Origin of the sequence: Saccharopolyspora ipomoeae (assembly GCF_029952525.1) — a bacterium.
GTDB classification, from domain to species: Bacteria; Actinomycetota; Actinomycetes; order Mycobacteriales; family Pseudonocardiaceae; genus Saccharopolyspora; species Saccharopolyspora ipomoeae.
On the sequence record NZ_JASAOF010000013.1, the window covers coordinates 57,672 to 115,342 of the forward strand.

The 57,671-nt window shown below is 70.9% G+C and carries 51 protein-coding genes and 2 tRNA genes (2 of these 53 cut by a window edge); 25 read left to right on the forward strand and 28 right to left on the reverse strand.

Going from position 1 to position 57,671, the window contains the following annotated elements; all coding sequences use genetic code 11:
• From QFW96_RS19460 to QFW96_RS19465, 3 genes are all read right to left on the reverse strand, one after another.
• On the reverse strand, positions 1-576 hold the start of the coding sequence (locus tag QFW96_RS19460; protein ID WP_281457118.1) for a valine--tRNA ligase. 2,076 nt of this gene lie to the left of the window's left edge; only the first 576 of its 2,652 coding nucleotides appear in the window; it begins with the start codon at positions 574-576; its stop codon lies beyond the left edge, outside the window.
• Between the two features lie 131 nt (positions 577-707).
• A complete protein-coding gene (locus QFW96_RS30225; RefSeq protein ID WP_425524771.1) occupies positions 708-824 on the reverse strand; it encodes an MFS transporter small subunit in 117 nt (38 codons plus the stop codon).
• Positions 821-2,158 (reverse strand): OFA family MFS transporter, encoded by a 1,338-nt coding sequence (locus QFW96_RS19465; RefSeq protein ID WP_281457119.1) that lies wholly within the window; start codon positions 2,156-2,158, stop codon positions 821-823. Before QFW96_RS19465 ends, QFW96_RS30225 begins: the two co-directional genes overlap by 4 nt.
• Positions 2,159-2,266: 108 nt before the next feature.
• On the opposite strand from QFW96_RS19465, the gene fdhD reads away from it, so the two are divergent.
• The gene (gene fdhD, locus QFW96_RS19470) at positions 2,267-3,103 is read left to right on the forward strand and encodes a formate dehydrogenase accessory sulfurtransferase FdhD (RefSeq protein ID WP_281457120.1); all 837 of its coding nucleotides are present in this window, start codon (positions 2,267-2,269) and stop codon (positions 3,101-3,103) included.
• Between the two features lie 55 nt (positions 3,104-3,158).
• On the forward strand, positions 3,159-4,010 hold the full coding sequence (locus tag QFW96_RS19475) for an alpha/beta hydrolase (RefSeq protein WP_281457121.1): 852 nt from the start codon (positions 3,159-3,161) through the stop codon (positions 4,008-4,010).
• A gap of 112 nt (positions 4,011-4,122) precedes the next feature.
• Here QFW96_RS19475 and QFW96_RS19480 read toward each other — a convergent pair whose 3' ends face one another.
• The 7 genes from QFW96_RS19480 to QFW96_RS19510 all read right to left on the reverse strand — a co-directional run bounded on the left by QFW96_RS19480 (position 4,123) and on the right by QFW96_RS19510 (position 9,997).
• Positions 4,123-4,761, reverse strand: coding sequence for an RBBP9/YdeN family alpha/beta hydrolase (locus tag QFW96_RS19480; protein ID WP_281457122.1), 639 nt, complete (start codon positions 4,759-4,761; stop codon positions 4,123-4,125).
• A gap of 172 nt (positions 4,762-4,933) precedes the next feature.
• Positions 4,934-6,214 carry an ATP-dependent Clp protease ATP-binding subunit ClpX gene (gene clpX / locus QFW96_RS19485; RefSeq protein ID WP_281457123.1) on the reverse strand — a complete coding sequence of 427 codons (1,281 nt, stop codon included), beginning with the start codon at positions 6,212-6,214 and terminating at the stop codon, positions 4,934-4,936.
• A 259-nt stretch (positions 6,215-6,473) separates the two neighbouring features.
• Entirely contained in the window at positions 6,474-7,106 is a 633-nt protein-coding gene (locus QFW96_RS19490; RefSeq protein WP_093421173.1) for an ATP-dependent Clp protease proteolytic subunit, read from the reverse strand.
• Between the two features lie 44 nt (positions 7,107-7,150).
• Complete coding sequence (locus QFW96_RS19495) at positions 7,151-7,777, reverse strand: ClpP family protease (protein ID WP_281457124.1); 627 nt, start codon at positions 7,775-7,777, stop codon at positions 7,151-7,153.
• Between the two features lie 253 nt (positions 7,778-8,030).
• Positions 8,031-9,437 (reverse strand): trigger factor, encoded by a 1,407-nt coding sequence (gene tig, locus QFW96_RS19500; protein WP_281457125.1) that lies wholly within the window; start codon positions 9,435-9,437, stop codon positions 8,031-8,033.
• A 161-nt stretch (positions 9,438-9,598) separates the two neighbouring features.
• The gene (locus tag QFW96_RS19505; protein ID WP_281457126.1) at positions 9,599-9,802 is read right to left on the reverse strand and encodes a hypothetical protein; all 204 of its coding nucleotides are present in this window, start codon (positions 9,800-9,802) and stop codon (positions 9,599-9,601) included.
• A 121-nt stretch (positions 9,803-9,923) separates the two neighbouring features.
• Positions 9,924-9,997: transfer RNA gene (locus QFW96_RS19510), tRNA-Pro, on the reverse strand.
• Positions 9,998-10,125: 128 nt separating this feature from the next.
• Here QFW96_RS19510 and QFW96_RS19515 point away from each other — a divergent pair.
• The 6 genes from QFW96_RS19515 to QFW96_RS19540 all read left to right on the forward strand — a co-directional run bounded on the left by QFW96_RS19515 (position 10,126) and on the right by QFW96_RS19540 (position 15,013).
• A tRNA-Gly gene (locus QFW96_RS19515) sits at positions 10,126-10,196 on the forward strand.
• 186 nt (positions 10,197-10,382) lie between these two features.
• Complete coding sequence (locus QFW96_RS19520) at positions 10,383-11,846, forward strand: DHA2 family efflux MFS transporter permease subunit (protein ID WP_281457127.1); 1,464 nt, start codon at positions 10,383-10,385, stop codon at positions 11,844-11,846.
• 60 nt (positions 11,847-11,906) lie between these two features.
• The gene (locus tag QFW96_RS19525) at positions 11,907-12,527 is read left to right on the forward strand and encodes a 2'-5' RNA ligase family protein (protein WP_281457128.1); all 621 of its coding nucleotides are present in this window, start codon (positions 11,907-11,909) and stop codon (positions 12,525-12,527) included.
• A gap of 43 nt (positions 12,528-12,570) precedes the next feature.
• Entirely contained in the window at positions 12,571-13,767 is a 1,197-nt protein-coding gene (locus QFW96_RS19530) for a GNAT family N-acetyltransferase (protein ID WP_281457129.1), read from the forward strand.
• Between the two features lie 45 nt (positions 13,768-13,812).
• Positions 13,813-14,580 carry a hypothetical protein gene (locus QFW96_RS19535; protein WP_281457130.1) on the forward strand — a complete coding sequence of 256 codons (768 nt, stop codon included), beginning with the start codon at positions 13,813-13,815 and terminating at the stop codon, positions 14,578-14,580.
• A gap of 43 nt (positions 14,581-14,623) precedes the next feature.
• Complete coding sequence (locus QFW96_RS19540) at positions 14,624-15,013, forward strand: hypothetical protein (RefSeq protein ID WP_281457131.1); 390 nt, start codon at positions 14,624-14,626, stop codon at positions 15,011-15,013.
• A 12-nt stretch (positions 15,014-15,025) separates the two neighbouring features.
• Here QFW96_RS19540 and QFW96_RS19545 read toward each other — a convergent pair whose 3' ends face one another.
• The 3 genes from QFW96_RS19545 to QFW96_RS19555 form a co-directional block, all read right to left on the reverse strand.
• Positions 15,026-16,147 carry a helix-turn-helix domain-containing protein gene (locus QFW96_RS19545; RefSeq protein WP_281457132.1) on the reverse strand — a complete coding sequence of 374 codons (1,122 nt, stop codon included), beginning with the start codon at positions 16,145-16,147 and terminating at the stop codon, positions 15,026-15,028.
• 163 nt (positions 16,148-16,310) lie between these two features.
• Entirely contained in the window at positions 16,311-17,120 is an 810-nt protein-coding gene (locus QFW96_RS19550) for an Fpg/Nei family DNA glycosylase (RefSeq protein ID WP_281457133.1), read from the reverse strand.
• A 77-nt stretch (positions 17,121-17,197) separates the two neighbouring features.
• Entirely contained in the window at positions 17,198-17,503 is a 306-nt protein-coding gene (locus QFW96_RS19555) for a hypothetical protein (protein ID WP_281457134.1), read from the reverse strand.
• A 48-nt stretch (positions 17,504-17,551) separates the two neighbouring features.
• Here QFW96_RS19555 and QFW96_RS19560 point away from each other — a divergent pair, with 48 nt between their 5' ends.
• From QFW96_RS19560 to QFW96_RS19580, 5 genes are all read left to right on the forward strand, one after another.
• Complete coding sequence (locus tag QFW96_RS19560; protein WP_281457135.1) at positions 17,552-18,328, forward strand: MBL fold metallo-hydrolase; 777 nt, start codon at positions 17,552-17,554, stop codon at positions 18,326-18,328.
• A 120-nt stretch (positions 18,329-18,448) separates the two neighbouring features.
• Entirely contained in the window at positions 18,449-19,009 is a 561-nt protein-coding gene (locus QFW96_RS19565) for a YbaB/EbfC family nucleoid-associated protein (RefSeq protein ID WP_281457136.1), read from the forward strand.
• Positions 19,006-19,335, forward strand: a complete 330-nt coding sequence (locus QFW96_RS19570; RefSeq protein WP_281457137.1) for a WXG100 family type VII secretion target — start codon at positions 19,006-19,008, stop codon at positions 19,333-19,335. The genes QFW96_RS19565 and QFW96_RS19570 overlap by 4 nt, the downstream gene beginning before the upstream one ends.
• 14 nt (positions 19,336-19,349) lie before the next feature.
• A complete protein-coding gene (locus QFW96_RS19575) occupies positions 19,350-23,246 on the forward strand; it encodes a WXG100-like domain-containing protein (protein WP_281457138.1) in 3,897 nt (1,298 codons plus the stop codon).
• Positions 23,247-23,297: 51 nt separating this feature from the next.
• Positions 23,298-23,744 (forward strand): immunity protein YezG family protein, encoded by a 447-nt coding sequence (locus tag QFW96_RS19580; RefSeq protein WP_281457139.1) that lies wholly within the window; start codon positions 23,298-23,300, stop codon positions 23,742-23,744.
• A 48-nt stretch (positions 23,745-23,792) separates the two neighbouring features.
• On the opposite strand, the gene QFW96_RS19585 is transcribed toward QFW96_RS19580, so the two are convergent.
• The 6 genes from QFW96_RS19585 to QFW96_RS19610 are packed head-to-tail and all read right to left on the reverse strand — an operon-like array spanning position 23,793 to position 30,226.
• Complete coding sequence (locus QFW96_RS19585) at positions 23,793-23,999, reverse strand: hypothetical protein (protein ID WP_281457140.1); 207 nt, start codon at positions 23,997-23,999, stop codon at positions 23,793-23,795.
• Between the two features lie 60 nt (positions 24,000-24,059).
• Entirely contained in the window at positions 24,060-24,695 is a 636-nt protein-coding gene (locus QFW96_RS19590; protein WP_281457141.1) for an aspartate/glutamate racemase family protein, read from the reverse strand.
• Positions 24,696-24,703: 8 nt separating this feature from the next.
• Positions 24,704-26,059 (reverse strand): MmgE/PrpD family protein, encoded by a 1,356-nt coding sequence (locus QFW96_RS19595; RefSeq protein ID WP_281457142.1) that lies wholly within the window; start codon positions 26,057-26,059, stop codon positions 24,704-24,706.
• A complete protein-coding gene (locus QFW96_RS19600) occupies positions 26,056-27,336 on the reverse strand; it encodes an MFS transporter (protein WP_281457143.1) in 1,281 nt (426 codons plus the stop codon). The genes QFW96_RS19595 and QFW96_RS19600 overlap by 4 nt, the downstream gene beginning before the upstream one ends.
• 44 nt (positions 27,337-27,380) lie before the next feature.
• Positions 27,381-28,847, reverse strand: a complete 1,467-nt coding sequence (locus tag QFW96_RS19605; RefSeq protein WP_281457144.1) for a dihydroorotase — start codon at positions 28,845-28,847, stop codon at positions 27,381-27,383.
• Positions 28,844-30,226, reverse strand: a complete 1,383-nt coding sequence (locus QFW96_RS19610; protein ID WP_281457145.1) for an FAD-dependent oxidoreductase — start codon at positions 30,224-30,226, stop codon at positions 28,844-28,846. The genes QFW96_RS19605 and QFW96_RS19610 overlap by 4 nt, the downstream gene beginning before the upstream one ends.
• A gap of 193 nt (positions 30,227-30,419) precedes the next feature.
• Between QFW96_RS19610 and QFW96_RS19615 the strand changes: the two genes are divergently transcribed.
• Genes QFW96_RS19615 through QFW96_RS19635 form a run of 5 tightly spaced genes read left to right on the forward strand, consistent with a single transcriptional unit; the run spans position 30,420 to position 35,530 of the window.
• Complete coding sequence (locus QFW96_RS19615) at positions 30,420-31,220, forward strand: IclR family transcriptional regulator (protein WP_281457146.1); 801 nt, start codon at positions 30,420-30,422, stop codon at positions 31,218-31,220.
• Positions 31,217-32,413 carry a CaiB/BaiF CoA transferase family protein gene (locus QFW96_RS19620; RefSeq protein WP_281457147.1) on the forward strand — a complete coding sequence of 399 codons (1,197 nt, stop codon included), beginning with the start codon at positions 31,217-31,219 and terminating at the stop codon, positions 32,411-32,413. Before QFW96_RS19615 ends, QFW96_RS19620 begins: the two co-directional genes overlap by 4 nt.
• Entirely contained in the window at positions 32,410-33,306 is an 897-nt protein-coding gene (locus tag QFW96_RS19625) for an HpcH/HpaI aldolase/citrate lyase family protein (protein ID WP_281457148.1), read from the forward strand. The genes QFW96_RS19620 and QFW96_RS19625 overlap by 4 nt, the downstream gene beginning before the upstream one ends.
• Positions 33,303-34,130 (forward strand): cyclase family protein, encoded by an 828-nt coding sequence (locus QFW96_RS19630; RefSeq protein WP_281457149.1) that lies wholly within the window; start codon positions 33,303-33,305, stop codon positions 34,128-34,130. Before QFW96_RS19625 ends, QFW96_RS19630 begins: the two co-directional genes overlap by 4 nt.
• The gene (locus QFW96_RS19635; RefSeq protein ID WP_281457150.1) at positions 34,127-35,530 is read left to right on the forward strand and encodes an MmgE/PrpD family protein; all 1,404 of its coding nucleotides are present in this window, start codon (positions 34,127-34,129) and stop codon (positions 35,528-35,530) included. The genes QFW96_RS19630 and QFW96_RS19635 overlap by 4 nt, the downstream gene beginning before the upstream one ends.
• A 195-nt stretch (positions 35,531-35,725) precedes the next feature.
• Here QFW96_RS19635 and QFW96_RS19640 read toward each other — a convergent pair whose 3' ends face one another.
• Positions 35,726-36,343 carry a mycothiol-dependent nitroreductase Rv2466c family protein gene (locus QFW96_RS19640; protein ID WP_281457151.1) on the reverse strand — a complete coding sequence of 206 codons (618 nt, stop codon included), beginning with the start codon at positions 36,341-36,343 and terminating at the stop codon, positions 35,726-35,728.
• Positions 36,344-36,576: 233 nt separating this feature from the next.
• Between QFW96_RS19640 and pepN the strand changes: the two genes are divergently transcribed.
• Positions 36,577-39,150 carry an aminopeptidase N gene (gene pepN / locus QFW96_RS19645; protein ID WP_281457152.1) on the forward strand — a complete coding sequence of 858 codons (2,574 nt, stop codon included), beginning with the start codon at positions 36,577-36,579 and terminating at the stop codon, positions 39,148-39,150.
• A 254-nt stretch (positions 39,151-39,404) separates the two neighbouring features.
• Here pepN and QFW96_RS19650 read toward each other — a convergent pair whose 3' ends face one another.
• Positions 39,405-39,938, reverse strand: coding sequence for a DUF5130 family protein (locus tag QFW96_RS19650; RefSeq protein WP_425524772.1), 534 nt, complete (start codon positions 39,936-39,938; stop codon positions 39,405-39,407).
• Positions 39,925-40,182, reverse strand: coding sequence for an aa3-type cytochrome oxidase subunit CtaJ (gene ctaJ / locus QFW96_RS19655; protein ID WP_281457153.1), 258 nt, complete (start codon positions 40,180-40,182; stop codon positions 39,925-39,927). The genes QFW96_RS19650 and ctaJ overlap by 14 nt, the downstream gene beginning before the upstream one ends.
• Before the next feature lie 487 nt (positions 40,183-40,669).
• Between ctaJ and QFW96_RS19660 the strand changes: the two genes are divergently transcribed.
• On the forward strand, positions 40,670-40,957 hold the full coding sequence (locus tag QFW96_RS19660; protein WP_281457154.1) for a hypothetical protein: 288 nt from the start codon (positions 40,670-40,672) through the stop codon (positions 40,955-40,957).
• Positions 40,958-40,990: 33 nt separating this feature from the next.
• On the opposite strand, the gene QFW96_RS19665 is transcribed toward QFW96_RS19660, so the two are convergent.
• Positions 40,991-41,638, reverse strand: a complete 648-nt coding sequence (locus QFW96_RS19665) for an HNH endonuclease (protein WP_281457155.1) — start codon at positions 41,636-41,638, stop codon at positions 40,991-40,993.
• Positions 41,639-41,916: 278 nt separating this feature from the next.
• Between QFW96_RS19665 and QFW96_RS19670 the strand changes: the two genes are divergently transcribed.
• From QFW96_RS19670 to QFW96_RS19690, 5 genes are all read left to right on the forward strand, one after another.
• Positions 41,917-44,025: a prolyl oligopeptidase family serine peptidase gene (locus QFW96_RS19670; RefSeq protein WP_281457156.1), complete on the forward strand. Its 2,109-nt coding sequence runs from the start codon at positions 41,917-41,919 to the stop codon at positions 44,023-44,025.
• 133 nt (positions 44,026-44,158) lie between these two features.
• Positions 44,159-45,139 (forward strand): mechanosensitive ion channel family protein, encoded by a 981-nt coding sequence (locus QFW96_RS19675; RefSeq protein WP_281457157.1) that lies wholly within the window; start codon positions 44,159-44,161, stop codon positions 45,137-45,139.
• A gap of 235 nt (positions 45,140-45,374) precedes the next feature.
• Positions 45,375-45,758 carry a globin gene (locus QFW96_RS19680; RefSeq protein WP_281457158.1) on the forward strand — a complete coding sequence of 128 codons (384 nt, stop codon included), beginning with the start codon at positions 45,375-45,377 and terminating at the stop codon, positions 45,756-45,758.
• Positions 45,749-46,855 carry an alpha-amylase family glycosyl hydrolase gene (locus tag QFW96_RS19685; protein WP_281457159.1) on the forward strand — a complete coding sequence of 369 codons (1,107 nt, stop codon included), beginning with the start codon at positions 45,749-45,751 and terminating at the stop codon, positions 46,853-46,855. The genes QFW96_RS19680 and QFW96_RS19685 overlap by 10 nt, the downstream gene beginning before the upstream one ends.
• A gap of 161 nt (positions 46,856-47,016) precedes the next feature.
• Positions 47,017-48,243, forward strand: coding sequence for a heparan-alpha-glucosaminide N-acetyltransferase domain-containing protein (locus tag QFW96_RS19690; protein WP_281457160.1), 1,227 nt, complete (start codon positions 47,017-47,019; stop codon positions 48,241-48,243).
• Positions 48,244-48,415: 172 nt separating this feature from the next.
• On the opposite strand, the gene QFW96_RS19695 is transcribed toward QFW96_RS19690, so the two are convergent.
• From QFW96_RS19695 to ettA, 5 genes are all read right to left on the reverse strand, one after another.
• Complete coding sequence (locus tag QFW96_RS19695; protein ID WP_281457161.1) at positions 48,416-49,057, reverse strand: DUF8185 domain-containing protein; 642 nt, start codon at positions 49,055-49,057, stop codon at positions 48,416-48,418.
• Entirely contained in the window at positions 49,050-49,475 is a 426-nt protein-coding gene (locus tag QFW96_RS19700) for an acyl-CoA thioesterase (RefSeq protein WP_281457162.1), read from the reverse strand. The genes QFW96_RS19695 and QFW96_RS19700 overlap by 8 nt, the downstream gene beginning before the upstream one ends.
• Before the next feature lie 59 nt (positions 49,476-49,534).
• Positions 49,535-54,472 (reverse strand): NAD-glutamate dehydrogenase, encoded by a 4,938-nt coding sequence (locus tag QFW96_RS19705; RefSeq protein ID WP_281457207.1) that lies wholly within the window; start codon positions 54,470-54,472, stop codon positions 49,535-49,537.
• A 141-nt stretch (positions 54,473-54,613) separates the two neighbouring features.
• Positions 54,614-57,166 (reverse strand): hypothetical protein, encoded by a 2,553-nt coding sequence (locus tag QFW96_RS19710; protein ID WP_281457163.1) that lies wholly within the window; start codon positions 57,164-57,166, stop codon positions 54,614-54,616.
• A 29-nt stretch (positions 57,167-57,195) separates the two neighbouring features.
• Positions 57,196-57,671, reverse strand: partial view of an energy-dependent translational throttle protein EttA gene (gene ettA, locus QFW96_RS19715; protein ID WP_281457164.1) — the 3' portion only. 1,198 nt of this gene lie beyond the right edge of the window; 476 of the gene's 1,674 nt are visible here — the last part of the coding sequence; its start codon lies beyond the right edge, outside the window — the gene reads right to left on this strand; it ends in the stop codon at positions 57,196-57,198.

Genomic DNA, 57,671 nt, shown 5'->3' on the forward strand with positions numbered 1-57,671 from the left:
GGTGCGCATCTCCGGCGACCAGTTGACCAGCCGCTCGGCGCGGTAGATCAGACCGTCGTCGTAGAGGTTCTTGAAGATCGTCTGCACGGCGCGGGACAGCCCGTCGTCCATGGTGAAGCGCTCGCGGGACCAGTCGACGCTGTCGCCGAGGCGACGCATCTGCGACAGGATCGCCCCGCCGTGCTTCTCCTTCCACTGCCAGACGCGCTCCAGGAACTTCTCGCGGCCCAGCTCGCGGTGGTCGACGCCCTCCTCGCGCAGCTGCTTCTCGACCAGCGCCTGCACCGCGATGCTGGCGTGGTCCATGCCCGGCAGCCACAGCGCCTCGTAGCCCTGCATCCGGCGGCGCCGGGTGAGGATGTCCATGAGGGTGTGCTCGAAGGCGTGGCCGATGTGCAGGCTGCCGGTGACGTTCGGCGGCGGGATGACGATCGAGAACGGCGGCTTGTCGCTGTTCGCGTCGGCGGTGAAGTACTCGGCGGCCACCCAGCGCTCGTACAGCTCGGCCTCTACGTCGGCCGGGTTCCAGGTCGACGGGAGTTCACGGTTGGCTGCGGCTGCGTGGGTCTGTGTCACACGTCGGATTCTACGAGTGCCCGAACGGCGGTTTCCCCGGGCATACCACCCGCCGCCACCAGCGGGTACGTGAGGTGAGGCACGCGAAAGGGCCCGGCTCGCGATGAGCCGGGCCCTTTCGGCGCCGCAGGTCAGCCGGTGAACAGCTTGGTGACCTTGGTGATGAGCTCGTAGAGGCCGTAGAGGAACGGGACGCCCACCCACAGCCACGCGACGATCAGGAGGATCTGGCGGTTCACGGTGCTCACTGCTGCTCTCCCTTCGCCGGTTCGTGGAACTTCGGGTCGACCGGCCGGATCAGCTCGTTGGCGATGAAGCCCACGATCAGCAGGCCGATCATGATGTAGAGGGAGACCGCGTACAGGTCGGGCCCCTGGGCACCGGCGGCCTCCTGCGAGTCGGCGACCGCGTTGACGATGAGCGGCCCGAGCACGCCCGCCGCGGACCAGGCGGTGAGCAGCCGGCCGTGGATCGCGCCGACCTGCAGGCTGCCGAACAGGTCCTTCAGGTACGCCGGAGCGGTGGCGAACCCGCCGCCGTAGAACGACAGGATCAGGATCGCGCAGAGCACGAACACCGGGACGCCGGTCGCGCCGAACAGCAGGATGCCCAGGTACAGCAGCGTTCCACCACCGAGGTAGAGGCGGTAGATGTTCTTCCGCCCCACGATGTCCGAAGTGGACGACCAGACGAAGCGCCCGGCCATGTTGGTCAGCGACAGCAGCGCCACGAAACCGGCGGCCGCGCCGGTGGCGACCGGGGTCGCGCTGTGCGCGAAGAAGCCCACGATCATCGGCGACGCCTTCTCCAGGATGCCGATGCCCGCGGTGACGTTGCAGCACAGGATGACCCACAGCAGCCAGAACTGCGGAGTGCGCAGCGCGTTCTTGGCGGTCACGTTCGCCGTGGTGATCATCGGCTTGGCGAGCTGCTCGGGCATCGACTTCGGCTTCCAGCCCGGAGCCGGGGTGCGGACCAGCAGCGCGCCCAGCGACATGAACACCGCGTAGACCACGCCGTGCACCAGGAACGTCTGCGCGATGCCGGAGCGGTCCTCGCCGAAGGCGGACAGCATCGACGTCGACCACGGCGAGGCGATCAGCGCGCCACCGCCGAAGCCCATGATGGCGATGCCGGTGGCCATGCCCGGGCGGTCCGGGAACCACTTCATCAGCGTCGACACCGGCGAGATGTAGCCGATGCCCAGGCCGATGCCGCCGACGAAGCCGTAACCGAGCACGACCAGCCAGTACTGGCCCAGCGCCACGCCCAGCGCGGAGATCAGGAAGCCCAGCGAGAAGCAGACCGCCGACACGGTCATCGCCCAGCGCGGGCCGCGCTTCTCGACCGTCGTGCCGCCCACCGCGGCGGACAGGCCCAGCATGACGATGCCCAGCTGGAACGGCAGCGCGCTCAGCGTCCCGGACAGCCCGAGGGAGTCCTCCAGCGCCGGCTTGAACACGCTCCACGCGTAGACCTGCCCGATCGACAGGTGCACGGCCAGCGCTGCCGGCGGGATCAGCCACCTGCTCCAGTCCGGTGGTGCGACGATTCGACTGGGTGACAGCAGCCCTGAAACCATTGGGCCTCCCGGCTTCGCGACGTTGATAAAGCGCGCCGAGCATACTGTTGACCAGGACCCGGAACGAGGAATCTCTTTCAATTTGAAACAAAGTTCCGAGGAGGCCCGATGGGACGCGTCACGGTGCGACGACCGGTGCTGCGGATCGCCTCGAACGGGCATCGCAGCAGGCCGGACGCCCTCGCCGCCGAAGAACCGCTGGAGATCCGGGTCAACGGCAAGCCGCTGACGGTGACGATGCGCACACCCGGCCACGACGTCGAACTGGCCCACGGCTTCCTGCTCACCGAGAGCGTCATCGGCGACGCCGAGGAGCTGGCGACCGCGCGCTACTGCGACAGCCCCGGTCCCGACGGCCGCAACACCTACAACGTGCTCGACGTCGCGCTCGCCCCGGGCGTTCCGATGCCCGACGCCTCCGTGGAGCGGAACTTCTACACGACCTCCTCCTGCGGGGTGTGCGGCAAGGCCGCGCTGGACTCGGTGAAGCTGCGCACCCGCCACTCCCCCGCCGCCGATCCGGTGCGCATCCGGACGGACACCCTCATCGGCCTGCCGGACGCGCTGCGCTCGGCCCAGCGCGTGTTCGACTCCACCGGCGGCCTGCACGCGGCCGGGCTGTTCACCTCGGACGGGCGGCTGCTCGCGGTGCGCGAGGACGTCGGCAGGCACAACGCGGTGGACAAGGTGATGGGCTGGGCGCTGATGCAGCGCCGTGTTCCGCTGAGCGGCTGCGTGCTCGTGGTCTCCGGCCGCGCCTCGTTCGAGCTGGTGCAGAAGGCCGCGATGGCCGGTGCTCCGGTGCTCGCGGCGGTCTCGGCGCCCTCGTCGCTGGCGGTGGAGCTGGCCGAGGAGCAGGGCATGACGCTGATCGGTTTCCTGCGCGGGTCCTCGATGAACGTCTACACCGGAGCGGAGCGGGTGACGATCGCGGAATCCGCGTGACGGACGCCTGCCGGAGTTGGGATGATTGCCGCAGGTGTTCGAGGAGAGGACTGCATTGCCGAACCGGAGATCGATCGGCGGGGCCCTGTCGCGCCGCGCGCTGCTGGCGGGGGCCGCCGGGCTCACGGCAGCCGGGCTCGGCCTCACCACCGACAGCACGAGCGCTCCCGTCGAGCAGCGCGTGTCGCTGGCCAAGAACGTCTCCGTGGAGCGGATCTACTCGCAGGCCCGCAAGCAGGCCGTGGACATGGTGGTCATCCACCCCAAGGGCGTCGATCCGCGGGGGCTGCCGGTGTGCCTGATGCTGCACGGGCGCTTCGGGGACGCGCTGGACTCGGTCTCCGGGCTGCCGATGTGGCTGTCGAACTCCGTTGCGGCCGGGCGGATTCCGCCGTTCACGCTGCTGTCGGTGGACGGTGGTCCGAACAACTACTGGCATCGCCGTCCCGGTGACGACGCGATGGGCATGCTGCTCGACGAGGTCCCGCAGTGGCTCTCCGAGCGCGAGCTCGGGAAGCCGATCGCGGCGGCGGGCATCTCGATGGGCGGCTTCGGCGCCCTGGTCTACGCCCGGCGGCGACGCGAGCTCGGCGACCCGCTGCAGACCGCGGGCGTCATCGCGCCCGCCCTGCACACCAGCTGGCGGGAGATGCGCAAGCGACGCGCGTTCACCAACGAGGCGGAGTGGCGCGCCATCGACCCGCTGCACCACCTCAACGCCCTCGGTGACCTGCCGATCGGTGTCTGGTGCGGCAACGCCGACCGCTTCATCGAAGGCACCCGCCGCTTCATCCGCCTCACCCACCCCACCTACGCCTCGACGAGTCCGGGCCGCCACAACAAGACCTACTTCCGCAAGGCCCTCCCCGAACTCGTCGACTTCATCGGCGGCCACATCCACCCCTGACCAGCGGTCCCCCCGATCGAAAACCGCAGCATTCATCGCGCGAAAACCGGGGTTTTCGACGCGATGAATTTTGCGGTTTTCGACGTGGGGGTGTGTTTGGGCTGGTGGGGGCCTAGACGAGGCGGAGTTGTTCCTGGGAGCGGCCTGCCGTGTAGGCGTCGGTGTCGAAGCGGTCGTGGAGCGGGGCGGTGCCGTAGAGGGTCCAGCGCAGGGCGGAGGGCCAGGGGCCGTAGCCGGCGTCGGTGTTGAGGTGGCCGCCGTCGAGGATGACGTCCATCTCCACCTGGAGGTCCTCGGCGAGGGCGTGGGCGCGGTGCATCGGCAGCAAGGCGTCCCCGGTGCCGACCACCAGGCGGGTCACGCCCGCGGCGCGGCGCAGGGACGTGGCGTCGACCGGGTACGGGGTGATGTCACGAGCGTCCGGGTGGTCCCACTCGGTGTCCGGCGGGGCGACCAGCAGGACCCGGTCCGCGCGGCGGTCGTCGGGTCCGATGGTGGCCGCGTGGTGCAACCACAGGGCGACGCCGCAGGAGTGCGCCGCGACCACCAGCTCCGCTTCCGGCGGCACGGCGGCCAGGTGCTCGCGCAGCACCGGCAGCCAACGACGCAGGTCGGGGCGGTCCGGATCGGGGAGCACGGGGGCGTCGACGTGGACGTCCTCGTCCCGGAGCCGCGTCGCCAACCACTGCTGCCAGTGCCAGGGGCCCGCACCGGTCATCCCGTGGACCAGCACAACACGCATCTCGCTCATGGCAGGCACTCCCGGACTAGTCGTCGCCACCCATCCAATATCAACTATTCCCCGCGGCCGCGCAGGACGTGGCACCGGGTGTCCGCCGGGTGACCGACATGACCGCGTCAGGGGAGCGAACGGCGAAGCGCCCCGTGCCGGGTTCGGCACGGGGCGCTCGCGAAGTGACAGCTCAGGCGGACTTCTCGCGCCGCTCCCGGCGGGACGCCTGACGGGCCACGATCGTCGGGTTGACGTTCTCCCGCACGGTCTGCTCGGTGATCACGACCTTGGCCACGTCCGAGCGGCTCGGGATGTCGTACATGACCGGCAGCAGGACCTCTTCCAGGATCGCGCGCAGACCGCGCGCCCCGGTGCCCCGCAGGATCGCCTGGTCGGCGATGGCCTCCAGCGCCGTCTTGGTGAACTCCAGCTCCACGTTGTCCATCTCGAACAAGCGCTTGTACTGCTTCACCAGCGCGTTGCGCGGCTCGGTGAGGATCTGCACCAGCGACGGCTTGTCGAGGTTGGTGACGCTGGCCATCGTGGGAAGACGACCGATGAACTCCGGGATCAAGCCGTACTTGATCAGGTCCTCGGGCATCACGTCGGAGAAGTAGTCGGCGGTGTCGATCTCGGTCTTGGAGCGCAGCTCCGCGCCGAAGCCGACGCTGTGCTTGCCGACCCGCTCCTCGACGATCTTCTCCAGCCCGGCGAACGCGCCGGCCACGACGAACAGCACGTTCGTGGTGTCGATCTGGATGAACTCCTGGTGCGGGTGCTTGCGTCCGCCCTGCGGCGGCACGCTCGCGGTGGTGCCCTCCAGGATCTTCAGCAGCGCCTGCTGGACGCCCTCACCGGAGACGTCGCGGGTGATCGACGGGTTCTCGCTCTTGCGGGCGATCTTGTCGACCTCGTCGATGTAGATGATGCCGGTCTCGGCGCGCTTGACGTCGTAGTCGGCGGCCTGGATCAGCTTGAGCAGGATGTTCTCGACGTCCTCGCCCACGTAGCCGGCCTCGGTCAGCGCCGTGGCGTCGGCGATCGCGAAGGGCACGTTGAGCATCTTGGCGAGCGTCTGCGCCAGGTAGGTCTTGCCGCAGCCGGTCGGGCCGAGCATCAGGATGTTGGACTTGGCCAGCTCGACGGCCTCTTCACCCCGCGCCTCGCGCCGCTCACCGGCCTGGATGCGCTTGTAGTGGTTGTAGACCGCGACCGAGAGGTTGCGCTTGGCCGGGTCCTGCCCGATGACGTACTGGTCGAGGAACTCGTGGATCTCCGCGGGCTTGGGCAGCTCGTCGAGCTTGACCTCGCCGGCCTCGGCCAGCTCCTCCTCGATGATCTCGTTGCAGAGATCGATGCACTCATCGCAGATGTACACGCCGGGGCCGGCGATGAGTTTCTTCACCTGCTTCTGGCTCTTCCCGCAGAAGGAGCACTTCAGCAGGTCGCCGCCGTCACCGATACGTGCCATGACCGCTGACCCCGTCCCCTCCGGCACACCCTCCGAACGGCGTGCCTGACCGTATGTGCCTCCGACGGTACCTGTCGTTCCCCGAGTTCGGGGAGACTCACAGTGTCCGCCATCGCCGTGCGTGCTGTGACCAGCGTCGCGCTCGGCGTGTCGCGACCCGTGCGGCCGGGCGTGGCGCCCGTCGAGCCGCGTGCCGCGACCGGAACTCACGCTGCCGGAACGTTTCCCGGGGACCCGGAAGCCCCCGGGAAACGCCACGTCAGGACTGCTGCGACGAGAGCTTCCGGTACGGCACGACCTCGTCGATGATGCCGTACTCCTTGGCCTGCTCGGCCGTGAGGATCTTGTCGCGGTCGACGTCCTCGTGCACCTGCTCCTGGGAGCGCTTGGTGTGCTTGGCCAGCGAGGACTCCATGAGGTCGCGCATCCGCTGGACCTCGTCGGCCTGGATCTCCAGGTCGGAGACCTGACCGTAGATGCCCTCCACGGACGGCTGGTGGATCAGCACGCGGGAGTTGGGCAGCGCCTGGCGCTTGCCCTCGGTGCCCGCGGCCAGCAGCACCGCCGCCGCCGAGGCCGCCTGGCCCAGGCAGATGGTGCGCACGTCGGGGCGCACGTACTGGATGGTGTCGTAGATGGCCATCATCGCGGTGAACGAGCCACCGGGGGAGTTGATGTACATCTGGATCTCGCGGTCCGGGTCGTCGGACTCCAGGAACAGCAGCTGCGCCATGACGTCGTTGGCCGAGGCGTCGTCGACCTGGACGCCGAGGAACACGATGCGCTCCTCGAACAGCTTGTTGTACGGGTTGGACTCCTTGACCCCGTACGCGGTGCGCTCGACGAACGACGGCAGCACGTACCGGGACTGCAACGACTGGTAAGGGTTCACGACGGGTGACTCCTCGTAATTCGGTCCGGGTGCGGGAGAGGTGATCAGCTGGTCGGCAGGTTCGCCGCGCTCGCCACGTAGTCCACGAGCCCGTAGTCGCGGGCCTCCTCGGCGGTGAACCACCGGTCCCGGTCGAAGTCGGTCATGATCGTTTCGACGGACTTGCCCGTCTGCCCGGCGATCAGGGAGGCCATCTCCTCCTTGTGCTTGGAGAACATCTTGGCCTGGATCGCGATGTCGGCCGCGGTTCCGCCCAGTCCGGCCGAGGGCTGGTGCATCATGATCCGCGCGTGCGGCAGCGCGAAGCGCTTGCCCTTGGCACCCGCGGAGAGCAGGAACTGCCCCATCGAGGCCGCCATGCCCATCGCGACCGTGGCGACGTCCGGCTTGATCAGCTCCATGGTGTCGTAGATCGCCATGCCCGCCGTGACCGAACCGCCCGGCGAGTTGATGTACAGCGAAATGTCGCGGTCCGGGTCCTCGGCCGCCAGCAGCAGCAGCTGCGAGCAGATCTGGTTCGAGATGTTCTCCTCGACCTGGGAGCCGAGGACGATGATCCGCTCGCGCAGCAGTCGCTCGTACACCGAGTCGTTGAGCGAGAGTCCGTTCGTGCCCGTCCGCATGGACGGCGCCTGCGCGTCGGACGCCGGAACAGTCAGGTGCTGCGTCACGTCTCCCCTGCCTTCTCCCACATTGGGCCCTTGTCCACCCTGGTCGGTCGGGTCGTCCCGGAGCTCGTCGGCGGTCCTTCCAAAATGGACCGGACGAACCACCGGGAGTCCTCGGCGACCGCAGGTGATGTCCTGCTTCCCTACTCGGGTGATCCGCTACAACCGACCCTAACGAACGTGGACGGCACCAGCTTCCCAGTACCGCCCACGTTCGCTTAGAGCTTGCGTATCAAGTTGTCCGGCGAGAGCCCGGTCACTGCTTGGCGGACTCGGCCTTCTCGTCGTCGGCCTCGACCTCGGCGGCGTCGCCCTCGACGACCGCGGGGGTCTCCTCGTCCTCCTGCGGACCGAACAGCTCGTCCATGTCCAGCGCGTTGCCCGACGCGTCGGTCACGGTGGCCTGGCGGACCACCGAGAACAGCGCCTTGCTGCGGCGGACGTCGGCGAACAGCGCGCCGATCTGGCCCGACTCCTGGGCCTGCTGCACGAACTGGTCGGGGCTCATGCCGAAGCGCTGCGCCTGGTAGATGATCCGCTGCGTCAGCTCCTCGTCCGAGACCGACACGCCCTCTTCATCGGCGATGGTGTCCAGCACCAGCTGGGTGCGAACGGCCTTCTCGGCCTCTTCGCGGGTCTCGGCGTCGAACTGCTCGCGAGTCTTGTCCTGGGACTCCAGGTACGCCTCGAAGGCCTTCTCGTCGTGGTCGAACGGGTGCACCGCGTCGTGCTGGCGCACCTCGATCTCCTGCTCGACGACCTTCTCCGGGAGCGGGACCTCGACGGTCTCGAGCAGCACGTCCAGGACCTTGTCCCGGGCCTGCATGCCCTGCTCCATCTTCTTGACCCGGCCCAGGCGCTCGCGCAGGTCCGCGATCAGCTCTTCGGCGGTGTCGAACTCGCTGGCCATCTGGGCGAACTCGTCGTCGGCCTCGGGCAGCTGGCGCTCCTTGACGGAGTTCACCTTGACCGAGACCTCGGCGTCCTTGCCGGCGTACTCACCGGCCACCAGCTTGGTGGTGAAGGTCTTCGTCTCGCCCTCGGTCGCGCCGATCACGGCGTCGTCGATGCCCTCGACGAGCTGGCCCGAGCCGATCTCGTAGGACAGGCCCGAGGTCTGGGCGTCCTCGACCTCTTCGCCGTCGACCGTGGCCGACAGGTCGATGCTGAGGAAGTCGCCCTCCTGCGCGGGGCGGTCGACGCCGGTCAGGGTGCCGAAACGAGCGCGCAGCGAGTCGAGCTGCTCGTTGACGTCCTCTTCCGCGACCTCGACGTCGTCGACGCTCACCGACAGCTCGCCGAAGGCGGGCACGGTGATCTCGGGGCGGACGTCGACCTCGGCGGTGAACGCGATCTCCGCGCCGTCCTCGATCTTGGTCACCTCGATGTCCGGGCGACCGAGGGTGCGCAGCTCGTCGCTGTTGACAGCCTCCAGGTACTTGGCCGGAACCGCCTCGTTGACGACCTCGTCGAGCACGGGCCCACGACCGATGCGGCTCTCCAGCACCCGCGCCGGGACCTTGCCCGGCCGGAAGCCGGGGATGCGGACCTGCTGGGCGAGTTCCTTGTACGCGCGGTCGAAGTTCGGCTTGAGCTCGTCGAACGGCACCTCGACGTTGATCCGGACGCGCGTCGGGCTCAGGTGCTCGACGGTGCTCTTCACGTGGTCTCCTAGTGCGAACGTGCTTGATTCCCCGGCGCTGGCCTTGAGGGCGCGGCCAAACACCACGTCCAATGCCGGGCTGACCACCGAGTCTATTGCTTCCCACCCGAGCACACGGTCCGGGGTTGCGACAAGCGCCCCGTACCGGCCCTCGCACCGGCTCAGCGAGCGGGCGGAACCCCCAGCTCGGTCGGCGTCGCGGCGGTCACGATGCCCGCCGCCGGAGACGTGGTGGGGACGACCTGCGGACCGGGCACCCACAGCGACACGGCGACGAGCGCCACCACGGCGGCGGCGCACAGGGCCGCGCACACCGCGGCGGCGGACCGCTGAACGCCGGTTCCGGCCGGAATCGCATCACGCACGCCGGGGAAATCGGAGCGGTTCACCGAGTCGTTACCGGGGACCACCCGCCGGTGCGGCGGGGATCACCCGGGAGAAGCGGAACCGGCCACTCGCGAGCACTGCGAGCGGCCGGCCGACACGTCGGGGTGGCGGGATTTGAACCCACGACCCCTCGCACCCAAAGCGAGTGCGCTACCAACCTGCGCCACACCCCGTCCGACGTGCGGCGCACCCGGGAATCACCGGGTGCGTTGCGAAGAGCTTATCGCGACCGGTTAAGCTAGGGCACGCAAGGTCACCAACGGACCGCGGCAACCCCGCGGCGACCAGGTGAAACCGGCACGCGGGCGTAGCTCAATGGTAGAGCCCCAGTCTTCCAAACTGGCTACGCGGGTTCGATTCCCGTCGCCCGCTCCGAGCAGGGCGGAGACCCCGGTGACGCAGCCGGGATCTCCGCCCTTCTTCGTGCCCGCGCTCTACTCGCGAGGGGCGGTTTTCGACCAGCGAGACGCCTGTGACCGGCGACAACATCGTCTTGGGGATTGTCGGCCGAGTGCGGGATGCTGAAGGTGTTTCCGGTCTTTTCGGCGGGGGGATTTCGTGCGGCGGCTCGAGTACAAGTGGCTGGTCGGCATCACGTTCGTGCTGGCGCTGATCATGCAGATCCTGGACGTCACGATCCTCAACGTGGCCCTGGCCACGCTGGGTCGTGAGTTCCACGCCGAGCCCGCGCAGCTGCAGTGGGTGCTGACCGGCTACATGATCAGCCTGGCGGTGTTCATCCCCTCGTCCGGCTGGATCGCCGACCGCTTCGGCAGCAAGAAGACCTTCCAGGCCGCGGTCGTCATCTTCACGCTGGCCTCGATGCTGTGCGGGTTGGCGGTGTCGATGGAGATGCTCGTCGGCTCGCGCATCCTGCAGGGAGTCGGCGGCGGCATGCTCGTGCCCGTCGGCCAGGCCATGATGTTCCGCGCCTTCCCGGCCCACGAGCGCGCCAAGGCCGGGGCGGTGCTGTCGATCCCGATCACCGTCGCGCCGATGCTGGGACCGCTGCTCGGCGGCGTCCTGGTCGAGTTCGCGAGCTGGCGGTGGATCTTCTTCATCAACCTGCCGGTGGGGGCGCTGGCGCTGCTGTTCACGATCCTGTTCCTCAAGGAGGAGAGCACCCGCGATCCGGGCCGCTTCGACGTGCCGGGCTTCGTGCTCGCCGGCGCGGGCCTGGCCACGCTGCTGGTCGGGCTGGACCAGGGAGCGCAGATCGGCTGGACGCGGCCCGCGGTGTGGCTGAGCCTGATCGCGGCCGCGCTGCTCATCGGTGGTCTGGTGTGGCGGGAGCTCGCCGTGCGCTCGCCGATGCTGGACCTGCGGCTGCTGGGCGACCGGCTGTTCGGCACCGGCAACCTGCTGCTGCTGTGCATGACCGGGGCGATGTTCGGCGTGCTGTTCCTCATCCCGCTCTACCTGCAGACGCTGCGCGGGGTGTCGCCGATGTTCGCGGGCCTGGTGCTGATGCCGCAGGCGCTGGCGATGCTGGCCACCACGCAGGTCGTCAGCCGCGTCTACGGACGCATCGGCCCGAAGCGCCTGGTGATCGCCGGGTTCGTCGTCCAGCTGATCATCGGCGGGATGCTGCAGCTGCAGAACCTGTCGACGCCGCTGTGGGCGCTGGGCCTGATGCTGGCCACCCAGGGCCTGGCGATGGGCCTGCTGATGACGCCGGTGCAGACCGCGACGTTCGCTCAGATCTCCGGTCCGGCGATGGGCATGGCGAGCTCGATGTTCAACGTCACCCGCCAGGTCGCCACCGCGCTGGGCACGGCGGTGGTGGCGACGGTGCTCACGGTCCTCTCGCAGCACAACCAATCCACTGTGGACCCGTCCGTGCCTGCGGCTGCGGCCGAAGCGCAGCTGGGCGCGTTCCACGGCGCGTTCCTGGTCTCGGTGGCGTTCGCGGTGCTGGGTATTGTGCTCGCATTGCGGGTGCGCGACGCCGATGCCGCGGCCACTCTCGACCGCCCGAAAGCCGCCGCACGGCAGGGTGAACCCGAGCCGTCGAAGCCGTGAGATAGGTCAAGCGCGCCCCACTTCCGGACACGTCCGGGCACTATGTGAGGGGTGACCGACATGCCACATGCCGATCAGGTTCGCAATCACACCCGCTGGCGCACCGACTGGCACCGCGGCCGCACCGGCTACGCCTGGGTGCTGCCGCTGGCCGACCAGCCCGGGCTGCGCAAACTGGTCAACGACTACCAGTACGCGCTGCGCGATCTGCCCGGTTTCGACCTGGTCCCGCTGGAATGGATGCACATCCTGGTGCAGGAGATCGGGTTCACCGACGAGGTGGATCCGTCCCGCATCGAGCCGCTGCTGGAGGCCGCGCGGCCGAAGCTGGCCGAGGTCATGCCGCTGACGCTGGCGTTCCACCACGCGGTCGTGCTGCCCGAGTCGCTGGCGCTGCCCGCCGAGCCGCAGTCGAGCGTGCTCGACCTGCGCGCGGCCGTGCGCGAGGCCACCTCCGAGGTGCTCGACTCGGTCCCGTCGGAGCCCGAGGACATCGACAAGCACGTCAGCCTCGCCCACTCCACGACCGACGGTCCGGCGATCTTCGCCATCGCGACTCTGCAGGCCACCATCGTCGAGTCGGCGACCGCGAAGGTCTCGGCGTTGTCGCTGGTCAAGATGAGCCGCGACCACTCCAGCACCGAGTGGGAGACGATCGCCGAGGTGCCGCTGGGCGGCTGAAAAACGGGTCGCCTCGATCTCCCCGGAGCGGTACCAATGCTGCATGGGCAATCTTGAGGCGAGGCGGCTCGACGACTCCGAGCACGACGAGTTCACGTCCGTGTTCGGGGCCGCGTTCTTGGAGGACTCCGAGGCGGACCTGGCGCGGCTGAGGCCGATCGTCCCGCACGTCACGCCGCTCGGGGTGTTCGACGACGCCGAGATGGTGGGCTGCGGCGGGCACTACTCGACGTACATGAGCCTGCCCGGTGCGCGGAGCTGCCCCGTCGCGGGCGTGACGCTCGTCGGTGTCAAGCCAGGTCACCGCCGTCGCGGCGTGCTGACGGCCCTGATGCGCGCGCAGCTCGACGGCCTGCGCGACGCCGACGTCCCGCTGGCCGCGCTGTACGCCTCCGAAGGCGCCATCTACGGCCGGTTCGGCTACGGCATGGCGAGCTTCGAGAACCACCTCTCGCTGCCCGGCCGCGTCGCGTTCCGCGGTGACGTGGAGGTCGACGAGCGGCCGGTGCGCGAGATCGACCTGGACGAGGCGCTGCCGGCGATCTACGCGCAGCACGCGCGGGCGGCGGCGAACCGGCCGGGCTGGATCGGCCGCGACAGCGCGTGGCGGGCCCGGGAGCGGATGCGGCAGGCCCGCGCGGGTCGCGCGCCCTACCGCTGCGCCCTGCACGACGGCGGTCACGCGATCTACCGGGTGTCCCCGGACTGGACGGAGCGCGGGCCGGACTACCGGATGGAGGTCGTCTCGCTGGTCGCCGACGACCCCGCCTCCTACGCCGCGCTGTGCCGTCACCTGCTGGACTTCGACCTGGTCAGCGAGGTCACCTGGCGCAAGGCAGCGATCGACGAGCCGGTGGTGCGGATGCTGGTCGATCCGCGCGCGGCCGCGCAGCGCGTCGTCGACGGCGTGTGGCTGCGGTTGGTCGACGTCGAGGCCGCGCTGACCTCCCGCGACTACCTCGCGGACGTGGACGTGGTGCTGGAGGTGCGCGACGCGTTCTGCCCGTGGAACGAGGGCCGCTGGCGGCTGCGCACCCGCGCGAGCGCGGTCGAGCGCACCTCCGAGCCGGCGCAGCTGGCGCTGGACGTGGCGGATCTGGCCGCGGCCTACCTGGGCGGGAGCACGCTGCACCAGCTCGCAGCGGCCGGGCGGGTGCGCGAGCTGGAGCCGGGTGCGCTGACCGCCGCCTCGCGGGCGCTGGCGGGCGATCGCGCTCCGAGCTGTCCCGACGCCTTCTGACGCGCGTACCGTCGAGGGCAACGGCGTCCCCCGGGGGAGGCAGGGATGACCAGCGCACTCGTGGTTCTGCTGATCGTGCTACTCGTGCTGGGCACCGCCGTGTGGTGGTCCCGGCGGAAGGTGCTGGCGCACCAGCGCAAGCAGTTGGAGGACGACAAGGCCGAGGCCCGCCGCTGGGTGGAGCGGCTGGGCGGTCAGGTCCTCAACCTCGTCGGCACCGATGAGGCCGCCAAGCAGGCCCTGGCCGACGCCTCCGAGCGGCACGCCGCCGCGCTCACCCAGCTGGAGGCGGCCACCACGGCCAAGCAGGCCCGGCTGACCTCGGAGACGGCGATGGAGGGCCTGTACTACGTGCGCGCCGCACGCCTGGCGATGGACATGGACCCCGGTCCGGAGCTGCCGGTCCTGACGGGTCAGCGCTACGCGGGTCACGTCGACGAGGACCGCGAGGTCGAGGTCGACGGCAGGACGCAGGTCGCCTCGCCGCACCCGAGCGAGCGCACGCCGCACTACTACCCCGGCGGCACGGTCGCCGGGAAGCCGGTGCCCCAGGGCTGGTACAGCGACCCGTGGTGGAAGCCCGCCCTGGCCGCAGGCGTGTGGACCGCGGGTTCGTACGCGTTGATGTCGGCCATGTTCGTCGGCATGGCCACGGTCCCCGCGGAGGCCGCCTACGCAGACGGCTACGCGGACGGCGTGAACGCCGACGGCGCAGGCCCCGACGGGATGGACCCGGGAGCGGACGGCATGAACCCGGACACCTTCAACGACGGCGGCCTCGACGGCTTCGACCTCGGCGGCTTCGGCTTCTGACCGCTCGTCAACGGACAGTTTTAGCCATCATCACCCATGATCAATGTCCGTTTTGCCCGGACAATCATGGCTAAAACTGTCCAGTGCCGAGCCCGACGGCGCCCGCACCTCAACTCTCGGACTTGAGCGCGTCGCTGCAGAAGCGGCAAGTGGGGAAGCAGATCCAGTCGAGCTCGCTGGGGCGAGCGAGGGCGAGGTGTTCACCGCACACCGACATGGCGGCGCGCTCGCCGTCCCACCGGGTGCCTCGGAAGGCGTGGCGCGTTCCGCCGGTTTGATCGTGGTGCGGCACCGGGACCCGGAAGTGACGTTCCGACCGGGAGCCGACCTGTGCTGCCCGCTGAGAAGCGTTGTCGCTGTTCATGGTCACGACTTCGGCGTCATCACGTCGCGGGTGGAGATGATGTTCCTCGTGCGAATGCTCCGGGCATGATTCGCATGAGCGCTATCGGCCGGCGAGCGCGGAGAGGAGGCCTTCGAGGCTGTGCGGGGCTCGGCGACGTCGTGCTGCAGCGGCGGCGTCGGCCAGTCGCGAGGCCGCTCGGGCCGAGGTCACTTCCGCCGCCAGGTTCGCGACCTGGGTCGCTGCGCGTTCCGCTTCCGACCACGAGCGGACCTCCACCAGGGCGGCGACCAGGTTCGCGCCACCCAAGTAGGCCGCCCACCGGTAGCGGTCCGGAACCCCTTCGAGCGCAGCGGCGTAGCAATCCACTGCTCGGTCCGGACGTCCGATCGCGCGCCACATGCCGCCTTCGTGAGCGGTGAGCTCTCGCCGGTCCACCCACCAGGCCCACTCCGGGTCGGTGCTCTGGACGCTGGAATCGACCTCGGCCTGCGCACGGCGGATGAGCGTGAACGAGCGCTCGTCGCCCAGGGCGGCGGCAGCCCGCGCCCGTCGGAGAGCCGCCATGACTCGCACGCGCGGGCTGAGCCGGAAGCGTTCCATGAGTTCGACCGTTCGCAGGGCTTCCCGATCCTGCCCTGCCTCCTGAGCCAGCAAGGCCATGTTGCCCAGCAGGAACAGCTCCATGCCGGTGTCTCCGGCGAGCCTGGCCAGGTGGAGCGCCTCCAGGTTGAGCGCGCGGGCCTTGTCGTGCTGCTGGGCGTCGAACGCGAGCCATCCGGCGACTTCGCCGAGTTCCGCCACGGTGGCGGTGAAATCGGTTTCGAGCGAGGCCGGGACCATCCCGGAGGCCAGCCGCGCGGTCGCGGTCGTGAACATGCGGACGGCCATCGAGACGAGTTCCGCGCCCCCGTACCGACCGTCGAGCTGCACCAGGTTCGCAATGCTCCGACGCAGTTCGTCGACGTGGTCGCTGGTCACGGGCTCGCCACTGCGCGGGAGCAGCGCTGGCTCGGCCGGGAAGGCGCTGCGCACGAGGTCCCCGCCCACGCCCAGCACCTCGTCCAGGCGCTCGACGAGAGCCCGGGCCGGAACCGCGCGGTCGTTCTCCCAGCGGGACACCGCCGATTGGTCCACGTGAACGCGCTCGGCGAGCTGCGGTTGGGTGAGCCCCGACGCCGCGCGGTGCCGTCGCCGGACGCGACCGAACGACTCGTCTGTCACGGGTGAGCCACCTCCTGCCGGAGCCCGCAGCGGGCGAATGATCCCAGGCTAGCGGGGGCTGGGCGGGGGTTCGCGGCTCACCAGGGGACAGTTTTAGCCATAATCACCCATGATCGATGTCCGTTTTGCCCGGACAATTGTGGCTAGAACTGTCCAGTGCCGGTCATTCGGGTTGGCAGGTGGGGCACCAGTAGAGGTTGCGGGCGACGAGGTCGGCTCTGGCGATCTCGTCACCGCAGATGAGGCAGGGCATTCCGGCGCGGCGGTAGGTGTAGACCTCGCCGCCGTGGCGGTCCTGGCGCGGGGCTCTGCCGGTGGCCTCGGGGAGGTGTTCGGGGCGGACGGTGTCGATGCGGCCGACCTTGACGCCGTCGGCCATGAGCTCGACCAGGTCGGCCCAGATGAGCTCCCAGCGCTCGCGACCCAGGTCGCGTCCGGGCGTCATGGGCGGGATGCCGTGCCGGAACAGCACTTCGGCGCGGTAGACGTTGCCGACGCCGGCGAGCACCTTCTGATCCATCAGCAGCGCGGCGATGCTGGTGCGCGACTTCGAGATCCGCGTCCACGCGCGCTCGGGATCGGCGTCCACGCGCAGCGGGTCCGGGCCGAGCCGGTCGCGGACGGTCGCGACCTCGTCCGGGGTGATCAGCTCGCAGCGGGTGGGACCGCGCAGGTCGGTGAAGTGCGTTCGGCCGACGAGGCGCATCCGCACCTGCCCGCGCGGCTCGGTGACCGGCAGCTCGGTCTCGGTGAACGTGCCGTAGAGCCCGAGGTGGACGTGCACCACGCGGTCCGCGCCGTAGCAGTGGAACAGGTGCTTGCCGTGCGCCTCAGCGCGCTCGAACACGGCTCCGTCCAGCTCCGATGCGCTGGAGGCGAAGCGCCCCTGCGGGCTGCTGACCCGGACCCGGGTGCCCGCGAACAGCTCCTGGTGCACCCCGGCGAGCCGGTGCAGCGTGTGGCCCTCCGGCAAAACCGTCCTCCCGAAGTCGTTGTGCGCGCGGGAGAAAAGTCAAGCACACGGGCGTCGCACCACCCGCCCGGGGATGCTCAGATGAGGACCCAGACCACAACCGATTCGACCAGGTAGACCGCCGTGCACCAGAGCGCGATCCACAGCCCTCGACGCACCGGCTGCTCGGCGGGCCGCAGGAGCCCGGCGAGGAACGCGACCAGCACCACCGCCACCGCCCCGGCGATCAGCCACAACCCGGCGCCCAGCGCGCAGTCGGGCTCTGGGCAGGTCGAACCGGGCCCGCCGAGGAGCAGCGGGGAGAGTGCGCTGTTGGCGAAGAACAGCACGCCGACGCCGATGGCGGTCGCGATCAGCGCGGTGAGAGCGGCGTAGAGACGCATCTGCCGAGTCTGGCAGAGATCAGCTGGGGGTCGCACTAGGCTTCCCGCGTGGACGACACCTGGATCGAACTCGCGGCGGGCGTGTTCGCCCGGCGCCACGCCGAGCTGGACCTGACTACCGGCCTCGTAGTCGGCGACGAGGCGGCGCTGGTGATCGACACCCGGGGCGATCACCGCCAGGGCGCCGAGCTCGCCGAGGCGGTCCGCGAGATCACCGCGCTGCCGCTGCGGATCGCCCTCACGCACGGCCACTTCGACCACTGCTTCGGCACCTCCGCGTTCCTCCCGGCCCCGGTGTGGGCGCAGGCCCGGTGCCCGCACTTCCTCGACCGCACCGCCGTCGACCAGCGCGAACACTGGGTCGCCCACTACCGCGAGCAGGGCGACGCCGACACCGCCGACGCGCTCGCCGCCTCCGCACCGGCCCTCCCCGACCACCTCGTCACCGACACCGCCGTGCTCGACCTCGGCGGCCGGGAGGTGCACCTGCACCACTTCGGCCCCGGCCACACCGATCACGACCTCGTCGCGCACGTCCCCGACGCCGCGGTGGTCTTCGCCGGAGACCTGGTCGAGCAGGGCGCTCCCCCGGACTTCGAGGACGCCCACCCCCTGCACTGGCCCTCCACAGTGGACGCACTCCTCGACCTGAACCCCACCACCGTGGTCCCCGGCCACGGACTCCCCGTCACGGCGGAGTTCGCACGGGACCAATCGGCGGACCTGGCCCGCCTCGCCGACGTCTGCCGCGGCCGGACATCACCGGACGAATCACCCTTCCCGCCGGAAACCACCCGGTCAGCGCTAGACCGTTCAGCCCAGTGAATGGCATCGTTCGGCCGCATTGTGCTAGTCGATGGCACCGACCGGACCGAGCACACGTCACACTGACCGGAGCCACGAAGCCGCACTGCACGTGCCGTTTGAGCCGGGGGAAGGCTGATCATGTCTGGACGGGACTTCGACGCGTCGAGCGAGGAGAAGGTCGCGCGGAACGCCGCGCTGCGGAACCAGATCGACGACATGCTCGACGACCTGCGCAAGCGCACCGCCGACATCCAGGAGAAGCGGGAAAGCGCCGCGCGGCAGACGTTCGAGGCCACCTCCGACGACGGCCTGGTCAGCGCCCGGGTGGACGCGACCGGGACCGTGCAGGAAGTCCGCCTGTCGGACAAGGCGTTCGAGCGCACCAACCCGGAGAAGCTGGCGCGGTCGATCACCAGCGTGATCCGGGAGGCCTCCGGGACCGCGCAGCGGCAGCTGCAGTCCGAGTTCGCGCCGCTGGCCGACACCTCGCACGTTCCCGAGGTGCCCGGGATGCCGTCGTTGCAGGGCCTGCTCAACAGCGGTCCGCTGGTCGCACCGCCCGATCCCGAAGCCGAGCGCGCCCAGCGCCGCAGCGAGGAGTCCCACTCCGGCCGTGCCGCGTCCGCACCGCAGGTGCAGGCCGGACCGGACGACTGGGACGACGACTGGGAGAGCAACCGCCGAGGTGGCCGCCGATGAGCGGCAAGATGCGGATGCAGCCCGAGGAGATCCGCTCGGGCGGCAAGAAGATCGGCAACGCGGGGGACGACCTCGACCAGGTCCTGAACACCCTCAAGTCCTCTTTGGACGGCGAAGGCGAGTGCTGGGGCGACGACGAGGCCGGCCAGAAGTTCGGCGGTGACTACACCAAGGGCCGCGACAGCGTCCTGGAGAGCCTGAAGAAGGTGGTCAAGGCGCTCGGCGACATCGACGACAACCTCAAAGCCACCGCCGACGACACCGAATCCGGCGACGAGCAGAGCGCGAGCGGCATCGGCAAGTCCGGCTCGAACATGCCTCGGTAGGGAGTTGACCACACGTGAGCATCGAGATGCCCGACGAGGTCAAGTGGCTGCTGCCGATCGTCGTCGGGCAGTCCTGGCCGGAGGGTGACGAGGACGCCATGCGCCGGATGGCCGACGCGTGGCGCACGGCCGCCGAAGGCATCGACGGCGTCCGGAACTCCGCCAACGGCGGTGCGCAGCAGGCCAAGTCCGCGATGGAGGGCCAGACCGCGGACGCGTTCACCAAGCTGTGGAAGGACATCGGCGACGGCGGCGACGCGGCCCTGCCGAAGCTCAAGGAAGCGTGCGAGAAGCTCGCGAAGTCCTGCGACGACGCGGCCCTCGACGTCGAGCACACCAAGCTCACCATCATCGCGTCGCTGATCGCGCTGGCCATCCAGATCGCCGCGATGATCGCCGCCGCACCGGCCACCTTCGGAGCCTCCACCGCCGGTATCGCCGCAGCTCAGGGCATCACCCGAGCCGTGGTGCTGCAGATCTTCAAGCAGCTCGTGTTCAGCATCCTCAAGAACGTCGCCATCGAGGTCGCGACGTCGGTGGCGATCGAGTTCGCGGTGCAGGGCACCCAGGTCGCGATGGGCACCCGCGACGGCCTCGACGGCGGCAAGTTCAAGGACGCCGCGATCAGCGGTGCCATCGGCGGCGCCGTGGGCGGCGTCTTCGAAGGCGCGGGCAAGGCGTTCGGCAAGGGCGCCGGCGACGCCCTCGGCGACGCGGCCGGTGACGCGGCGGGCAACGCGGGTACCGCCGCCGGGCGCGCGGCGGGCGACGCCGCAGGTGAGGCGGCCGGTGAGGCCGCCGAGAGCGCGGCGAAGTCCATCGGCAAGGAGGCCCTGAAGGAAGGCGCGCTCGGTGCCGCCCAAGGCGCGGTGGGCAGCGCGGCCGAACAGCTCATCACCGAGGGCAAGCTCGACTGGAGCGACGTCGGCACCGGCGCGATGTCCGGCGGCGCGACCGGATCGCTCATGGGCGGCATCGGCGGCGCGAAGAACGAGTTCGGCGGCGTCGACGTGCCCGACACCGACGGCGGCTCGTCGGGGTCGTCGGACTCGGGTGGGTCTTCGTCGGACAGCTCGTCGTCCAGCTCCGGGTCGTCTTCGGACAGCTCTTCGTCGACCGACTCGGGATCGTCGTCCGACAGCGGGTCCTCCGATTCCGGCTCGTCCGACGGCGGGCCCTCCGATTCGAGCGCGTCCTCCTCCGACAGCGGCTCCGACTCGGGTGGAGCGTCGTCAGACAGCTCGTCGTCCGACTCGGGGTCGTCCGAAAGCCGTTCCTCGTCCTCCGACAGCGGGTCTTCGTCGACCGATCCCGGCTCGTCCACTTCGGACTCACCGGGCTCGTCGTCCTCCGATTCCGGTTCCGGCTCGACGTCGGACTCCTCGCCAGACAGCCGTTCCTCGTCGGATTCCGGGTCGTCCTCGGACTCGGGTTCGAGCCGCGCCGCGGATTCCGGCGGTTCGTCGTCGGATTCCGGTGTCTCGACCGCCAGCACCTCGGATTCCCCCAACACCTCGGATTCCCCCAGCAGCTCGTCGGGCTCGCAGACCTCGGACGGCCCGTCCAGCGCGGATTCCTCGTCGGGCTCCGACGCGAGGTCGAGCTCCGACGGCGGTTCCTCCGCCGCTGACGCGCGCTCCTCCGCCGACACCGGCTCGTCCGGAGGCGGCACGACCGATCCGGGCCGCTCCGACGCACCGTCCTCTTCGGACTCCTCCAGCTCGTCGTCGAACGGTTCCTCCGGCAGCGGCGGGGCTTCCGGCGGAGGTGGAATGTCCCAGGCCGGCGGAGGCGGATCGTCGAGCTCGCACTCGGGTGGTTCCGGCGGCGGATCGTTCAGCGGCACGCTGCCCGTCGACGGCGACCGCGCACCGAGCTCCCCGGCGAGCACGGCGGCGGCGAACGTGGACGCCCCCGCAGCCCCCGCCCCCAGCGCAGCCGGTCCCGCTCCGGCCGCTCCGCGCGCGGACCAGCCCGCAGCGGGTGGCCCGGTGGGTGGCGGCATGGCCGGTGGCGCCCCGGGCACGACCGGTGGAGCGGGTGCGACGCCGTCCGCAGGAGGCGGCCGCCCCGGCGGCAGCGGCGGCTGGACGGGAACCGCGGGTTCCCCCGGCGCGGCGGCCCGCCCGATGGGCGGTGACCTGGGCACGCGCCCGGACGCGCCCCGCACCACGCCCCGTGGTGCGGACTCCCCGTCGCGTCCCGACACCGGCGTCCCCCAGCAGCGCACCTCGCGCCCGGACTCCCCCACGTCCACCCGGCCCGACGCCACGACACCCCGCCCGGACGGCCCGGGCCAGCGCCCCGGCGCCCCCAGGACGGAAACCCCTGGTCAGCACCCTGATGGCAGCCGTCCGGACGGGTCCAGGCCGAACGGATCCGATCAGACACCGGATGGTCCCGGCCAGGGTCAGGACGGCCCGGACGGCGCTCGCCCGGAGAGCTCCGATTCCCCCGACCAGCGCCACGACGGCCCGGACCACGACTCCGACCGGCCCCGCGACGCCGAACCCGGCACCCCGGAGCGCCAGGAGCAGCTCGACCAGGCCGAGTCCACCCGCCAGGAGACCCCGGCGGGCTCGTCGTTCCACGACGACCCGAGGATGCGCGACCTGGCGGACCGGGTCCCGGACGACGGCGTCCACCACACGGTCGACGCACACGCCTTACCCGACGGCCGGGTCCGCATCGGCGACCACACGTTCTCGGCGAAGGAATTCGCCGACATGCTCCGCCGGGACCCGAACTTCGACGGCACCAAACCGGTCCGCCTCCTCTCCTGCGACGCAGGCACCAGCGGCCTGGCCCGCGACCTGTCGAACGAGCTCGGAGTCCCCGTCACCGCCCCCAACGGCCTCGCCTGGACCGACGGCAACGGCCGGGTCTTCGCCACCGACATGGGACCCGACGGCCGCCCCGGCTGGCCCCCGAACGGCACCTGGGAAACCCACCACCCCGACGGCACCACCACCCCCTCCAGCAACGACGGCTTCCACCCGACCCGAGATGGGGAAGACCCTGGTAAGCGTCCGGCTGACGCCGAATCGCGGGGCGATGACGGAACTCCTTCGCCGCGCACGCACGACGACGAAGGACGCCCCATCCGGAACGTCACAGCAGACGATCCACTTTCACCCAAGCGTTCCAAGCAATTCGCCGCAGAAGACGACAATTCCACACGTCCAAAACTGGAAGAGAACACGCGGTACGTAGTCACGGATCAGAGCGGCCGGTACCGCGGTGAATTCATCACGGACAAGGACGGGAACATCAAGGAGGTCAACGCGGAGGCCGGCCGAAAGGGCGCTTGGAATCCTGACCTCCGTCGACCCATTCATCCCGACGCGACTTACCGAGTGACTTCGACGGTCGACGGTCAGCGGATTGATTACAAGTACCAAACCGATGGCCTCGGTCGAACTATCAGCGCGGAAGGCGAACTTCACCACACCGGCTCCGACAAGGACCGCCGAGGCCCCGACCAAGGCCCTCGCGGGCACGACGGTCGAGATGAGATCAAATCCCAGAACGAGGCCTCGATCAAGGAGTTCCAGGAAGAGCACGGACGGGACCCACAGCCGCACGAAGTCGAACTCTACGAGGAAGTCGGCTGGGACGGCGGACATCTAATCGGTACCGAATTCGGCGGGGCGGGCGAGTACATCAACATGATCCCCATGCTCCGAGAGCTGAACCAGGCGCAGCCAGATTCATCAAGGCTGGATAACTACCGCAAGCTCGAAGAGTACCTGGGCAGTGAAATCCAGGCGGGCAAGAAGGTGGAAATGCGCGTGGAAGTACTCTATTCCGACGACACCAGAATTCCCGAAGTCGTCGCGGTCAAGTACGGAATCGACGGCACCATTCACCCACCACTACTGTTTGAGAACATCCCAGATCAACAAATATGAGCGTGTTAGAATGCGCGAGGCGTAGACCTACCTGCCGAGGAAAGGCCCCCGATGACAGGCCCTGAAGTGGGACTCGACGAGCAGTCACAGTATTTGAACGAAGCCGCCCAAGGTATCGCCGAGCGCGTTCCTGCCGGTTGGTCCACAGCCGAGTTCAAGTACGTGGCCGCAGCCGGCACGAGCAGCTATCGGGTCAACGTCACCATGAGCGATGGCACGGACGTCGAGACGAACGACGTGCCACTCACCGTCGTGCGCGCGATGAGTCGTTTGCGGCGCGCCATGCATGACGAACACCAGGGAACCTGGTTCACCGCCACGATTACGGTCGACCAATCAGGGCGCTACAAGACCGATTTCGAGTACGACTCAGAGCCGCACTTCCCCGTCGCGATCAGCCCCAAGAGCTTCGTCGAAGACCTGGAGCGCTTCCCCCGCGACGAGGAGAACATCCCGCCTTGGCTCCAGGAGAAACTGCACGAGGCGAACGAGAGCTAAGCCGCGAGGGCTCTGAACGAGCAGAAGTCCGGGATCCTCATGGTGTCGTCACCTGTTGAAACGGTCGGACTTCACCGCGTCCAGGAACATCGCCCACTGAGGGACCGTCACCGCGGCGACCAGCTCGTCGGAGTCCTCGCGGTAGTCGACGTCGAGGCCCGCCGCGTAGCGGACCTCCTGCGGTGCACCGTCGAAGCGCACGAGCGGCCGGAGCCGCTGCTGGAGGGCTTGGCTTCGGCCTCCGTGGTCGGCCACGGGTGCGGATCGCGGACGGTGATCACTCGGCAATTCTACCCGCACACGAGTTTTCGCAGGTCAGCGTGGCTGCAGTGCGGCGAGGACGGCGAGGCCGGTGCGGATCGGGTCGAGGACCAGCGGGAGGTCCGGGTCCTGGGCGGTCGTGTCTACCGCGGAGCAGCCGTTGACCACTGCCGTGACTCCTGCGTCGCGGGCCGCGATCAGGGCCGGGCGCATCGCGGCGGCCCAGCGGTCCGGGTCGGTGATGTCCTCGACCTCCAGGTCCAGGACGCTGACCTCGTGGAACGCCGAGTCCCAGCCGTAGGCGGTGATGCGGTCGCGGAGCTCGGCCGCGATCGCCTCGTTGCGGGTGATCGCGCCGACCCGGTGCCCGGCGGCGACGGCGGCGCCCACGGTCAGGCGCAGCAGGCCGAGAGCAGGTGTACCGCCGAGCGCGCCGCCGTCGGCGGGGACCGCCGGGTCCAGCACGCAGTCCGGCAGCACCGCGTCGCACTCCGGTGCTGCGGACAGGGCTGCGGCGACCAGCTTCTCGGAACGTCGGACGTCGTCGGCGGTGTTGAGCGCGCGGGGTCCGTCCGGCAGATCGCTCAGGACGATCTCGACGCCCGCCGGGGACAGCGCGTCGTAGCGGGCCTGGCGGCGAGCCACCTCGGCCGGGCCGACGGTGATCGGGGTGACGGCGTGGACGAGCATGTTCCTCCTCATCGAGTGCCCAGCGCGGAACCGAGTGCGCGCAAGGTCTTTCCCGCGTCCGGGGCGTCCGGCAGGTCCGCGACGTGGTCGCGGATCGCCGCGACCGCCGCCGGGTCGCCCAGCAGGTCGCTCAGAACGCGGATCCGGTCGTCGGCGGTGAACGGCTGGAACGCGGCGTCCCCCACCGGGTTCGGGCGCTCGGCGACGTGGCGGCCCCGGTCCGAGGTGACCGTGACCCGGACCGGGCGCTCGTCCGGCAACCGGGCGTCGAGGTCGGCCGCCGGGCGCACCACGACGCGGTGGGCGAGGTCCGCCGTCGCCGGGTCGGCGAGGGAGTCCGCGGAGAGGTCGGCCGGGACGACGCGGCCCCGGCGCAGGGCGGTGGCCACCACGAACGGCAGCGAGAACATCGCGGCCAGCGGTGTCGGCCAGCTCGCGCGGTCGAGCTGCGCGCCCAGCGAGTGGATCTCCACCAGGACCTGCGCCGTTCCCTCGTCGACCTGGTCGCGCAGGGACAGGGCCGCGTCGATGGCGGCGTGGGTGAACGAGCACGACGAGTGCTGCTTGAAGTAGCCGCCGAGGACTTCCCAGCGCTCCCCCACACCGTCGTCGAGGACGGCCGGGTCGAGGGTGCCGAGCAGGTCGCCGAGGGCGTGCGCGGCGATGCCCGTCGGGTGCCCGGTGCCGGTCGCGGCGAGCCGGGCCGCGACCAGGCCGGACTGGTTGGCGGCACCGATCCAGTTGTCGCGCACCGGGTTTCCGTCCAGGGCGGCCGAGAACGGCCCTGCGATCGGCATCCCGCTCGCCGCGTCGATCGCGGCCGTCGCGCCCTGCCCGTCGAGCCCCAGGACCCGGGCGCAACCGGCGCCCGCGCCCGCCACGCCCCAGTTGCCGTGGGGGTGGGTGCCCGGCCGGAGGCTGGTCGCGCGGCCGAAGCGGGCGGCGACCTCGTAGGCGGCGAGCAGCGCCGCGCACAGCTCCGCGCCCGTCGTCGTCCCGCGGGAGGCCAGGGCCAGGACGGCGGGGAACCCGTGCGCCGCCGGGTGTCCCCCGGCCAGCCGGTGCCCGTCGTCGAGTTCGAGCCGGACCGCCGCCGTGGCGTTGAGCCACGCGGCGGCGTCCACCGCCGCGGTGCGGCCGGTGCCGAACACCGGTGCCGGGCCGTCCGGTGCGTCCCACGCCTCGACGAACGCGCGCTGCGCGGGTTCGCGCGAACCGAGGGCCGTCACCGCCACGGCGTCGACCAGCACCGTCAGCAGGCGCTCCCGGACCTCGGCCGGGGCGTCGGACCAGCGCAGCCGGGCCACCCACTCGCCCAGCCCGCCGACCGCGCCCCGGACCGCCTCCTGCTGCTCCACCGTCATGCCTCCACCGCGGCGGGCGCGGCGCTGGAGGTCGTGGTGCGCTCGCGCGGCACCAGCAGCATCAGCAGCGCACCGGCCACCGCCAGACCCGCCATGACCACGAAACCGCTGGTGAAGCTGCCGGTGCTGGACACGATGAAGCCCATCAGCGACGGCGCCACGATCCCGGCCGAGGCGAACGCGGCGTCGGCGAACCCGGCCGCGCTGCCCGGCTGGTCGGGGGCCGCGTCGATCGAGGCCACCCACCAGATCCCGCCGGTGATGAAGCCGAAGCCCACGCCCGCCGAGATCGAGATCAGCGCGACCGTCAGGGTCGGGGCGATCGCCAGCGGCACCAGCGAGCACCCGGCCAGCAGCAGCGCCACGCCCATCACCGCGAACCGGCTGCGGATCTTCGGGCTGCGCCGGTAGACGCGGTCCACGACCACGCCGCCGACCAGCGCACCGACGATGCCGCACGCCCACGGGGCGATCGAGAACGCGCCCGCCTGCTTCACGCTGAGCCCGTAGGCACCGGACAGGAACGACGGCAGCCAGTACATGAAGCCCCAGAACATGAAGCCCCACGCGAAGTAGCCGCCCGCGACGACCCACAGGTTCCGGTTGGTCAGCAGCGGGCGCCACCGCACCTTCGCCCGGCCACCGGTGGCCTCGACCTCCTGATCGGCGGCGATCAGCGCGCGCTCGGCGTCGTCGAGCCGCGGCGACTCGTCGGGCAGGTCGCGCAGCAGCCACATCGCCAGGACCGCCCACACCACGCCGAGGCCCGCGAGCGTCCAGAACATGCCCTGCCAGCCGACCAGGTCCATCAGCCGCGTCAGCAGCGGACCGGAGATCAGCAGGCTGCCCGAGACCGCGACGCCGCCGCACAGCGCCAGCGCCACACCGCGCTCCCGGATCGGCAGCCAGCGGCTCACCGTCCGGGTCGCCGCCGGGAACGCCGGCGACTCGCCGACACCGAGCAGCAGCCGGATCACCAGCAGTCCCGCGAACGAGCCCGCGACCGGGATCAGCGCCGTGGTGATCGAGAACAGCGCGACGGCGGCGAGCAGCACCCGCTGGCAGCCGAAGCGGTCCACCAGCGGCCCGGACAGAAACGCCGCGACCATGTAGCCGACGGAGAAGACCGAGCTGATGATCCCGTACTGCGCGGTGGTGATGCCGAAGGCCTGCTCCAGCGGTTCGACCGCGTAGGACACCGCGCTGCGGTCGATGTAGTTGATGACGATGAGGCTGACGATCAGCCCCAAGGTCACGAAGCGGAACCGTGTTCTCATGGTGGATTCCCTCGCGTCCGAACTGGTTTCACGCTTGCCGGTCATCAGCGGCCCGTCGGCCGGTGCAGGTAGCTGCCGCGCGGCTCGCCCACGACCTCGCCCTGGTCGAAGATCCGCTGCCCGCGCAGGAAGGTGGTCTCCACCGTCGCGCCGATCTCCATGCCGCGGAACGGCGTGTACTCCTGGGTGGATTCGGAGTCCGCCGGGTCCACCACGAACGAGCGGTCCGGGTCGACCAGCGCGATGTCCGCGTCGAATCCGGGCGCGATGTCGCCCTTGGTGGGCAGGCCGAGGCGCCGGGCGGGGTTGGTGGAGGTGAGCTCGGCGACGGCCGACATCGACAGCCCGCGCTTGCGGCCCTCGCCGACCAGGCCCGGCAGCAGGTACTCGGTCCCGCCGAAGCCGGACTTGGCGGCGAAGACGTCGTCGTGGTCCTCGCCGAACTTGCGCTCCTCGCGGCAGCAGGCGTGGTCGGAGACGACCCAGCTGACGTCACCGGCGAGCAGGTGCTCCCAGAGCTTCTCGACGTCGGCCCTCGGGCGCAGCGGCGGGTTGACCTTGCCGCCGACGCCGTCGGCGGTGGTCACGTCGGCGAGCAGGTGGCCGATGGTGACCTCGCGGCGGAAGTCGACGTGCGGGAAGGTCTTGGCCATCAGCATCGCCGCCTCCATCGCCTTGCCCGACGACAGGTGCAGCAGGTTGATGGTCGGCAGGCCCGTCTCGTGCGCGAGGTAGGAGGCGATGGTCACCGCCAGGCCCTCGGAGTGCGGCGGGCGCGACGCGCTGTAGGCCTCCAGGCCGGACAGCTCGCCCTCCTCCTCGACCAGCCGCGTGTAGGCGGTCATGATCTCGGCGGTCTCGCAGTGCAGCGACAGCGAGATCTGGTCGGCGATGTCCGGGTTGGCCTCGCGGGCGGCCTGGATGCCGCGCATGACGAACTCGAAGTGGGCGATGTCGTAGCGCTCGCCCTCCGGGATCATCAGGAAGTCGCTCTGGTCGGTGGAGCGGCCGTGCAACCCGTGGCTGCCGTAGAACATGAAGATCTTGAACGAGGTCACGCCGTGGTCGCGCACCAGCGCGGGGATCTCGTCGATGTGCGAGGACTGCATCGGCGCGAGGTGGAACGCGTAGTCCACGTAGGACCGGCCCTCGGCGGCGCTCAGCACCTCCGGGAACACCTCGGAGTACGGGCCGCCGCGGTTGAGGTAGTACTGGCCGGTGCGCATGTAGGTCAGCGAGGTGGTCACGCCGCCCTGCGCGCACGCCCGGCTCTCGGTCTCGGTGTCGTCCGACAGCGGGTTGTAGATGCCCCAGTGCTGGTGGGCGTCGACGACTCCGGGGAACGCGAGCCTGCCGCGTCCGTCGTGGACGGTCGCGCCCTCCGGAACGTCCAGTCCCGCACCGACTTCGGTGATGACGCCGCCGGTGACGGCGATGTCGGCGGCGACGGGCTCCCCACCACCGGGACGGACGACGCGGACGTCGCGGATGATCAGATCGGGCTTGCTCATCGGGCACCTTCCGGAGTTCGAGTGGTGGGCAGCGACCGGGCGAGGTGCCCGGCGGCGAGGTAGGCGAGGCCCAGCGCGGGGAGCAGGCCGTTGCCGGCCAGGTAGCCGGCCGCGCCGTGGCCGGAGATGCCGGCGGCGGCACCACCGGCGGCGTAGAGGCCGGGGATCGGGTCGCCGGCGGTGTCGAGGACGCGGGCGTGCTCGTCGACGAGCAACCCGCCCTGGGTGTGGAACAGCGCCGGGATGATCTCCACGGCCCGGAACGGCGCGCGCAGCGGCGTCGCGGCCGAGCGGCCGAACCGGTCGGTCTCGCCCGGCTCGACCTGCGACAACGCGGCGATCTCGGCCTCCAGCGGCTCGGCGGGCACGCCGATGGCCGCCGCCAGCTCGGGCAGCGAGTCCGCGCTGCGGACCGCGCCCGCGGCCAGCACGTCCTGGTAGTCGCCGAAGGAGCGGCACAGGCCGTCGACGCGCTCGTCGAACACCAGCCAGCCGCGCCCGCCCGGCCGGGCCGCGAGGGTGGCGGCGTACTCGGAGTAGCCGGTGGTCTCGTCGCCGAAGCGCTCACCGCCGGAGTCGACGACGGCGCCGCCGTGCATCACCGCGGTCCAGGTCACCAGGGTCTGCGCGGACGCCGACAGGGCGGCGTGGCCCTGGTAGGCGTCGAGGAATCCGACGGCCGCGCCGAGCTCGCCGCCGATGCGCAGCGCGTCACCTCGGGAGTGCTCGCCGCCGTGGTAGTGCGCGCCCGCGATCTCGGGCTGGTGCTTCGCGACCAGCTCGCGGTCGGCGCCGTAGCCGTTGGTGGCGAGCAGGACCGCGCGGGTGCTGATCTCCTCGCGCCCGCCGTCGGGGGTCTCGACCACGGCGATCCGGCCGCCGTCGCGCGCTTCCACGCCGGTCAGCCGCGCGGGAACCATCAGGTCGATCCGCTCGCTGCGCTCCACCGCCTCCAGCAGGTGGCGCAGCAGCGAGGAGCCGTGCCTGCCGGGCACGCTGTGCACCCGGGGCGCGGAGTGCCCGGGGTAGCTGAAGTCGGTGGGCAGCTCGATCGGCATCCCGACCTGGTCGGCGAGCCATTCCACGAGCTCAGCACCGACGTGGGCCAGCGCCGTGGCGATCCGCGCGTCGGCGGATCCGGCCGTCTTGCGCGCGATGTCGGCGATGAACCGCTCCGGGGAGTCCTCGATCCCCGCTTGAGCCTGAAAACGCGATCCGGGCCCCGGAATCATCGCGGTCGACATCGAGGTGTTGTTGCCGCGCCGGAAGTTCGGATCGGAGTCCACCACGAGCACGTCGAGCCCCAGCTCGGCTGCGCGGATCGCGGCGGTCAGGCCGCCACCGGCGCCCGCGACCACCAGGTCCACGTCGAACGTCATCGTTCCTCCTCATCCCGACCGACGGATGCCGTTCCGCTGAGAGAAACAGGCGTCCCGGCCGTTCGGTGAGGTCGATAACACCAGGCAGCCTGGATAAGTGCAAGAGTTGCGATGTAAATTCCTTGACACCAACGACGATCCCCAACATTCTTGTTCCGTCTAGCGGTACGTATTTGACGACGAGGAGAATCGCGTGGCGGAGTCGAGCGGCGGCACCGGAGCCACCGAGCGCGTGGCCGACGTCCTGCTGTTGTTCACCGACGGGCCTCCCACCCTCGGCGTCAGCCAGGTGGCCCGGGAGCTGGACCTGTCCAAGGCCGTGGTCCACCGCATCCTGCAGTCGCTGACCAGCAGGAACCTGATCGCCTACGACCCGGAGACCCGCGAGTACCGGCTCGGGCCCGCCGCCGCGGCGCTGGGCAGCCGGGCGCTGCGCGACTCCGACCTGCGCGCGGCGGCCCTGCCGTTCCTGGCCGAGCTGCGCGACAAGCTGCACGAGACCGTCACCATCAGCGCCAAGGTGCACGGCGGCCGCGTCTACCTCGACCAGGTCGTCGGCACCCACGAGATCACCATGTCGGTCGAGCTCGGCAAGCGGTTCCCGCTGCACGCCGGCTCGTCCGGCAAGTGCGTGCTCGCCCACTGCGACCCCGACGAGGTCGACCGGCTGCTCTCCGGCGACCTCCTCGCGCTCACCCCCAACACCCCGACCGACCCGGAAGCCCTGCGCGCCGAGCTCGCCCGCATCCGCGAGCGCGGCTACGCCGCCTCGGCCGGTGAGCGCCAGGGCGACGCCGGATCGGTCGCCGTTGCCGTGTTCGGCCCGGTCGGGGTCGTCGGCGCGGTGTCGGTGTGCGGACCGCGTTTCCGGGTCACCGAGGAGTTCGTCGCCGCCACCGCCCCGCAGCTGATCGAGACCGCCGACCGGATCACCGCTCGACTCGGCGGCACCGCACCCGCGCGCGCCGTCGCCACCACCGGAAGGACGACATGAGCCACGACCACCCGGCCGCGCTGGGGGGCCTGAAGGTCCTCGACGCCTCCACCCTGTTCGCGGGCCCGCTGGCCGCCACGCTGCTCGGCGACCACGGAGCCGACGTCATCAAGATCGAGCACCCGCGCGGCGACCCGGCCCGCACCCACGGCTCGCAGAAGGACGGCGTCGGCCTCTGGTGGAAGATGCTGGCCCGCAACAAGCGCGCGATCACCCTCGTGCTGTCCACCCCGCGCGGCCGCGAGCTGTTCCTCGACCTGGCCGCCGACGCCGACGTGGTCATCGAGAACTTCCGGCCCGGGACCCTGGAGCGCTGGGGCCTGGGCTGGGAGGAGCTGTCGGCCCGCAACCCCGAGCTGGTGCTGGCTCGGGTCACCGGCTTCGGCCAGACCGGCCCCTACTCCAGCCGCCCCGGGTTCGGGACGCTGGCCGAGGCGATGAGCGGGTTCGCCGCCATGACCGGTGAGCCCGACGGTCCGCCCACCCTGCCGCCGTTCGGCCTCGCCGACGGCGTGGCCGCGCTGACCACGGCGTTCGCCATCATGACCGCGCTGCGCGCCCGCGAGACCACCGGCCGCGGGCAGGTCGTGGACACCGCGATCATCGAACCGCTGCTGCACCTGCTCGGCCCCGGCTTGATCGCCTACGACCAGCTCGGCGTGCTGCAGCCGCGCACCGGCAACCGCTCCACCAACAACGCCCCGCGCAACACCTACCAGTGCGCCGACGGCCAGTGGGTGGCCGTGTCCACCAGCGCCCACTCCATCGCCGAACGCGTGATGCGGCTGGTCGGCGCGCCCGAGCTGATCGACGAGCCCTGGTTCGCCAGCGGCGCGAGCAGGGCCGAGCACGTCGAGGAGCTCGACGCCGCCGTCGGTTCCTGGATCGCCGCCCGCAACCGCGACGAGGTCGTCGACGCCTTCGAGAAGGCCGAGGCCGCCGTCGCACCGATCTACACCGCCGCCGACGTGCTCGCCGACCCGCACTTCAACGCCCTCGGCAGCATCGTGACCCTCGACGACGAGGAGCTGGGCCCGGTCCGGTTCCAGAACACCCCGTTCCGGCTGTCGGACACGCCCAGCCGGATCGCCACCACCGGCCCGCGCCTGGGAGCCCACACCGCCGAGGTGCTGGGCGAGCTCGGGGTCGACGCCGAGGAGCTGGAAAGCCTTCGCGCGCAGGGGGTTCTGTGACCACCATCGGCCTGGCCCGCAGCTGGCTCTACGTCCCCGGGCACCGCGCCGACCTCGTCGGCAAGGCGCTCGACGGCCCGGCCGACGCCGTCGTGCTGGACCTGGAGGACGCGGTCCCGCCCGCGCACAAGGACCAGGCCCGCGACGTCGCGGTGCGGACCTGCCGGTCCCGGCCGGACCGGGTGTGGGTCCGCATCAACGGCGCGGGCACCGCCTGGTCCGAAGCCGACGCGGCGGCGCTGATCGGCAGCGGTGCGGCGGGAATTCGGGTTCCCAAGGCCGAATCCCCTTCCGCTGTCGCCGATCTCGCCGAGCGGACCGGGCTGGCGCTGCACCTGCTGATCGAGAGCGCCCGCGGCCTGCGCGCGGCGTTCGAGCTCGCCGAGTGCCACCCGCTGATCGCCGGGGTCTCCCCCGGCGAAACCGATCTGGCCGCCGACCTGCGGATTCGCGACCGCCGCGAACTCGCCTGGGCCCGCGCCCGGATCGTGGCCGCCAACCGCGCCGCCGGGCTGCCCAGCCCGGTCGCCAGCGTCTGGACCGACCTGTCCGACACCACCGGGCTCGCCGAGGACAGCGCCGCGCTGCGCGACGCCGGGTTCTTCGGCCGCTCGGTGATCCACCCGGGGCAGATCGACCCCGTGCACCGGACCTTCACCCCGGACCGCGACGAGGTCGAGCGAGCCCGCGCGCTCCTCGACGCGCTCGACGTCGCGGGCGACTCCGCGGCGTGGGTCGACGACCGGGGGCGCTTCGTCGACCCGGCCGTCGTCGCCGGAGCCCGCTGGGTGACCGAGCTCGCCGACGCGCTCGGCGGCTCCCCCACGAGCACGACGTCACCGCACGATCACGACGAACCGGCCGGTGCCCGGCCGGGAAGGAGCACCTCGTGACCACCACCTCCGCAGGCCCCGACCTGCTCGACGCCGTCCGGGCCGGGACCCGGGTCATCGAGCTCGGCCACCCGCTCTACACCGGCATGGCAGGTTCGCCGAACCACCCGGGCTTCCGGATGACGCTGGAGCGCCGCCACGGCGACGCGATCCGCCCCGACGGCGGCTCGGCGTCCAACGAGGTCATCGTCACCGGCGGGCACACCGGCACCCACGTCGACGCCCTCGCCCACGTCAGCCACGACGGGCTGCTGCACGGCGGCGTCGACGCCGCCGAGTCCCAGCGCGGCGGCAAGCACACCGTGCACGGCGCCGAGACCATCCCGCCGATGGTCACCCGGGGCGTGTTCCTCGACGTCGCCGCGGTGCGCGGCGTCGACGTCCTCGAACCCGGCTACGGCGTCACCGCCGAGGACCTGGCCCGCGCCGCCGAGCGCGCCGGGGCCGAGCCCGGCGCGGGCGACATCGCTGTGGTGCGCACCGGCTGGGGACGGTTGTTCGGCGACGCGCAGGCCTACGTCGGCAAGGAGACCGGTGTTCCCGGCATGACCGTCGACGCCGCGCACTGGCTGGCCGAGCGGCGGATCGTGGCCACCGGCACCGACACCACCGCCTACGAGCAGATCCCGGCCGGTGCCGGGCACCGCGTGCTGCCGGTGCACCGGGTCCTGCTGGTCGAGCACGGCATCCACATCGTCGAGCACATGGCCTGCGAGGACGCGGCCGAGGCCGGGATCGGCGAGTTCCTGGCCGTGTTCGCCCCGCTGCGCATCGTCGGCGCCACCGGCGCCCCGGTCCGCCCGCTGGCGGTGGTCCCGGCATGACGACTCCCGCGCAACGCATCGGCGAGGTCGGCGCCCGGCTGGCGACCGAGGGCGTCGACGACGTCCTGGCCGACGACCTGGTCCGGCGCATCGTCGACGTCGTCGGCAACTCGCTGGCCGCCACCCGCGAGGAACCCGCCCGCATCGCCGGCGCCGTGGCCACCGAGTGGGGCGGAGCCCCGCAGGCCACCGGAATCGGCATGGGACAACGGCTCCCGGCCCCGTCGGCGGCCCTGGTGAACGGAACCCTGGCGCACAGCCTCGATTTCGACGACACCCACCTGCCGTCGGTGCTGCACCCGTCGGCCGCCGTCGTCCCCGCCGCGCTGGCCACCGCCGAGCGCACCGGCGCGGGCGGCGCGGCGCTGCTGGCCGCCGCCGCGATGGGCATCGAGGTGACCTGCCGCCTGGGCATGGCCGGTTACGACGAGGAGCTCGGCAACTCGGTGTTCTTCGAGCACGGTCAGCACGCGACGGCGATCTGCGGCGCGGTCGGGGCGGCGGTGGCCTCCGGCATGCTGCAGGGGCTCGACGCCGAGCAGCTGACCTCGGTGATCGGCATCGCCGCCAGCATGGGCGCCGGGGTCATCGAGGCCAACCGCACCGGCGGCACGATCAAGCGGGTGCACTGCGGCTGGGCCGCGCACGCGGGCGTCGCCGCCGCCGACCTGGCCAGGCACGGCCTGACCGGGCCGCCCACGGTCGTCGAGGGGCGGTTCGGGTTCCTGCGCGCCTTCTGCGGCGAGCGGACCCACCCGGAGCGCGTCACCGAGGGCCTCGGCGAGCGGTGGGAGACGACCGGGGTGTTCTTCAAGCCCTACCCGTGCAACCACTTCACGCACGCGGGCGTGGACGCGGCGCTGCGGCTGCGCGAGCGCGGCGTCACCGCCGACCAGGTCCGGGAGCTGGTGCTCGGCGTTCCGGCCCCCGTGATGCGCACGATCGCCGAACCCGCCGAGGAGAAGCGGCGGCCCCGCTCCGGCTACCACGCGGCGTTCTCGGGCCCTTACACCGTTGCGGCGGCGCTGCTCGGCGGCGGCGGGCTGGGCGTGTTCCACGAGGACTTCACCGACGCCGCCGCGGCCGACCCGGCGCGCCTGGACCTGGCCGGGCGGGTGCGGGTCGTCGCCGACGACGAGGCCACCGCCGGATTCCCGCGCCAGTTCCCCGCGGTCCTCACCGCCGAGCTCACCGACGGCACGACGGTGACCGAGCGGATCCGCGAGAACCGGGGCGGCCCGCAACGCCCCCTGTCGGCCGACGAGCTCGCGGCCAAGTTCACCGGCAACGCCGAACGCGCGGTCGGACCCGACCGCGCCGCCGAGATCGTGGCCTCGCTCTGGACCCTCCGCGAGGACCGTCCCGTCACCGAGGTGATGTCCGGGCTGCACACCCCGTGACCCGCGTTCCCGGAGGCCGGCCCCGTCCCCCGACCGGGGCCGGCCTCCGCGGGCACCCGAGAACCGTGATGACCGGGAAAAACCCGCCCGCACCCGTTCTCGCAGCTCAACCCCGCCACCTGGGAAAAATCCGGTAAACATCGGAACTTTCCCACCCGGGCCGGAACCCCCGATGTTAGACCGGTGTGCGGTGGATCAGTAGTCGAACTGCGGGTCTTCGGTGCGGCTGCGCTTGAGCTCGAAGAAGTACGGGTAGCTGGCCATGGCGACCGCGCCGTCGAAGATCTTGGCGGCCTCCTCGCCCTTCGGGACCCGGGTGATGACCGGGCCGAAGAAGGCGACGCCGTCGACGTGCAGGGTGGGCGTGCCGACCTCGTCGCCGACCGGGTCCATGCCCTGGTGGTGGCTGGTCCGCAGCTCCTCGTCGTACTCGGTGCTGTGCGCGGCCTGCGCGAGCTCGGCGGGCAGCCCGACCTCGGCCAGCGCGCCCTCGATCGCCTCGTCGAAGTCCTTGATGCCCCGGTCGTGGATGCGCTGGCCCAGCGCGGTGTACAGCGGCGAGAGGACCTCGTCGCCGTGGTGCTTGGCCGCGGCGATGCACACGCGCACCGGGCCCCAGCCGCGCTTCATCAGGTCCAGGTACTGCTCGGGAAGGTCGCGGCCCTCGTTGAGCACGGCCAGGCTCATCACGCGGAAGCTCAGGTCGATGTCGCGGACCTTCTCGACCTCCAGGATCCAGCGCGAGGAGACCCAGGCGAACGGGCACAGCGGGTCGAAGTAGAAGTCCACCTTGGGGCGGGCAGCGGCGGTCATCCGTGCCTCCATCAGTCGAAGTCGGGCAGGTGCCTGGGCGCAGCACCACGTCTGGGGCGCGGCGGCCCCGAAGTAGTAACCACGCCGCGGCCGATTGTCTTCCCGGCGCCTCCGACACGCCGATGATCGCGGAGGTGCGTGCCCGGGAGCGCGACTCCGGCCCGACGTGATTTGATGCCTGCGCCGGGCATCCACACCGGCCATGACCGTCCCTACGAACTACGAGGTGATCCGTGGCACCGCCGAACCTCACCCGCGAACAGGCCGAGCAGCGCGCCGCGTTGCTGGAGGTCCAGTCCTATGTGATCGAACTGGACCTCTCCGCCGGCGCGGGCGGTGTGGAAGTGGAGACCTTCGGTTCCACGACCACGGTTCGCTTCCGCAGCAACCAGCCCGGCGCCGACACCTGGATCGACCTGGTGGCCGACGAGGTGCGCAGCGCGGTGCTCAACGGCGTCGAGCTCGACGTCTCCGACTACGACGAGTCGACCGGCATCCGCCTGCCCGGCCTGGCAGCCGAGAACGAACTCGTGGTGCGCGCGAACTGCGCCTACACGAACACCGGTGAAGGTCTGCACCGCTTCATCGACCCCGTCGACGGAGCCGTCTACCTCTACAGCCAGTTCGAGACCGCCGACGCGAAGCGGATGTTCACCTGCTTCGACCAGCCCGACCTGAAGGCGACCTACCAGATCACGGTCGACGCCCCGGGCGACTGGAAGGTCATCTCCAACGCCGCCGGTGAGATCACCGAGACTGACTCGGGCAAGCGCCACGTCTTCGACACCACCAGGCCGATGTCGACCTACCTGGTCGCGCTGGTCGCCGGCCCCTACGCCGAGTGGCGCGACGAGTTCCCCGGCGAGGACGGCCAGGACCCGATCCCGCTGGGCATCTACTGCCGCGCCTCGCTGGCCGAACACCTCGACGCCGAGCGGCTGTTCACCGAGACCAAGCAGGGATTCGGCTTCTACCACAAGGCGTTCGGCGTCCCGTACCCGTTCGGCAAGTACGACCAGTGCTTCGTGCCGGAGTTCAACGCGGGCGCCATGGAGAACGCCGGGTGCGTGACCTTCCTGGAGGACTACGTCTTCCGGTCGAAGGTGACCGGCTACCTCTACGAGCGCCGCGCCGAGACCGTGCTGCACGAGATGGCGCACATGTGGTTCGGCGACCTGGTCACCATGCGCTGGTGGAACGACCTGTGGCTCAACGAGTCCTTCGCGACCTGGGCCAGCGTCCTCGCCCAGGTCGGCGCCACCGAGTACGACGCCGCCTGGACGACCTTCGCCAGCGTCGAGAAGTCCTGGGCCTACCGCCAGGACCAGCTGCCCTCGACGCACCCGGTCGCCGCCGACATCCCGGACCTGCAGGCCGTTGAGGTCAACTTCGACGGCATCACCTACGCCAAGGGCGCCTCGGTGCTCAAGCAGCTGGTCGCCTACGTGGGTCTGGACAACTTCCTGGCCGGGCTGCGGGTCTACTTCGACCGGCACGCCTGGAGCAACGCCACCCTCGACGACCTGCTCAAGGCGCTGGAGGAGGCCTCCGGCCGGGACCTGTCCTGGTGGAGCGCGCAGTGGCTGGAGACCACCGGCCTGAACATGCTGCGCCCGCGCTTCAGCACCGACGACGAGGGCCGGTTCACCCAGTTCTCGGTGGTGCAGAACGGGGCCCGGCCCGGTGCCGGTGAGCTGCGCACGCACCGCCTCGCGATCGGCATCTACGACGACGAGAACCGCAAGCTGGTGCGCAGGCACCGCGTCGAGCTCGACGTCTCCGGCGAGGTCACCGAGGTCCCGGACCTGGTCGGCGTGCACCGCGGCAAGCTGGTGCTGGTCAACGACGACGACCTGACCTACTGCTCGCTGCGCTTCGACCCCGAGTCGCTGGCCACGCTGGTGGACCGGATCGGCGACATCGACGAGTCGCTGCCGCGCGCGCTGTGCTGGTCCACGGCGTGGGAGATGACCCGCGAGGCCGAGCTCAAGGCCCGCGACTTCGTGACCCTGGTGCTGGGCGCCTCGGCCGAGGCCGGCATCGGCGCGGAGAGCCAGATCGGCGTGGTGCAGCGGGTGCTGCTGCAGACGCAGACCGCGCTGAACTCCTACGCGGACCCGTCCTGGCAGCCCGAGGGCTGGCGCCGGTTCAGCTCCCGGCTGTTCGAGCTGGCCCGCGCCGCGGCGCCCGGTTCGGACCACCAGCTGGCGTTCGTCAACTCGCTGACCGGGTCGGTGCTCTCCGACGAGCAGGTCGACGAGCTGCGCGGCTGGCTGGACGGCTCGGCCCCGCTGCCGGGTCTGACGGTCGACACCGATCTGCGCTGGGGTCTGCTGCAGGCGCTGGTCGCGCACGGCGCGGCCGGTGAGGCGGAGATCGACGCGGAGCTGGAGTCCGACCAGACCGCGACCGGCCGCCGCCGCGCCGAGCGGGCCCGGGCCCTGATCCCCACCGCGGGGTCGAAGGAGAAGGCCTGGCAGCGCGCGGTGCACGACGACCAGCTGCCGAACGCGGTCAGCGACTCGATCATCGCCGGTTTCCAGCACCCGGCCCAGCGCGAGCTGCTGGCGCCGTACGTGCAGCGGTACTTCGAGTCGATCGACGAGGTCTGGCAGCGCCGCTCCAGCGAGCGGGCTCAGCCGACGGTGATCGGCCTGTTCCCGTCCTGGGCGGTCACCGACGAGACCGTCGCGGCCGCCGACGCGTGGCTGGCGGGCGACCGCCCGGCGGCCCTGCGCCGCCTGGTCTCGGAAGGCCGCGCGGGCATCGTCCGCGCCCTCGCCGCCCGCGAGTTCGACCGCTCCTGACACCGCGGGGTGGGGGAGGTTCTCAGGACTTCCCCCACCCGCACCAGGACGAGGTTTTCATGAAAACTTCGTCCCCCACCAGAGGTGACGGTTCCACGAGAACCTTCTGGCCTCGGACGAGTGCGGGGAGATCGAAGTTTTCATGAAAACCTCGCGTTCTCCGGTGGAGGGACGTTTTCATGAAAACTTCGTCCACCTCAGGGCGTTGAAAAGCCGCCTCGGTCGTGACCGGGGCGGCTTCTTCGCGTCTGCGATCAGTGGTGCTCCGCGGACTTGAACGAGGTGCCCGCGGCGTCGGCGAGCATGCGGACCGCGCTGATGAGGCCGTCGATGATCTCGTCCTCCTTGAAGGAGGCGACCATGCTCATGGCGGCCAGCTGGCAGCTGCGGTCCGGGATCCGGCGGTGCGCTTCCTCGCCGGTGACGATCTCGAACTTGCGCTGACCGGGCGAGACCGCGATCAGCGCGGCCTCCGGGGCCTGAGCGCCGAGGTTGGCGTGCAGCTCCTCGGACTGCTTGCGGGTGTCCTCGCCGAGGTCGCCGAGGTAGACGGCGAACTCCAGGCCGGTGCTGCGACTGGCGACCGCCATCGCCTCGTCGAGGCGGGCGAGCTCGCTCGTGCTGAACGGCAGCCGCGGGCGCTCCGGCTCGACGCGCCGCGCCACGGACAGGCGACCCGTCGCCATGCGAGCCTCCCCGGTTCCGAGCCCACCGCTTTCCGTTCGACCGGCCTCTGGTTGACCGGTCTCTGGTTGACCGGCCTCTGGAGCCATCTCACCACTTGCCACTTGCGCCTCCCCGAGCCGTGACGGGCCGTGCGTCGTCCGGCACGTCCTCACCTTCGCCGTCCGCCGGCACCGCGGCGTTCACGCCCTGCGGGTGGGCAGACCAGAACACCGGAGCGAAGTCCCAGTCCTCCCCCGCGCGGTAGCGCGCGCGGGACAGCTTGGGCCACATCGCGATGAGCACGATCACGCCGTAGATGGCCGCTGGGATCACCGCCAGGACCAGCACACTCTCCAGAGCAGTCACGCCCAGTACGGTAGCCGATCGACCGGCTTCCGTGTGCGCGTCCGTCCGGGTGCCGCGATCTTGGTGCGGTGACCGGCGGTGTGATCATCCGGCAATTCACCCGAAGCACCAGCGCCTCGTTCCGGTTGAGCGGATCTCGCCACCGAGGGTGACGCCCTCGACCATCCGAATCCGGACGAGCCGGGTTTTCCGCCTCCACCCTCCGCACGCCGGGTATGGTGACCCAAATCACGCTTCTTAACTCGTTCGGGGCAAACCTTGCACCCGAATGGAGTCGGACCGGACGGGGGTAGTTCGCGGCAGGTTGGCGGCTTGTTCCTGTCGGCTTCTGATCATAGTTTTCACCTGTATGGGTCTTGCATATTTGATCACATGCGTTCAGAGCACCCTATGTATTCGGGAGGCCCCCATGTCGCGCATCGAAGCCGCCACTCAGCGCAGCGAACTCACCCTTTCGATGACCGGCCAACCGCTCGTTGATCACGGAGTGCGAATCAGCAGCCGCCGCGACGGAGTCCGCATCAGCGGTCTCGCGGACGGCGTCCGGATCAGCGGACGGCACGACGGGGTCCGCATCAGCGGCAAGCGCGACGGCGTGCGGATCAGCGGTCTCGCGGACGGCGTCCGCATCAGTGGGCGCCGCGACGGCGTCCGCATCAGCGGGCGCCGGGACGGGGTCCGCATCAGCGGCCGTCAGGACGGCGTGCGGATCAGCGGCCGCCGCGACGGGGTGCGCATCAGCGGGCGCGCCCGCGACGGGGTGCGGATCAGCTGACCCGGCACGCCCCGGACGCGCCCACCGGCGAGATCACGCCGCCGACTCCCCCAAGTACGGCAACCACAGCGGGTCGGTCTCGTTCAGGCCCGCCAGCAACCGCCAGTGCCGGCCGCGCGGCGCCTGCGGGGCGGTCGGCAACCGCCACCCCAGCTCAGCGAGGGTCTTGTCGGCCTTGCGGTGGTTGCACTTGGTGCAGCAGGCGACGCAGTTCTCCCACGTGTGCGGCCCCCCGCGACTGCGCGGGAGAACATGATCTATCGTTTCCGCTCGTGCGCCGCAGTAGACGCACCGGTGGTTGTCCCGGAGCATCAACGCGGCCCGGGTCAGCGGGACCCGGCCGCGGTACGGCACGCGCACGAAGGTGCTCAGCCTGATCACGGACGGGATCTCGACCTCCGCGCTCGCGGAGTGCAGGGTCATCCCGGCCGAGTCACCGTGGACCACCTCCGCCTTGCCGCAGACGACCATCACGATGGCGCGGCGCAGCGGGAGCGCGGTGAGCGGTTCGAAGGTCGTGTTGAGCAGCAGGACCCGTCGCTTGCGCCAGGACGTGGCGTGACCGGGAGGCCGATCCGCCTGCGGTGGCCCCGAGCCTCGGCTCGTCGGGCACAGCGGGGCCCGCGACGCCAGGCCCGTGGCCTTGAGCGCCGGTTGTCGGATCGGTTGTCGGTCTGGCACGCGACCACCTCCACCGGTGTCGGGCAAAGTTCAGCACAGAACCAGGTCCGAACGCACGTGTGATTCGCCACGCCACGCCGCCGAGGTGACTGCGACTGCCGTTCTCGCAGGTGAGAGACCCACACCGCGATCACGTCCGCCGTCGCCCGCCTCGTCGGCGCCACGCTCCCGATTGTCGATCACCGAACCCGGAACCGCGTTGATCAGCTCGGGTGAATCACGCCCAGAGGGTCGCCGGACCCCTCCCGCTCCCCTGCCCGCCACGTATCGTCGCGCTCGTGACCGACGTTCAAGCGCACCTGAGCTACCCGACCGCCGACCGCGAGGACGTCGTGGAGATCCTCCACGGCCGCGAGGTCGCCGACCCGTACCGGTGGTTGGAGGACGTGTCCGCGCCGGCCACCGAGGCGTGGTCGTCGGCTCAGGACGAGCTGGCCCGCTCCTGGCTGGACGCGATGCCGGGCCGCGAAGCGGTGGCCGAGCGGCTGCGCTCGCTGCTGGCGACCGGTTCCGTTGGCGCGCCGCTGTGGCGCAACGGGCGGGCGTTCTTCACCCGCCGCGAGCCTGACCAGGAGTTCAGCGTGCTGCACGTGCGCGAGGCCGACGGCAGCGAGCGGGTGCTGCTGGACGTCACCGAGCTCGACCCGTCCGGACTGACCACGCTCGACAGCTGGGTGCCGAGCCTGGAGGGCGATCTGCTGGCCTACCAGATCTCGGTGGGCGGCGACGAGGAGTCGTTGCTGCACGTCATCGACGTGGCCACCGGCGAGCTGGTCGAGGGCCCGATCGACCGCTGCCGGTACTCGACGATCTCCTGGCTGCCGGGCGGGCAGGAGTTCTTCTACATCCGCCGCCTGCACCCCGACCTGGTGCCCGACGGCGAGGAGCAGTTCCACCGCCGCGTGTGGCGGCACCGGGTGGGCGCCGATCCCGAGCAGGACGTGCTGGTGCACGGCGAGGGCCTGGACCACACCTTCTACTACGGCACGCACGTGTCGCGGGACGGCCGCTGGCTGATCATCGAGGGCAGCATGGGCACCGCGCGCCGCGACGCGGTGTGGATCGCCGACCTCTCCGACTGCACCGGGGTCCCCGCTCTCCGGCAGATCGTGGACACCACCGACGGCTACCGGGTGGCCGCGTGGGTGGAGCGCGACGGCCGGATGTACGTGATGACCACCAAGGACGCGCCGCGCTGGCGGCTGTGCGTGGCCGATCCGGAGCACCCGGAACCGGAGAACTGGACCGAGCTGATCGCCGAGGAACCGGATTCGGTGCTGGAGGCGGTCCGCCACTTCGACGGCGACGACCCGCGCCTGGTGGTGCTGCGCACCCGGCACGCGGTGTCCGAGCTGACGCTGCACGACCCGGTCACCGGTGAGCGCACCGCCGAGATCCCGCTGCCCGGCACCGGCCAGATCACCGCGCTGACCACGGTCGACTCGGCCACCGAGCAGCATCGCGACGAGCTGTGGATCGGCTGGACGGACTTCGCGACCCCGCCGTGCGTGCACGTCTACGACCGCGGCACCGGCGAGGTCGCGCTGGAGTCCTCCGCGCCGGGGACGGCCGAGCTGCCGCCGGTGCACACCCGGCAGGTCACCTACCGCTCGGCCGACGGCACCGACGTGCGGATGTTCGTGCTGGCGCCGGTCGCCGAGCCGGACCGCCCGCGACCGGTGTTCCTGACCGGCTACGGCGGCTTCTCGCTGTCCCGCGAGCCGGGGTACATGCCCTCGGCGCTGGCCTGGGTGGCGGCGGGCGGGGTGTGGGCGCTGCCGTCGCTGCGCGGCGGCGGCGAGGAGGGCGAGGAGTGGCACGTCGCCGGGATGCGCGAGCAGAAGCAGCACACCTTCGACGACTTCCACGCCGCCGCCGAGCACCTGATCGAGACGGGCTGGACGACCGCGGAGCAGCTGGCGATCTCGGGCGGTTCCAACGGCGGCCTGCTGGTGGGCGCGGCCCTGACGCAGCGGCCGGAGCTGTACCGGGCGGTGGTGTGCTCGGCTCCGCTGCTGGACATGGTGCGCTACGAGCGGTTCCTGCTCGGCCGGACGTGGAACGACGAGTACGGCACGGCCGACGATCCGGAGGAGCTGGGCTGGCTGCTGTCGTACTCGCCGTACCACAACGTGACGGAGAACACGGACTACCCGTCGGTGCTGTTCACGGTCTTCGAGTCCGATTCACGCGTGGACCCCAACCACGCGCGCAAGATGTGCGCGGCGTTGCAGCACGCCACTGGATCCGACCCGGACAAACGGCCTATTCTGATCCGCCGGGAGACCGAGGTGGGCCATGCCGCCCGGTCGGTGTCCCGTACCGTGGGGCTGACGACCGACCAGCTCGTCTTCCTCGCGGAGGCGACCGGTCTCGCTTGGGACTGAGCCCCGAACTCGGTTCCGGCCGACCGGTTTTCGATCGTCGTGCGCTGCGGGGCGTGCACGAAGTTCGAGCCGGCCGGTGCTCGCGCGATGCGGCGCACCCGTTGAACGACAGCACGTGGAGACCCCCGAACCCATGAACTTGCCGCTTTTATCCCAGCCGCCGACGTGCGGCGAGTCCGAGCTCTGGTGCCAGGCGGTGTACGACTGGACCCGGAACGCCTGGCTGGCCAGCTACGCCGACCTGCTCATCGCCAAGCCGCTGCAGATCCTGCTGGTGCTGGTGGTCGCTTTCATCATCCGGTGGCTGCTGCACCGGATGATCACCCGCCTGACGCAGGGCAACGGCAAGCCCCCGAAGCTGCTGGCCCCGCTGCGCGAGCGCCGGGGTGACAGCCTCACCACCGAGCTGCTGACCGAGCGCCGCAAGCAGCGCGCGAAGACGATCGGCTCGGTGCTCAAGTCGCTGGTGTCGTTCGTGATCTACGGCCTCGCCGCGATCTACGTCCTGCAGGTGCTGGGCGTGCAGATCGCCCCGGTGCTGGCCTCGGCCGGTGTGCTGGGCGTGGCGGTCGCCTTCGGCGCCCAGAACCTGGTGCGGGACTTCCTGTCCGGCATGTTCATGATGGTCGAGGACCAGTACGGCGTCGGCGACACGGTCGACCTGGGCGAGGCCATCGGTTCGGTCGAGGCGGTGGGCCTGCGGGTCACCACGCTGCGCGACATCAACGGCACCGTCTGGTACGTCCGCAACGGCGAGATCCTGCGGGTCGGCAACTCCTCGCAGGGCTTCGCGGTCGCGGTCGTGGACTTCCCGATCTCGCACAGCTCCGACGTGGAGAAGGCCATCGAGGTCGCGGGCAGGGTCGCCACGGACGCGACGTCCAAGGAGCCGCTCTCGAAGGACGTCCTGGAGCAGCCGCAGATGCTCGGCGTCGACCAGATCACCTCGGACACGGTCACCCTGAGGCTGACGGTCAAGGTCCGGCCGGGCCGCCAGTGGGCGGTGCAGCGCAGGCTCCGGGTCGAGATCAAACGGGCCTACGACGACTCGGCCATCGAGCCCCCGTACCCGAACGGGCGCCCGCTGCCCCCGAACACGGTCTCGACCAACTGACCAGCGGGATCCCCCGAGCCGAACCCTCCGGCCGGGGGATCCCGTATTAGTAGCGGAAGCAAGCACCGAAGGCGCTCCCTCTTCCACCACCCGAGCGACCTGCACCGCCGCGGGTTCTACCCGCATCGCCGAGCAGGATGACCACGGAGTCTTGTCTGCAGACGGAAGCAGGCACGCACCGCACCCGACCGACCACTGAAGCCAACGCCCCGAACCAACCTGAGAGGATGGAACCGTGACTTCCGTGGAGAGTTTCTACGAGCAGGTCGGCGGCGAACCCACCTTCCACCGCATCGTGGCCCGCTTCTACGAGGAGGTGGCCAAGGACGAGCTGCTGCGCCCGCTCTACCCCGAGGAAGACCTGGGGCCGGCGGAGGAGCGCCTGCGGCTGTTCCTGATGCAGTACTGGGGCGGCCCGCACACCTACTCCGACCAGCGGGGACATCCTCGGCTGCGGATGCGGCACGCGCCGTTCAAGGTCGGTCCGGCCGAGCGGGACGCCTGGCTGCGCTGCATGCGGCTGGCCGTGGACGAGGCCGGGTTGCAGCCCCAACACCGCGACCAGCTCTGGCAGTACCTGGAGATGGCCGCCAACAGCATGATGAACTCGTGGTTCTGACCGGCGGACCCGATCTAGGAGCGAAGGACCTGGTGATGCGGCAGGTGGGCACGCAGGACCACCACGGCGAGAGGCCGTGGTGGTTCGACGCGGTGTGCTACCAGATCGACGTCGGCGCGTTCGCCGACGCCGACGGTGACGGGGTCGGCGACCTCGACGGGATTCGCGGCAGGCTCGGTTACCTGGAGCTGCTGGGCGTCGACGTGATCGTGCTGGCCGGCATCGCCGGTTCCGATCCGGCTTCTCCGGCGCTGGCGAGACTGCTCGCGGAGGCGCACGACAACGGGCTTCGGGTGCTGATGGCGATGGACGTCGATCCGGCGCGCGCCGATCCGGGTCCGGTGCTGCGGCCGTGGCTGGATCAGGGGGTGGACGGGTTCCACCTCGCGCCGCGCAACGATCCGGCGGACGCGGTGGCCTCGGTGGTGGCCGAGTACCCGGATCGGATCGTGATCGGCAGCGGTACCGGTGGCTGGCAGCTGCTGTTCGGCTTGGACCTGGCCGTGGCGGGGTTCTCGGCGGAGCCGGTGCGCAAGGCGATCACGACGGTGCTGGACTCCCCCGGCCCGCGCCCGGCGTGGGCGATGGCGAGCCGGGACAGCACGCGCATCCGCGATCACGCGGCGTTGACGCCGGTGCGGGCGATGGCGCTGGTGCAGCTGGCGCTGCCGGGCGCGGTGTGCCTGCGGCACGGCGAGGAGCTGGGGCTGCCGGGCACGGAGCGGGTCCGGATGCCGTGGGAGGGCTTGATGCGGCCCTTCGGGTTCTCGGCGGCGCGGGCGGACTGGTCGTCGATCCCGCACGACTGGGTGCACTTCACGGTGGAGGCGCAGCTGGAGGACGAGGAGTCGACGCTGTCGCTGTACCGGCACGCGATGGAGATGCGGGCGACGCATCCGGCGTTCACGGGTGACGAGGTGGAGTGGTTCGGGGCGCCGGAGGACTGCTTCGCGTTCCGCCGTGTCGGCAGCAGCCTGATCTGCGCGTTGAACACCTCGGCCGAGCCGGTTCCGCTGCCCCCGGGCGAGGTGCTGCTGAGCTCGCGGCCGCTGGTGGCGGGCGAGTTGCCGCCGGGCACCGCCGCCTGGCTCGTGTGAGCCGGGCCTCGCGGGCGCGGGCAGGTGCGGGGGCGCGCGGAAGCGGTCGGTAGATTTCCGGTCGAAGCCCCCGAGATCACCTGGATGTCATGACTGCGGTTGCGCCCGAACGGAGTTCACGCCGGGCGCCCGCCGCTACCTCCAGGAGGCCGTCGCGGCTCGTGGGCGTGGACGTGGCCCGCTTCGTGGCCGTGTTCGGCATGTTCTGCATCCACTTCGGGGTGCCGTTCACGACCGGTTTGCCGGAGGTGTGGGCGGCGCAGTTCTTCAGCGGCCGCTCGACGGCGCTGTTCACGTTGCTGGCGGGTGTGTCGCTGGCGTTGATGACGGGTCGTGCGACGCCGCCGTCGGGCAGCGCGTTGCGCGACGCTCGGCTGCGGGTGGCGGTGCGCGCGGTGGCGCTGCTGGTGCTGGGCCTGGCGCTGGCGAAGGCCACCGAGGCGACCGGGTTCCTGCTGACGGTGATCATCCCGTTCTACGGCTTGTACTTCCTGCTGGCGGTGCCGTTCCTGCGGCTGCGGGCGCGCGGTCTGGTCGTGGCGGCGGCGGTGAGCGCGGCGGTGGGGCCGCAGCTGTCGTTCGTGCTGCGCGGCTGGATCGCGGCGGACACCCCGCTGGCGGGTCTGGTGTCCCTGGTCAACGGCGTCGACCCGGGGCATCTGCTGGCCGATGAGGGTCTGTTCGACCTGCTGCTGCTCGGCTTCTACCCGGCCGCGTCCTACCTGCCGCTGGTGCTGGCGGGGCTGGCCGTGGGCCGGATGGATCTGACCTCGCGGTGGCTCCGGCTGCGGCTGGGCGCGGTGGGCCTGGTGCTGTCGCTGGTGGGCTACCAGGTGTCGTTCCTGCTGGTGCCGGTCGGCCCGCCCGCCCCGGTGGAGGGCACGATCCCGGTCGGGCACCCGGAGTGGTTGCTGGCGGCCAACGCGCACAGCGGGACGACTTTCGAGCTGCTGGGCTCGGGCGGGATCGCGCTGATCGTCCTGGCGCTGTGCCTGGAGCTGGCCGATCGGACGGGGAGCGCGCTGACGCCGCTGGCCAAGGCCGGGTCGATGGCGCTGACGCTGTACGCGGCGCACGCGCTGGCGCTGTCCTGGCAGATCGTCTCCGGTGGCTGGCCGCTGAGCGGGGTGCCGGAAGACCTGGCGCACCTGGCGAGCTCGGGCCCGTCGCTGCCGGACGACCCGAACTTGCCGTGGTTCCCGCGCGACGGTCACGAGCCGACGGGTCTCACGGCGTTCGTGAACACCTTCATGCCGGAGGTGTTCCTGATCTTCACCTTCGCCTTCACCTGCGCCTGGCGCCGCTTCTTCCGCCGCGGCCCGCTTGAAGCCCTGGTCAGCGACATCGTCCGAGCGGTCACCGACCGACGCCCGAAACCCACCCACTAACCGCACCACGGCAGAAATCCCCTCCCCCACCCACGGCGGCTTCCCGTCCACCACACGGATTACCGCCGTAATCCGGACCCCGAAAACCGCCGTAATCCGTCCACCACACGGAAAACCGCCGTAATCCGGTGGCTGAATACCGCCGTAATCCGTCCGACAGGCGGATCGCCGTTCAGAGCAGCAGCGGTAGGAGGGCGTGGCGGCGGCGGACGACGGCGCCGTAGCGGGAGTCGAGGCGCAGCCAGGAGTCGGTGGCGCTGACCCGGACGATCTCCTCCTCGCCGGGCGCCTTGACCAGGAACCCCATGCCGGAGAGGACGAACAGGCAGCGCAGCGGCACTTTCACGTCGAAGCCGGAGCCCTGGACGGTGAAGACCTCCTGGTCCAGCAGCGACGCCGGGGGCGTGCCCTTGGGGCCGACGTTCTCCTTGGCGACGTCGATGCCGCGCTCGGCGACCTCGCCGACCAGCGAGGCCGGGAGGTCCTCGACGAGCTGCCACCCGGTGGCCGGCGGCAGCTCCGAGCGCCACAGCAGGTCCTTCGGCGCGCCCGGGTCCATCACGTCGCCCCCGGCGACGGTGAGCGTCGCCAGCAGCTCGTTGCCGGAGATCGTCAGGTCGGCCGGGTCGACCGAGCCCTCCACGGCGCGGGTGGACAGGGCGTCGAAGGGGGTGGCCGCCCAGACGTCCATCCGGTCGGTGCCGGGGCGGTTGCGCATCCGGACCACCGTCTGGGAGTCGAGCCGGACCGCGCGGGCGACGAAGGCGCCCAGGTCGTCGCGCTCGACCCGGTCCGGCATGCGGAGCTCAGGCACGGTGCGCCTCCAGCTGCTCGGCCCGCCACTCGGACAGGAAGTCGCGTTCCTCGGCGGTGAGCCGCCGCGGCCGCCCGGCGCGCAGGTCGTAGGGCACCATCAGCGTCTCCGCGGTGCACACGGCTTCCTGCGCGAACGCGGTGTAGTCGAGGACGAACGACGCGGCCTTGAGGTCGCGCACCGACATCCGGACCTGCAGCGAGCGGGCCGCGTACATCAGCGGCGAGTGGTAGTCGATGACCACGCGGGCCACGACCATGCCTTCGGCCATGCCCAGCAGGCCCTGCTTCTCGGCCTCGGTGAACAGCAGATCGGCCCGCGCCTCCTCCAGCAACGTGATCGTCCTGGCGTGGTTGACGTGACCGAACGCGTCCATGTCGGACCAGCGCAGGGCCACTTCCGCTACGAAGGCGCCCACGGGGTTCCTCTCTGCTGTGGGGGTGGGGAAGTTTTCATGAAAACTTCCCCACCCGATGTTCACCGGACCATGCTGCGGAGCTGACGCGCCGCCACCGACAGCGTGGCCAGGTCCAGCCGCCCGGAGCTCACGATCTGCTCCAGCGACGAGTTGGCCCGCGCCAGTCGGGAGGCGTTCGCCGACTCCCAGCGCGCGATCTTCTCCTCCGAGCCGTCCTCCGGTTCGGAGGTGCGCAGGACGTCCACGGTGATCGCGCGCAGCGACGCGTAGAAATCATCCCGCAGCGCCAGCCTAGCCAGTGCGTGCCACCGGTTGCCGCGCTCCAGCTCGTTGACCGCGATGAGCATCCGCTCCACGTCCAGGTGGGCCCAGAGCGCGTAGTACAGCTCGGCGCTCTCCCGCGGGCTGCGCTCGGCGGTGATGCCCGCGTCGCGCTCGGCGAGCTCGGCGACCTCGCGGATGTCCAGCAGCGCGAAGGCGTCGAGCAGCACCGCGACCCGCTCGGCCAGCTCCTCCGGCACCCCGGCGGCCACCCAGCGCTCGATCTGCGCGGCGACGCCCTCGGCGGCCCGGCCGCGCAGCAGTCCGCGCACGGTCGGGGTGAGCTCGTCGACGACCGGCCGGAACCGGGTGATCTCGGCGCCGATGGCCAGCGGCTGCGGCCGGTTGGTCAGCATCCAGCGGGCCGCCCGGTCGAGCAGGCGCCGGCTCTCCAGCACCATCTCGTCGGCGATGGCGCTGGGCACCGAACCGCCCAGCGCGTCGATGTCGGCCCACAGCCGTCGCAGGTCGTAGACGTTGGTGACGACCGCGAACGCCCGCACCGCGTCGGTGCTGGAAGCGCTGAGCTCCTCGGCCAGCCGGTAGGCGTAGGAGATGCCCGCGCCGTCGACCATCTCGTTGACCAGCAGCGTCGTGATGATCTCGCGGCGCAGCGGGTGCGCGGCGATGGCGTCGCCGTAGCGCTCCTGCAGCGGCTTCGGGAAGTACTCCGGCAGCCGCTCGGCGAAGGCCTCGGCGTCGGGCAGGCCGCTGTCGAGGACGTCGCGCTTGAGCTGGAGCTTCACGTGCGCCATCAGCGTCGCCAGCTCCGGCGAGCTCAGCCCGTCGCCGGACTTCTCCAGGTCGCGGAACGCCTTCTTGGTCGGCAGCGCCTCCAGCTCCCGGTCCAGGCCCGCGGACTGCTCCAGCGCCGCGACCTGCCGGGCGTGCACCGGCAACATCGGACCGGAGTGGGCGCGGGAGATGCCCAGCACCGCGTTCTGCCGGTGGTTGTCGGCCAGCACCAGGTCGCCGACCTCGTCGGTCATCTCGGCCAGCAGCTCGTTGCGCTGCGGTCCGGTGAGCCTGCCGTCGCTGACCAGGTGGTCCAGCAGGATCTTGATGTTGACCTCGTGGTCGGAGCAGTCGACGCCGGCGGAGTTGTCCAGCGCGTCGGTGTTGACCTTGCCGCCGGTGCGGGAGAACTCGATCCGGCCCAGCGAGGTCAGGCCGAGGTTGCCGCCCTCGCCGACGACCTTGACCCGCAGGTCGGCGCCGTTGACGCGGACCGCGTCGTTGGCCTTGTCGCCGACCTCGGCGTGGCTCTCGGCCGCCGACTTGACGTAGGTGCCGATGCCGCCGTTCCACAGCAGGTCGGCCGGGGCCAGCAGGATCCGCTTGATCAGCTCGGCCGGGGCGAGTCCGCGCACCGACTCGTCGATGCCCAGCGCCTCGCGGATCTGCGGGTTCAGCGGGATGGACTTCAGCGAGCGCGACCACACGCCGCCGCCCTCGCTGATCTTGGTGCGGTCGTAGTCGTCCCAGGTGGAGCGCGGCAGGTCGAACAGCCTGCGCCGCTCGGCGAAGGAGCTCGCCGCGTCCGGGTTCGGGTCGATGAAGATGTGCATGTGGTTGAACGCGGCCACCAGCCGGATGTGCTCGGAGAGCAGCATCCCGTTGCCGAACACGTCACCGGCCATGTCGCCGACGCCGACGACGGTGAACTCCTCGCTCTGGGTGTCCACGTCGAGCTCGCGGAAGTGCCGCTTGACGCTCTCCCACGCGCCCTTGGCGGTGATGCCCATCGCCTTGTGGTCGTAGCCGACCGAGCCGCCGGAGGCGAAGGCGTCGCCGAGCCAGAAGCCGTAGGACTGGGCGACGTCGTTGGCGATGTCGGAGAACGTCGCGGTGCCCTTGTCGGCGGCGACGACCAGGTACGTGTCGTCACCGTCGTGGCGCACCACGTTCGGCGGCGGGGCGACCTCGCCGCCCACCAGGTTGTCGGTGAGGTCGAGCAGGCCGGAGATGAACATCCGGTAGCAGGCGACGCCCTCGTCCTGCGCGGCCTTGCGGTCCACCGCCGGGTCGCCGGTGGCGATCGGCGGGCGCTTGACGACGAACCCGCCCTTGGCGCCGACCGGCACGATCACCGCGTTCTTCACCGCCTGCGCCTTGACCAGGCCCAGGATCTCGGTGCGGAAGTCCTGCGGCCGGTCCGACCAGCGCAGACCGCCTCGGGCGACGGAGCCGAACCGCAGGTGCACGCCCTCCACGAACGGCGAGTACACGAAGATCTCGAACTGCGGCCGGGGTTCGGGCAGGCCGGGGATCTCGCGGGGTTCGAGCTTGAACGCCAGGAACGGGCGCTCCCGCTCGCTGGTGTCGACGTAGTAGTTGGTGCGCAGCGTGGCCCGGATCAGGCTCAGGTAGTTGCGCAGGATGCGGTCCGCGTCGAGGCTGGTGACCTCGTCGATCAGGGTGGTGACCGACTCGGTGAGCTCGGCCTCGCGGGCCTTGCGGTCGGCCTCGCCCAGCTCCGGGTCGAAGCGGGCCTCGAACAGCCGCACCAGCGCGGTCGTGGTCGTGCGGTGCTGGAGGACGGTGTCCTCGATGTAGTCCTGGGTGTAGGCGATGCCGACCTGGCGCAGGTACTTGGCGTAGGCGCGCAGCACCGCGGCCTGCCGCCAGTTCAGCCCGGCCCGCAGCACCAGCGCGTTGAACCGGTCGACCTCGGCGTCGCCCAGCCACACCGCGCGGAAGGCGTCCTCGAACCGCTGCCGCAGCGAGTCCAGCAGCTGCCCGTCGGTGCTGTCGAGCAGCCCGGCGTCGAGCCGCAGCCCGAAGTCGTAGATGTAGCACTGCCGCCCGGAGCTCTCCAGGGTCACGTCGTAGGGCCGCTCGTCGACGACCTCGACGCCCATGCTCTGCAGCACCGGCAGCACCCGGGACAGCGTGACCCGGCCGCCGACGTAGAGCTTGAAGCGGCGCTGCCCGGCGCTGGCGTCGCGCGGCACGTAGAACGACATGCGCAGGTCGTCGGCGCCGCTCAGCGACTCCAGCCGACGCAGGTCGCGCAGGCCCTCGGCGGCGCTGAAGTCCTCCTTGTAGGCCTCCGGGAACACCGAGGCGTAGTCCTGCCCGGCCTGGCTGATGGCCTCCGACAGGGCTCGCGCCGGTCCGCCCTCGGCGCGGCCGGAGCGCTCGGCGTCGACCTCGGCGACCATCTGGTCGTCCCAGGTGTGGATGGCCTCGTCGAGCCGCTGCTGGATGCGCTGCAGGTTCGGCTCGACCTGCTCGTCGGGGTCGGTGTGGACGACGAAGTGCACTCGCGCCAGCGTGGATTCGCCCACGCGCGTGCTGTACTCCAGGCTCGTGCCGCCGAGCTCGTCGAGCAGCACCTCCTGCATCGCCAGCCGCGAGCTGGTCGTGTACCGGTCGCGCGGCAGGTAGACCAGGCAGGAGAAGAACCGGCCGTAGGCGTCGCGGCGCAGGAACGGCTTGAGCTTGCGGCGCTCGGCGAGGGCCAGGACGCCGGTGATGGTCTCCTGCAGCGTCTCGAAGTCGGTGGAGAACAGCTCGGTGCGCGGGTAGCTCTGGATCTCCTCCAGCATCCGCTGCCCGGAGTAGGACTCCAGCGGGAAGCCCGCGCGGTGGATGACGTCCCGCACCCGGCGCTCGACGAACGGGATGTCCAGGACGTCCTCGTGCAGCGCCGTGGTGGTGAACAGGCCGAGGAAGCGGTGCTCACCGGTGACCCGGCCGGAGTCGTCGAAGGTCTTGACGCCCACGTAGAACGGGTGGACCGGGCGGTGCACTGTGGACGGTGCGCTGGCCTGGGTGAGCACCAGCAGCTCCGACGACAGCGCGTGCGCCTTGGAGTCCGGGCCGGTGGTCAGGCTGCGGGCGGCGACGCTGTCGCTGCGCAGCACGCCCAGCCCGGAGGCCAGCACGGCCTGCAGCGACTCGCCGTCGCCCTCGACGAGCTCGTAGTGCCGGTAGCCGAGGAAGGTGAAGTGGCCGTCGGCGAGCCAGCGCAGCAGGCCGGCACCGTCGGTGACCTGCTCGGACGACAGCGGCGGCGGCGTCTTCTCCAGCTCGTCGGCCAGCGAGCGGGCGCAGGCGTGCATCCGCTCGGTGTCCTCGACGACCTCGCGCACGTCGTTGAGGACGTCGGCGAGGTCCTGCTTGAGCGCGGCGAGGCGGTCGGGGTCGACGACCTGGCCGACCTCGACGAACATCCAGCTCTCGGCCATCGCCCCGTCCGGCGGGTCGGCCGGGTCCGCCTCGGGCAGGACCTCCAGCAGCTCACCGGCGAGGTCGCGGCGGACGACGACGATGGGGTGGATGACGCGCAGCACGTCGGCGTTGTCGCGACCGAGCTCGGCGATCAGCGAGTCCACCAGGTACGGCATGTCGTCGGTGACGGTCTGCACCACGGTCGCCTGGCTCTGCCAGCCGTGCTCGTCGCGCGTCGGGTTGACGATCTGCACGAGCGGGCGCCCGGCGGCGCGGGACGCGGCCAGCCGGTGGTGCGTTCTGAGGGCTCCGACGAGATCGTTCGGATCGTCGTCGACGAGCTCTTCGGCCGGCACGTGGCGGTAGTAGGTGCGAAGCAGCTCGCCGAGCTCGGGTGCGAACTCGACGGCTCGTTCCAGCAACCGACGCTTGGCCAGTTCAGGGTTCTCGGACTGCTCGCCGGTGGTTCCGGTCAGCAGCTGTCCGGGATTCGAGGTCATGTCAGGCAGCTCCACGCTTTACGGCACCTCGTTGTGCCAACAGGTTCCACTCTAAGACTGCCAGTTCCCGCTCACGGGGCCGGGATCTGATCGAGGTGTGGTGGTGAAAACAGGCGCAACGATCGATGTCCGTGAGGTTTCTCAGAGCAACGGATCCACTGCCGCGCCACCGATTCCGGGTGCGCGGTGCCGGGCCCCGAAGCCGTCGTGTCGATCATCCTCTGTGGACTCGTGTCGGTTGCGTCCGGTCTCGCCGCCGGTGTCGTGATCCGTGTGGTTCGAATCGCCGTCGCTGTGGCTGTCGCCATATCCGGGCTCACCGTAACCGGGTTTGTGGCGACCGCCATACCCGATGGCCGCGATTCCCCCGCTCACCTGCTGCTCGGCCTCGTCGGTCCGTCCGGCGTTGTAGGCCATGAGCGCGTCGGCGAGCAGGTCTGCCAGGCTCGCGTCGGCGCTCGGCTCCGGCGGTGTCGGTTCCGGCGGTGTTGGTTCCGGTGCTGGCGGTTCTGGCGGCGCCGGTTCCGGATCGGGTTCCACCTGGCGGAGGTTCGGGTCGGTGTCCTCGGCGGAGCGCGCCGACGACTCGCGCTCGGGGTCGGGCTGGAACGCGGCGAGCGGATCGGGGTCGGCGTGCCGCCGTCCCCGGCGGCGGGACGGCTGGTGGTCGGCGGGGAGCTTCAGCTCCGCCCGGATCTCGGCCAGCGACTTGCCCCGCGACCGACGTCCGCCCTGTTCCTGGGGCTCGTGCTCCTCGGGGCGGGCGTGCGCGCTCGGCTCCGGGACGTCCTCGGGCTCGGGCAGCGGGAAGCCCTGCGCGGGTGTGACGGGCTCGGGCTCGGGCCGGGGCGCGTGCTCGCGGCGGTCGTGTGCCTCGGTGATCCGCCGCAGGCTGTCGGCCGCCGCGGCCAGCGGATCCCCGCTCCACCGCTGCCCGGGGTCCTCCTCGCCGTAGCCGTCCTCGTACCCACCGGCTTCCTCGTGCGTGTCGGGCTCGACGCGTTCCGGCTCGTCGGAGGGCCACCAGCTCCCCGCGGAACGCTCCGCAGGCGCGTTCTCCTCGGGAACCTCGAACACCTCGCTCGGCGAAGCCGAGTCGAAAGCCACCCGAGGCTCGGACAACCCACCCCCACCAACGGACTCAGCAGCCTCAACAGGAGCGGCAGCCTCAACAGGAGCGGGAGTCTCGACAGGAGCGGACACCTCGGCGCTCTCCCGATCCTCAGCCTCCTTGGCCACCCGACTCGTCAAAGCCTCCATCAACAACCGCGCAGCGTCATGCGCCTCCGCGTAACCGCCCCGAGCCCCCTCGGTCTTCGCGGACTCCGCCCGAACCACCTCAGGTCCCGTTTCAGAAGTGAGGGAAGTTTTCATGAAAACTTCCCCCTCCCCCTCGGAGGTCTCCCGGCGGTCGGACCCGACCCCGTCCAGGTCGTCATCCTCCACCGAAACCACGTCGTGACTGGTCACAGAGGGTTCAACCGCTCCGGGTGCAGGGGTTCGGTCCGGAGCGGGTTCCGGGGTTCGAGGGGTGGTGCGGGCCGGGGGTTCGGGTTCGTGGGTGGGGGAAGTTTTCATGAAAACTTCGCGCTCCGACACCACGGCCACGGGAGCGGCGCGACGGCCCCGGCGCCCGTCCGGGGCGGGTGCCTCGGAGTCCGCCGGGTAGGCCTTGAGGAGGCTGAGGCGGGCGTGGTGCACCTGGGACCGCCAGCGGCGGTCGGCCGAGTAGGCGCCGCGCAGGGTCTGCAGGGCCTCGGCTATCTCCTCGACCCGCTCGTGCGCGCGGGAGAGGGCGTTGAGCGCTTCGGCGAGCAGGCCGTCGAGGCCGTGCCGCTCGGAGATCGCGGCGGTCTCGGCCAGCACCCGCAGCGCGGACTCGTGGTCCCCGCCCGGCAGGTGCACGCGGGTGGCCAGCGCCAGCCCGAGCCACCCGGTGGGCCCGGCGGCCGCGGCGCGGACGGGTTCGGCCAGCACGGCCTGGCTGGTCTCGACGGCTTCGACTCGGTGGCCCTGGTCGAGCAGGGCGTGCACGCGCTCCAGCAGGAGGCGGGTCTGGATCTCGCCGCCTTCGGCCTCGGGGTCGCTGAGCCGCCGCAGCAGTCCGAGCCCGGTGTCGGTGGCGGCCACGGCCTCGGCGAACTCGCCGAGCCTGCGGCGGTGCGCTGCCCGCAACGCCCACACCCGGGCCTTGAGCACGCGGGTGGTGTCCTGCTCGGAGTCGCAGTCGGCGTAGAGGCGCTCGGCCTCGTCGAGGACGTCGGCGCGCTCGTCGACGTCCTGCTGCCCGGGCAGCGCGGAGGCCAGCGCGAGCAGCGCGTGGGCGCGCAGCACGGGGTCGATCCGCTCGCGCGCCAGCTCGCGGCGCAGGAGCCGGACGGCGACCTCGTGGCTGCCGGAGCTGACCGCGCACCAGCCGAGCTCGATGCGCAGCCTGGTCAGGACGTCGGGGAACCCGGCCGTCTCGGCGTCCTGGACGGCGGTGAGGGCGCGGCCGGTGGCCGCGACCCCGCGCCCCAGCCGGTTGGCGGCGAACAGGGCCAGCGCCTCGGCGCGCAGCCGCGCGCCCCGGTCGCCGGTGCGCCTGGCGAGCGCCGCCGCTCTGTCGCTGAGCACCAAGGTGAGTTCGGGAACTCTCCACCGCATCTGCCACGCGGGTTCGAGCAATCCCTCCACCGAGCTGGGCTCTGCCACAGCGGCCACGCTCGCCAAGGCGCCTCCGTTCAGCCGCGGGTCAACTTGCGATGGGTAACCCGGTGCGGACGGGCGGCGTCGGCGCCCAGCCGCTCGATCTTGTTCTCCTCGTACCCCTCGAAGTTACCTTCGAACCAGAACCACTTGGCGGGGTTCTCCTCATCTCCCTCCCACGCGAGGATGTGCGTGGCGACGCGGTCCAGGAACCAGCGGTCGTGGGAGATGACCACGGCGCAGCCGGGGAACTGCTCCAGCGCGTTCTCCAGCGAGCCCAGGGTCTCGACGTCCAGGTCGTTCGTCGGCTCGTCCAGCAGGATCAGGTTGCCGCCGGCCTTGAGCGTCAGCGCCAGGTTCAGCCGGTTGCGCTCACCACCGGAGAGCACGCCCGCCGGCTTCTGCTGGTCCGGGCCCTTGAACCCGAACGCGCTGACGTAGGCGCGGGACGGCATCTCGACCTGGCCGACCTGGATGTAGTCCAGACCGTCGGACACGACCTCCCACACGT

Bases quoted from the DNA above. Each gene is read 5' to 3' on its own strand.
- QFW96_RS19465 (WP_281457119.1), bottom strand. From the start codon at position 2,158: ATGGTTTCAGGGCTGCTGTCACCCAGTCGAATCGTCGCACCACCGGAC.
- fdhD (WP_281457120.1), top strand. From the start codon at position 2,267: ATGGGACGCGTCACGGTGCGACGACCGGTGCTGCGGATCGCCTCGAAC.
- QFW96_RS19480 (WP_281457122.1), bottom strand. From the start codon at position 4,761: ATGAGCGAGATGCGTGTTGTGCTGGTCCACGGGATGACCGGTGCGGGC.
- clpX (WP_281457123.1), bottom strand. From the start codon at position 6,214: ATGGCACGTATCGGTGACGGCGGCGACCTGCTGAAGTGCTCCTTCTGC.
- QFW96_RS19525 (WP_281457128.1), top strand. From the start codon at position 11,907: ATGCCACATGCCGATCAGGTTCGCAATCACACCCGCTGGCGCACCGAC.
- QFW96_RS19530 (WP_281457129.1), top strand. From the start codon at position 12,571: ATGGGCAATCTTGAGGCGAGGCGGCTCGACGACTCCGAGCACGACGAG.
- QFW96_RS19535 (WP_281457130.1), top strand. From the start codon at position 13,813: ATGACCAGCGCACTCGTGGTTCTGCTGATCGTGCTACTCGTGCTGGGC.
- QFW96_RS19540 (WP_281457131.1), top strand. From the start codon at position 14,624: ATGTCCGTTTTGCCCGGACAATCATGGCTAAAACTGTCCAGTGCCGAG.
- QFW96_RS19555 (WP_281457134.1), bottom strand. From the start codon at position 17,503: ATGCGTCTCTACGCCGCTCTCACCGCGCTGATCGCGACCGCCATCGGC.
- QFW96_RS19565 (WP_281457136.1), top strand. From the start codon at position 18,449: ATGTCTGGACGGGACTTCGACGCGTCGAGCGAGGAGAAGGTCGCGCGG.
- QFW96_RS19570 (WP_281457137.1), top strand. From the start codon at position 19,006: ATGAGCGGCAAGATGCGGATGCAGCCCGAGGAGATCCGCTCGGGCGGC.
- QFW96_RS19580 (WP_281457139.1), top strand. From the start codon at position 23,298: ATGACAGGCCCTGAAGTGGGACTCGACGAGCAGTCACAGTATTTGAAC.
- QFW96_RS19590 (WP_281457141.1), bottom strand. From the start codon at position 24,695: ATGCTCGTCCACGCCGTCACCCCGATCACCGTCGGCCCGGCCGAGGTG.
- QFW96_RS19595 (WP_281457142.1), bottom strand. From the start codon at position 26,059: ATGACGGTGGAGCAGCAGGAGGCGGTCCGGGGCGCGGTCGGCGGGCTG.
- QFW96_RS19600 (WP_281457143.1), bottom strand. From the start codon at position 27,336: ATGAGAACACGGTTCCGCTTCGTGACCTTGGGGCTGATCGTCAGCCTC.
- QFW96_RS19605 (WP_281457144.1), bottom strand. From the start codon at position 28,847: ATGAGCAAGCCCGATCTGATCATCCGCGACGTCCGCGTCGTCCGTCCC.
- QFW96_RS19610 (WP_281457145.1), bottom strand. From the start codon at position 30,226: ATGACGTTCGACGTGGACCTGGTGGTCGCGGGCGCCGGTGGCGGCCTG.
- QFW96_RS19620 (WP_281457147.1), top strand. From the start codon at position 31,217: ATGAGCCACGACCACCCGGCCGCGCTGGGGGGCCTGAAGGTCCTCGAC.
- QFW96_RS19635 (WP_281457150.1), top strand. From the start codon at position 34,127: ATGACGACTCCCGCGCAACGCATCGGCGAGGTCGGCGCCCGGCTGGCG.
- QFW96_RS19640 (WP_281457151.1), bottom strand. From the start codon at position 36,343: ATGACCGCCGCTGCCCGCCCCAAGGTGGACTTCTACTTCGACCCGCTG.
- QFW96_RS19675 (WP_281457157.1), top strand. From the start codon at position 44,159: ATGAACTTGCCGCTTTTATCCCAGCCGCCGACGTGCGGCGAGTCCGAG.
- QFW96_RS19705 (WP_281457207.1), bottom strand. From the start codon at position 54,472: ATGACCTCGAATCCCGGACAGCTGCTGACCGGAACCACCGGCGAGCAG.